Consider the following 46,374-nt stretch of genomic DNA (forward strand, 5'->3'; position numbering starts at 1 on the left):
GAACAGACGACCGCCGAGCGCTAGGCCCGGCGCCTCTTCTAAATCAAGCCCGCTGACGCGTTCAGCGGGCTTCTTGCTTGTCGAGCGAGTCGGCGATGTGCAAGAAGGCCATCCCGCCCATCAGGAGGCCGAAGAGGGCCATTACCACCGCCGGGCCCCACAGGTCCGCCAAGGGGCCCGCGATCGCCATGGGCAGGGTGGAGGCGAGGTTCATCAGCATGGCCTGGACGCCGAAGATGCGGCCGCGCACCTCCTCCTCGATCCCCTCCTGCAAGAGGGTCGAGATGGGGATCTCGATGCACGCCCCGCCCGCGCCGATGAGGATCGCAAGGGCGTAGACCAAAGGCCAGGCGACGGCAGGGCCGATCCCCACGGCGAAGACGCCGACGAGCGCCAGGGCGACGATGGCCGTCCCCGCGAGGATGAAGCCGGTGCGGATCAGGGTGTGCTTGGCGAAGCGCATGCCCCAGCGGCCCAGGATGAGAGCGCCGACCACCATGCCGAGACCGACGAAGGCCAGGATGTAGGTGAAGTCGGCCGGGTCGGTGGTCTTGAGCGCGGAGAGGGCGAAGCCCTTGGCGATCACGTTCAGGGCCGCGAAGGTCCCGAACATGGTCATGGTCATCGAGTAGGCCTTGAGCAGGCGCGGGTTACGCTTGAGATACGAGAAGGCGAAGCTCCACTCGGCCCAGAACGAGGACTTGGCGGTCTCTTCCTGCTTCTTGCCTTCCTTGGGCACCCGCAAGAAGGCTGCCCCCAGGGCGCAGACCACGTAGAGGGCGACCACCACCAGATGAGCGCGGTGGGGGGTCGCGATGCGCCAGATGGGCCCCGCCAAGGCGAAGCTGCCGATGAGCGCGCCGACCATGGTCGTCATGAAGACCGAGTTGGCCGCCATGAGGTGGTCCTTGCGCACCAGGGTGGGGATGGCCTTCATGAAGGCCGGGTCGTGGAAGCGGGTCAGGACCGAGAAGCCGAACGAGAAGCCCAACAGCGGCCAGACCGCATCCCCCGCGAAGGGGATGGCGAGCACCAACAGGGCGCGCAGCAGGCCCGAGACGATCATCAGGCCGCGCAGGCTGAAGCGATCGACGAAAACGCCCGCCACCGACCCGAACAGCACCGAGGGGATCGAGGAGGCGAGCGAGAGGGCGCTGACGACCGAGTTGGATTGGTTGCCGTGGAAGTCGGCGAGCATGATGAGGAAGACGAAGAAGAGCTTCTCACCGAGGTTGTGGACGGTCGAAACGAGCCACAGGCCTAGAAAGTTGCGATCCTTGAAGAGACTCTGCTCGTCCGGAGCGGCGGGCTGGCCGGCCATGGGTACCTCGGTCGGGGAAGGAGCGCTCATGCCACCTCTGTCTTGCGCGTTGCGTGCAGAAGGCCAATTCTAGCACACCGGGCAAAAGGCGAGTGAGCCTTGACGGAGCCTCGCTCGCAAGCTGAAATGGAAGGGTCCCGCCAACGACGCCAAGGAGTCCGATCCATGACCCGAAAGCGCGCCCTCAAGCCCAGCGCTCGCCTCGCGCTCGCGGCGATCGCCCTCGTCCTGACCCTGTCCCCCGCCCCGAGCCTGCGCGCCGAGGTCGAAGAGACCCGCGCGGGGGTGACCGTCGACTGGAGCGACGGCCTCATCGTGGTCACGGGCCAGGGCGTCGAGCCCGAGAGCGGGACCCGCGCCCAGAAGCGCCTGATGGCCGAGCGCGCCGCGCTCAGCGACGCCTATCGCAAGCTCGCCGAAGCCACCGACGGGATCCGCGTCGAGGCCGACACCACCGTCAAGAACTTCGCCGCCGAGAGCGACCTGGTCCGCACGCAGATCAGCGGCCTCATCAAGGGGGCGCGGATCGTCGAGACCCGCCACCACGAGGACGGCTCGGCCGAGGTCCGGGTCTCGCTCGATCTCTACGGCAAGGGGCGATCGCTCGCCAAGGCCGTCCTGACCCAGCCCTCGCCCAAGAAGCTCAAGCCCACGGGCACCGTCGACTCCCTGCTCGCCCCGGCCGAGGTCCGCGTCGAGCACACCGGCCTCATCGTGGATGCGCGCGGGCTCGGCCTGGAGCCCGCCATGAGCCCCATGATCCTCGACGAGAGCGCGGCCCGGCTCTACCTCTCGCCCAAGGTCTCGGTCGATCCCGAGGCGGTGGTGAACAAGGGGCTCGCCTCCTACGCCAGCAGCCTCCAGGAGGCCCAGAAGCTGCAACGGGTCGGCTCCAACCCGCTGGTCCTCAAGGCCAAGCGCGTCGACGACCGGACCAACGTCGTCCTGGACGATACCGCCGCCAAGCAATTGCTCGGGGCGGATCGCCGGAAGGGCTTCCTGAAGGACCTGGCCGTCGTCCTCGTCCCCTAGCGCGCCATGCTCAGACCGCTTCTGCTCCTGGTCCTCGTGCTCTTTCTCGCGCTGCCGGCGCAGGCGGCGGAGCTCTACGCGCGCAAGACCATTGCGGTCTTCGGCGAGAGAGGGGATCCGGCGGTCGCCGTGGTGCGCGGCGCCTTCGGCTCCATGGAGCGCTTCGACTACGCCTCGATCCCCGTCAAGGCCTGCGACGAGCTCTACAGCTTCCTCGATCGCTACGAGGCCAGGGTCGCCGAGACCGCGGCCGAGACGGCCGCGCGGGGCCTTTCGCCGGATGAGAAGTTCAAGGAGGCCGTCGTCGACGGCGCCGACGTGGACCGGATCCAGCGCTCGGCCTACGCCCTCGCCCCGACCTTCCGCTTCGCTCCCTGGGTCCGCGCCGAGGCCGAGAACAAGACCATCGACCGCGACGGGGTCCGCCACTTCCAGACCAACGTCCGCTTCTCCAGCGCCTTCAGCTTCCACCTGCTCGTCTACGACGTGGCGGCACGCAAGGCCATCGGGCGCTACGCCGACAGCGAGACCCTCTCCTACACCGTCACCAAGGAGATCGCCGAGACCGATAGCCGCGAGACCCGGCGCTACAAGGAGGCGCGCTTCATCGCCGATCTGCTCGCCATCGAGGAGGGCGGCCCGCGCGCCAGGCTCTACGAGCAGGCCGTCCGGCGCCTGGGGGGCATGGCATCGAGCGCCGTGGTCTGGGCCCGCAAACTCGATCCCTTCATGATCAAGAGCCAGGTGATCACGGCGGATCTGGCGCGCGACCAGGTCCGGATGCAGTTCGGCAAGGACCTGGGGATCCGCACCGACCACGCCTACCGGGTCGTGCGCAAGCAGCGCCAGTCGGACGACACCTTCAAGCTCGCCCCCATCGGCTACCTCAAGGTCCGATCGGTCGATGCGACCTCGAGCCTCGCCCAGCCCCTCATCGTGGACGAGGCCTTCGGCGAGGGGGACCAGCTCCTCGAAATGCCGCGCCACGACGTCTACCCCGGCCTGAAGCTCGGCCTCGCGCCGCTCGGCAGCTACGTCCCGGCTCTCAGCGTCCCCATCGAGTTCGACTTCGGGCCCTGGAGCGGGGTGAGCGAGCTGTACGGCGTCTTCGAGGGGACCTTCCTCGGCGGCCTTCCGACCTACGGCATGCAGGGAGAAATCGGCCTCCTTAAAAAGGAGTTCCGCCGGCAGTGGGGCTGGTATTATGGCGCCAAGGTCGGCGCGCTTCGCGCACAAGCGAACGTCACGCCGATCGCAGGCTACGACTCGGGGTCGATCCACGCCGTCACGGCGGGGGGCAGCCTCGTCACCGGCCTCAACTATCACCTGTCCCCCGACATCCTCGTGACGGCGGGGCTCGGCTACCAGCTCTACGCGCCGACCAACCAGTGGCGCGCCAGTTATCGCAGCTGGGACGGCAGCAGGGAAGCCGACTACACCCTGCCCGTCTCGGCGACGTCTCCGACCGTCTCTGCAAGCGGTTGGATCCTGAACATGGGGTTCTCATGCGCCTTCTAGCTTTTACCGGCGCCGCCCTGCTTTCCTGCACCTCGCTCGCGCCTGCCGCGTGGGCCCTGACCAGCGAGGAGACCAAGCTCCTGCGCGGCGAGACGATCGTCAAGGACATCAAGATCGATGGCTTGAACGGCATCGAGGCGAGCTTCTTCGCCAAGGCCCCGCCCGAGGTGGCCTACCGGGTCATGGCCGACGTCGACCAGCTGGCCGCGTTCATGCCCTCGCTGAAGGAGTGCGTGATCCTCGCGCGCGGCGACGGCTACGCGGTGATCAAGCAGATCGGCGAGGGCGGCGAGCTGACCCTGCGCCGCAGCATGCACCCCCCGGACGAGCTGCGCTGGACCCTGATCCAGAGCCCTATGCTTCGCCACATGAAGGGCTACTGGCGCATGAAGCCGCTCGAAGAGGGGACGGTCCTCTCGTACGGCGTGGCCGTCGAGCCCGTGGTCCCGCTCCCGAGCAGCGTGGTCGTCCACTTCCAGCAGCAGAAGATCCCGCCGCTGGTCGAGAACGTCCGGGCGCGGGTCGAGAGCCGAGGCAAGTGGACCAAGCCGGAATTCGGCCGGTGAGGCCGACGGCCGCGATGCGGGGGCTCGGGGCGCTGGTGGCTGCGGGCCTGGTGCTTGGAACCCTGCCGGCGATCGCCGCCCCTCGCCCCCTCGCCGCCCAGGACACGAGCGAGCGGGCCGTCACGGTCGAGGGGCGCGGCGAAACCGACGAGCAAGCGCTCAAGGACGCCCTGCGCAAGGCCATCGAAGAGGTCGTGGGGGTGCTCGTCACCTCCGAGAGCGAGGTGCGCAACTTCGCCGGGGTCTCGGACCGCATCTACGCGCACAGCGAGGGCTACGTCCGGCGCTACGAAATCCTCGACAAGTACCGAGAGGTGGACGGGGTGCGGGTGGTCAAGGCCCGGGTCCAGGTGACCCAGGGCGCGATCGCCGACGACCTGGTCGCCCTCAAGGTGCTCCAGATGGAGCTCGGCAACCCCAAGATCCTGGCCATCCTCGACCCGGAAGGCGAGCAGGGCCTCGCGCTTGAGCGCGCGGCCTTCTCGCGGCTCGCCCTCGATCGGGTCAACCATTACCTGAGCGCCAAGGGCTTCGACTACGTGGATGCCGCCGAGCTCACAAGCACCGAGCCAACCGCCACAGGGACCGCACTGGAGCGTGCCCGTGCCGTCGCCAAGCGCGCGGGGGCCGACGTGTTCGTGACGATCGCCGCCGACCTGCGCGAGACGCGCCAATCGGGCGCCTACCGTTTCGCCCGTGCCTCGGTCCGCGTCAGCGCCTTCGAGGTCTCGACCGGCCGGGGCCTTGCCGCCGATTCGGGCTACTCGCGCGAGCTCGCCCTCAAGTCCGGCCTGGAATCGAGCAAGGAAGCCGCCATCGAGGAGGCGGTGGGCGACGCCATCGACCGCACCATGCGCCTGGTCATCCAACGCTGGAAGGCGGACGCGGCAAAGGGACGCCCTTTCCGCATCGGGGTGCGCGGCATCCGGGACTACGCCCAGCAGCGGGCCTTCACGGCGATCCTCGAAGAGGTGGGGCGCGAGCTCAAGCTCGAAGCCTCGGGGGACGGCACGGCCTCCTACACCCTGTGGAGCCGCGAAGAGGCCGCCACCCTGATCGATCGCATCCTGACCAAGGGCGGCAAGCTCAAGGGGCTGCACCTGCACAAGCAGGAGCAGGGCCGCGTGGAGTTCGTCCTCCGCTAAGCCCTAGCGCAGGCTGGTCTTCCAGCGGTTGAGCGATTTGTGGCTCTGGTGCACCAAGAGAGTGCTGAGCGCGAGCGGATGCAGGCGCTGCTCCTGGTACTCGCTGGTGAAGTCCTCGTGCTTGAAGATCAAGACCGTGTGCGTCAGGTCGTGGAAGCCGCTGACCACGCGTGGGCGCAAGAGGATGATCACGCTCTGGAGGTAGTGCCGGATCCGCTGCTCTTCGCTGCCCCGGGCCTCGCGGCTCGAGATGCGGCGCAGGGGCGGGATCAGGTCGTCGACGCTCGCAAGCTCCGAGAGAGGGCGATGGCAAGCCGTCTCGACCATGGGCACGATGGTCTCGCACTCGGCGGGCCACAGGGTCTCGAAGAGACGCGGCAGGATGCGCGGATCGGCATAGTGACCGAGGGCCCGGATCACGTTCTGGAGGACCTCGGCGTCCGCATCCCCCAGCGCCGTCAAGAGCGCCGGCAGACGGGCCGAATCGACACCGACGGCCAGGGCATCCGAGGCCGCGCGGCGGATCAGCACGTCACGGTCGGACAAGAGGCGCAAGAGCAGATCATTGGCAGCAGGATCCTCGAGGGCTTGCAGCTTGCGCAGGGCGAAGGGGCGGCAGGCGCGCGTCTCGTCGCTCACGTAGGCGATGAGGGCCTGGGAGACCTCCGGCGAACGCAGCTCGATCAAGGCCGAGATCGTCGCCTTGATCAGGTAATCGTTGACCGTGCCGTTGAGCATCCGGATGAGGGGCTGGATGGAGCCGCGGGGGTCCAGACCGACCAGCACGGGGATCAGGCGCTCGCACGCAAGGGGGTTCAGCTCCTCGCTGAGGGCGCACAGGGGCTCGAAGACGCTGGGGCCGATGGCCAAGAGCGCCTCGGCCGCAAAGCGCGCCGTCTCCTCGGAATGGCCGAGCGCAAGCGCGAGAGGGCGCGCCGCCGAGGGATCCTGACGGGTGCCGAGCGACTGGGTCGCCGTCATCACGACCTGCTCGTCGAGATCCGTCAGCAGGTCGGTCAGCATGGCGGTCACGGCCGCGCCGCGGAAGTTGGCGAGCCCCTGGGCCACGACACGCCGCACCTTGGGGTCCCGGTCCATGAGCGCCGCCTTCAGCACCGGCAGGGTGGAAGGCTGGTGGGCATTCAGCAAGCCCTTGAGGGCCACCAGCTTGAGGGTGGCGTCCTCGTCCTGGGTGACCTGCGAAAGGCAGTAGGCGGCCTGCGGGGTCGCGATCTGACCGAGCAAATGAGCTGTCTTGAGGCGGACCTGGCGATCGGGATCGGCGAGCTGCTTGGTCCAGTAAGGCAGCGTGCCCGGCAGCAAGCCTGAGCGATACAGGGCCAGGATCCCGATGATGAAGGCCGCAAGGACCGCAAAGGCAATCAGCAGGTGCACGATAGGGCCAATCTTTGCACGAGGGGGTTACCCCCCTATTCTACGGCCAAAGCGGCCCCGCGAAAAGTCAGGCAGACCGTGTCCCTGACAAAGGAAGCGCTTCTTCGAGGGATCGCACCCGATCCGCGAGCAGTTCGGCCTGGGCGATGCCGCGATCGAGCGCGTCGCGCCCGGAGCGCAACTGGGCCGCGAGATTCTCCTCGAACTCGCTGGTGGCGAGGATCCCCTCCAGCCGCGCGCAGCGGGCCTGGAGCGAGGCGGAGAGTTCCACCAAATAGGGCATCCAGGGGGCGGCCCCGCCGCTCGGCGTCGCCTCGCGCTGCGACAGGTCGATGCCGAGGCCCCGAAGCTCGTTTGCCACTTCGAGGGCCTTGTCCGCGCGGCCCTCGGGGCTCGTCGCCAACGCCAGGTCGAGCGCAAGCTGGGTCAGGCGATCGCCGAGTGCGCGCACCTGCGCCGTCTCGGAAGGTGGGGGCTGCATCTGGGCCTGCAAGAGGCGCTCGTGCAGGCCTGCGGCCTGCTCGCTGAGGTCCTGGGCGAAGCTCCAGGCCTCGTGGGCCCGCCGGGCAGGCGCCGTGGCCAGAACGTAGGAGCGATCGAGCGCGCGCAGGGTCGCAGCCAGCGCGTCGCGCAGCGCGGGTAATGCGCTTGCGACCCCGGCCACGCGCGAGGCGGCCTCGTCGAGCTGCGAGCCGCGGCTTGCTGCCGGCTTGGTCCGACGGCTCGTGCGGCGTCCCCAGGCCAGGGTAAGCCAGACCACGAAGAGGCCCGCGCCCAGCGCCAGGATGGCTCCGAGCGCAAGCCCACCCGCTTCTTTCCGGGGCAGACTCGGCAAAAAGCGCCGCGCCGTGACGGGCGCCTCGGTGGGGACGAGCGCGATTGGCTCGGGCAGGGCGGATGCGAGCGGCTCCGGCTCGGGCTGGGTCGAGGGGGTGGCGATCGCCTCGAACGGGGCGGGACCCAAGGTGGGCAGCGCCATCGGCGCCTGGGCCCGCGCGGGAAGCGCCGTCCCCAGGGCGATGAGACAAGCAAACGACAGTCGAAGCAGCATATCCCCATCATGCCATGACCAGCCGCCCCTTGGGCGGCTTTCGGCTATAATGGTTCTTCTCTACGGGACAGGCGCACCGCGCCGCCAAGCCCGCCTTCAACCAGAAGAGGAACGTCATCCCTATGAAAATGTCCCAGCTCCTCGCGCCCACCCTGCGCGAAGTTCCCTCCGAAGCCGAGATCATCAGCCACCAGCTCCTCTTGCGCGCGGGCTTCATCCGCCGGGTGACGCCCGGGGTCTACAACCTCTACCCGCTCATGTGGCGCGTGGTGCGCAAGGTCGAGCAGATCGTCCGCGAGGAGATGGACCGCATCGGCAGCCAGGAGCTGCGCATGCCCATCCTGTCGCCCGCTGAGCTCTGGATGGAGTCGGGTCGCTGGCAGGCCTACGGCAAGGAGATGTTCCGCCTCAAGAACCGCCACGACCGTGACGAACTGCTGGGCCCCACCCACGAAGAGGTCGTCACCTCCATCGGCCGCGAAGAGCTCAGGAGCTACCGCCAGCTGCCCACCACCCTCTACCAGATCCAGGTCAAGTTCCGCGACGAGATCCGCCCCCGCTTCGGCCTTCTGCGCGGCCGCGAGTTCGTCATGAAGGACGCCTACTCGTTCCACACCGACACCGACAGCCTCGAAGTGACCTACGCCGAGCAGTGCCGCGCCTACACCCGCATCTTCGAGCGGTGCGGCCTGCACACCCGCATGGTCGAGTCGGACGTGGGGGCCATCGGCGGCTCGGCGGCCCATGAGTTCATGGTCGTGGTGGACACGGCGGGCGGCGAGAACGACCTGCTCTTCTGCGACGCCTGCAACTACGCCGCCAACGTGGAGCGCGCCGAGAGCCTGCTCGTGAAGGCCACCGGCGAGGCGCCCAAGGCCCTCGAGAAGGTCTCGACCCCCGCGACCAAGACCATCGCCCAGCTCTCCGACTTCCTCAAGGTGACGCCTTCGACCATCGTCAAGACGCTCGTCTACCGCGTCGAGACCATGCCCGAGGATCCCGCCCGCGCCGACCAGACCGACCTCTCGTTCGTGGCGGTGCTCATCCGTGGCGACCTGGAAGTCAACGACGTCAAGCTCGGCAACGTCCTGGGCGCTCTCGACCTGCGCCTGGCGAGCGACGAGGAGCTCTCGGCCCGCGCCGGCGCCGGCGCCGGTTTCGTCGGCCCCATCGGCCTCCAGGTCGATGCGGTGGTCGCCGACGAGTCGGTCCGCGATCTCACCAACTTCGTGCTCGGCCCCAACGAGACCGACATGCACTTCGTCAACGCCAACTGGGGCCGCGACTACACCCCCGAGCGCTGGGTGGACGTGCGCCTGGCCAAGCCCGGCGAGACCTGCTCGCGCTGTGGCAAGGGCCACCTCTCGCACGCCAAGGGCATCGAGGTCGGCAACACCTTCAAGCTCGGCACCAAGTACTCGGCCAAGATGGGCGCGACCTTCATGGACCAAGACGGCTCCGAGAAGCCCTTCGTCATGGGCTGCTACGGCATCGGCGTGACCCGCACCGCCCAGGCCGCCGTCGAGGCGCTGCACGACACGGACGGCATCAAGTGGCCGGTCGCGATCGCTCCCTACCACCTGGTGGTGGTGCCGACCAACGTCAAGGACGAGAGCCTGATGGAAGTCGCCCAGCGCCTCTACCACGAGGCCGCCTCCAAGGGGCTCGAGGTGGTCCTGGACGACCGCGAGGAGCGCGCCGGCGTCAAGTTCAAGGACGCGGATCTCATCGGCTTCCCGGTGCGCCTGACGGTCGGCAAGGGGGTTGCTGAGGGCAAGGTCGAGGTCAAGTTCCGCATGGAGGGGACGACCGAGGCCCTAGCGATCGACGACAGCGTGGAGCGCATCCGCAACTACGTGCACCAGGCCATGGCCGGGCATCATCGCCAGCCGATCGGGGTATAAAACAACCGAAGGCTTCATCATTCAGGAGGCGATCCGCTGTGACCAGCAAGCTCGAAGACCTGCTCTTGGCCAAGGTAGACACCTTGCCCCAGTTCCGCTTCTCCCCGATCCTCAACGAGGCGATGGAGTTGCTGGACGATCCTGACGCCAACGTCGACGCGCTTGCCTCGGTCATCGCCAAGGACAAGCAGCTGGCCGGCCAGCTGATGAGCACGACGACGGAGCGCGCCCAGCGCTCCGTCCAGAACGTCCACCAGGCCATCCGCCTGATGGGCCTCAACACGGTCAAGAACTTCATCTCGGCCACCACCGAGGCGGACGGCAAGACCAACGGGCTGGACCCCGCGACCTTCGAGATCATGCAGGGCCGGCTCTGGAAGCACTCTCAGCTGGTGGCCATCTGCTGCCAGCTGCTCGCCCAGGAGCTGGAGTACCCCAACCTGTCGCAGGCCTACGCGGCGGGTCTCTTCCACGACCTGGGCAAGGCGGTCCTCAACGCCTTCGCCTTTGAGGAAATCTCGGAGTCGATCAAGCTGACCCAGGCCAAGGCGGTCTCGACCGTCACCGCCGAGGACCACGCCCTCGGCTTCAACCACTCCTACTTCGGGGCCAAGGTGCTGGAGCGCTGGGGCCTGCCCCCCGCGCTGGTCGAGCCCGTCCGGCTGCACCATAAGCCGCTCGAGGCGCAGCTCAACAAGCGCCTGGTGCGGATCGTCCACCTGGCGGACGTGGCCGTGAACTGCCAGCAGACCAAGCTGCCCATCGGCATCTCGCTCTTCCCGGTGGACAAGACGGTGCTCGCCGAGTCGGGCGTCACCAAGGAGCGGCTCGCCGAGCTCGCTCAGCAGTCCGCCGACCTCTTCGCCAAGATCGAGGCCAAGAGCGCGGGCTAAAGAGCACCTAACAAAACCAGGCATGTTACGGCCGCTGGCCGCCGTAGGCGGCTCGAAGGAACAGTTTTGTTAGGCGCTCCCCCTACATCCCGAAATAACGTCCGATCATCGTCTCGGCCTGCGCGAGCAACACGCGCAGGCCGAGCACGTCTTCGGTGCTCAGGCGCTCGTCGTGCGCTTCGAGGTAGGCAAAGGCCTCGTCGGTGCGCTGTACGAGCTGCTGCTGCTCGTGGTAGCCCTGATTGATCGCATCGACCAGGGCGTCGTACATCTCGCGGTAGGTCCAATCCAGGTAACTCATCAATCCCTCGGCAAAGTTTCAAGAAAGTCGGCGATCGCGCCGTTCACGGCGCCTGGGCGTTCGAGCATCGGCACGTGGCCCGCCTCGGGGATCCAGCGCAGCTGCGCGCCCGGGATGCCCCGCTGGAAGGCCTCGGCGTAGGGCGGGGGGATGACCCGGTCTTGCTCACCCCACACCACGAGGGTCGGCACGCGGATCTCGCCCAGCCGCGCCTGAAGGTCGGTGCGCAGGGGGGTCGCCGTCAGCCGCCGCATGGTCGCGTACCAGGCCGGGACCTCGCCCGTCGCGGCGCGCGCGAGGGTCGGCGACGGCCGATAGAAGAGAGCCTGCATGAAGGCCGAAACGTCGACCTCGGCGGGCGAGAGGATGGGGTGGCCTTCGAGCTTCAGGCCCGAGGCGTCGACCAGCACCAGGGCCCCCACTCGGTCGGGATGGTCCAGGGCCAACTGGAGCGCGACCCGGCCCCCCATGGAGGTGCCGACGACCACCGGCCGCTCCCAGCCTGCAAGCGCCATCCACTCGGCCACGAAGGAGGCGTAGTCGTCCACCGACTCCACCCCGGGTGCCAGCTCCGAATCGCCGTAGCCCGGCAAGTCGATGGCGATCGCCGTGTGGGTCTGGCCGAAGCGGCGCAGCTGGTTGAACCAGGTCTTGCCGCTGCCGCCGGTACCGTGAATGAAGAGAAGAGGAGCCCCCTCGCCCCGCACGTAAGCGTGGAGCCGTGCGCCTTTCAGGTTGAACGCTTGTTCCATGCTACCATTACACCACGGAAAGGAGGCCCCATGCGCGGACCCATCACCGACTACCACGTCCACGTCGAGCGCGGCCCCTACACCCTCGAATGGCTGGAGCGCTTCGTCGACCAGGCCAAGCGCGCGGGCGTCACCGAGCTCGGCATCTCCGAGCACGCCTACCGCTTCACCCAGACCCGGCCCCTGCTCTCCAACCCCTGGGTCGAGAAGCGCAAGACCGAGGACCTGGACGAGTACCTAGGCCTCCTGCTCGACGCCCGCAAGAAGGGCATCGCCCTCAAGATCGGCATCGAGATGGACTTCATGCCCGAGAACGCCGAGCGGATGAAGGACTTTCTGGCCGCCTACCCCTTCGACTACGCCATCGGCTCGGTCCACTGGCTCGGCGGCTTCGGCTTCGACCTGGACGAGATGCGCGACCAGTGGGAGCAAAACCGGGTCGAAGAGGTCTACGAGACCTACTTCTCGGTGCTCGAACAGCTCATCGCCTCGCGCTGCGTGGACATCATCGGCCATGCGGACGTGATCAAGGTCTTCGGCTTCAAGGCCCCCGAGGTCGCCGCGCGCTGGTACGAGCGCCTCACCCCCATGATCAAGGCCTCGGGGCTCGCCGTCGAGGTCAGCACCGCGGGCTGGCGCAAGCCGGTCAACGAGCTCTACCCCGCTCCCGAGTGGCTCGCTAGGCTAGTGGCGGCAGATGTCCCCCTGGTGCTCTCGTCCGACGCCCACCGTCCCGAGGACGTGGGGTCCTTCTATCCCCAGGCCCTCGACCTGTTGCGGGCCCTCGGCCTCAAGGGCCTTGCGACGTTCACCGGCCGGAAAATGAGCAATTACGTCACATCGTAACCGCTCACCCGTTTTAAAATTCGGACAAACGGTGCATGTTAGCCTCGGAGTCACCCTCTTGGCCACCGAGGTATTGCGCGTGACGATCATTCCGACCCTCAACTTCGACAACCCGGACTTCAATTCGCTGCGCCAGCAAGCCTGGCAGGCGGTCGGCAGCGAGACGGGCGCCGACTACGACTCGTTCGCCCTGGGCTTCAACACGGCCCTGACCTCGATCCTGAGCTCGTTGGCAAGCCCCGAGTAGGCCTGAGCGCGAGGCGTCACCTGCTTCTGCGGTGACGGCCCGCGCCGCGTCTGGTACCATGGAAGACGAATACCATTCAAGCGCGATCCCGCGCCGGGAGCTCATCCCGGCGCGGGATTTCTCGCAAAAACAGCAAGCAATCAAGCGTTCAGCAAGGTGATCGTAATCTTCCCGCAACAATTAATGCGGTAAGCTAGGGGGGTAGCCCCCTAGCCAGAGGTGCCAATGCCCATGATCATTCCCCTCCTCGACCTCGAGAACCCCGACTTCAAGGGATTGGTTCGCCAAGCGTGGCAGGCGGTCGGCCATCAGAGTGGCGCCGACTACGACTCCTTCACCCTGGGCTTCCAGACCGCCATCACCTCGATGCTGGGGTCCCTGGCTGCCCCGACTAATCCTTGAAGTTGGCGCAGACGGCCTCGCGAACCTTCGCGACCAGGTCGTCCAGGGTCTCGCGGGTGTAGCCTTCGGTCGCGATCGCCTCGCCGAAGACCAGCTCGATCTCGCCGGGCTGCAGGCGCCAGTCCCCGTTGCGCAAGAGCTGATAGGCGCCGTTGAAGGTGAAGGGCACGATGTCCGCCCCGGCGCCGAGCGCCATGTGGAAGCCCCCTTTCTTGAAGGGACCGATCCGACCGTCCTTGGTCCGGGTGCCCTCGGGCAGGATGACGATCGAGGTGCCCTGCTTGAGACGATCGGTCGCCTCCGCGATGGTGGCCCGCGCCGCCTCGGGGTCCTCCCGGTCGATGGGGATGTTGCCCCAGGCCCGCGACGCGGGGCCGTAGAGCGGCAGGCGCTGATTCTCCCGCTTCTCGATCCCCACCATGTGGTGCGGGATCGCCACCACCAGGATGAACGGATCGAGCAGATTCTGGTGATTGCCCATGAAGACGTGGGCGCGCGACCAGTCCACCCGCTCGGCCCCGAGCACCCGGATGCGAATCCCGCACAAGAAGAAGGCCGAGCGCGCAGCGGCCTGGACCACCCGCAGCCCGATGGCAGGGTTGATGGGGAGCGTCACCAAGAGGACGGGGACGGCCACGAGCAAGTGTAAGACCCAGACAAGCCAGGCGTAGAGCGAAAAGAGCGTCTTCATAACCCGTCTCATGCCCGCAGGCGCTGAGGGACAAACTCTTGGTCCCAAGCTTGCTTGCTCCCTCTATCCGAGCGAGGGATAATGCAGCGGATCCGCTCGCGTGAAGGAGATGCCATGACGCTCAAAGAAGTCCAGGTGACCAGCCGGCTGCACGACTACATGATCGCCAACTCGCTGCGCGAGCCCGAGGTGCTGCGCCGCCTGCGCGAGGAGACCGCCCGCCACCCCCGCGCCCAGATGCAGATTGCGGCCATGCAAGGCCAGTTCATGCGGCTGCTCATCAAGCTGCTGGGCGCCAAGAAGACCCTCGAAGTCGGTGTCTTCACCGGCTACAGCTCGCTCTCGGTCGCCCTCGCCCTGCCCGAGGACGGCCGCATCGTCGCCTGCGACGTCTCGGAGGAGTACACCGCCATGGCCCGGCGCTACTGGGTCGAGGCGGGCGTCGCCTCCAAGATCGACCTGCGCATCGCCCCGGCCCTTGAGACCCTGGATGGCCTCATCGCAGCCGGCGAGGCGGGCACCTTCGACTTCGCCTTCATCGACGCCGACAAGGAAAACTACCAGGGCTACTACGAGCGCTCGCTCACCCTCTTGCGGCCCGGTGGCCTGATCGCCATCGACAACGTGCTCTGGTCGGGCTCGGTGGCGGATCCCAACGACCACGACGCAAGCACCGAGGCCATCCGCGCCATCAATCGCTTCGTCCACCACGACGAGCGCGTGGACATGAGCATGCTGCCGGTGGCCGACGGGCTGACGCTCGCCCGTAAGCGCTAGGCGATGCCTTCTCCCGTCGCGCTTAAAAAAGCGCGACGGGCTCCCCGGCGGCAAGGCGGCTCAGCTTGTCGCCGGTCACGCGGTAGACGGTCCACTCGTCCATGGCCTTGGCGCCCTGGGCCTTGTAGAACTGGATGGACGGCTCGTTCCAATCCAGCACGCTCCACTCCAGGCGGCCGCAGTCCCGCTCCACCGTGAGCTGCGCGAGACGGACCAACAGGGCCTTACCGATCCCCTTGCCCCGGAACGTGGGCTTCACGAACAGGTCTTCCAGGTAGATGCCGGGCTTGGCCAAGAAGGTCGAGTAGTTGTGGAAGAAGAGGGCGAAGCCCGCAAGCTCGCCGTCTTCCTCGGCCATCAGGACCTCGACGTAGGGGCGATCGCCGAACAGGTGCGCGTGCAGGCGCTCCTCGTTGGCCTCCACCTCGTGAAGCAGCTGCTCGTAGTCGGCCAGGTCCTTGATGAGGCCGAGAATGGCGGGCACGTCCTCAGGGGTAGCGAAGCGAATGGTCATGGGATGGGTCTCCAGTGGGGATGGGTCAAGCTCGTGAGGATGTGGTCCTCCCAGCGACCGTTGATCTGCAGGTAGTCGCGTGCCACGCCTTCGGTCACGAAGCCGAGGCGCTTCAAGAGGTTGCCGCTGCGCTGGTTGCGCGGCATGTAGTTGGCCTGGATCCGATGCAGGTTCAGGGTCTCGAACACGTAGGCGATCGCCACCTCCAGGGCCTCGGCCATGTAGCCGTGGCCCTGGGCTTCTGCTGCAAGCGCATAACCCAGGTTGCACATCTGAGCGACCCCGCGCTGAATGGCCGTGAAGTTGACGCTCCCGATGACCTGAGACGGGCGATCTCGCAGGAACACGAAGAGGCGCAGGGATTGCCCCGCTTCGAACTCCTCCTGGTTTCGCCGCACCTGGTCGACCCAGCGCGCAGGCGTATAGAAGTCAGCGGAACGTGCAGGCTCGTAGGGCGACAGGTGCGCGCGGTTCTCCTCGAAGAAAGCGAGAATCGCCGGGACGTCCGCGGGCGCGGCGAGCCGCAACACGAGGCGAGAGGCCCCAAGGCTCAAGGATGGATCAGACATGCCCTCAATCTTACACCGGCTCCTGGGCGACGCACGTATCGCAGGTCCCTAACTAGGCCTATAATGGGGATAGCAGGCTCCGCAACACGAGGAGCCCGGTGAACCCTCCAGCATTCCTTAGGACAAGAGGTCGCTAAATGCTCGAATCATACCGTCAGCACGTCGCCGAGCGTGCCGCCCTGGGGATCCCCCCCCTGCCCCTGACCGCGCAGCAGACCACCGAGCTGGTCGCCCTGCTCCAGAGCCCGCCCCAAGGCGAGGAAGCTTTCCTCGTCGAGCTGCTGACCTACCGCGTCCCGGCCGGGGTGGACGACGCAGCCAAGGTCAAGGCCGAGTTCCTGGCCAACCTCGCTCGCGGCACCGCCAGCTGCGGCCTCGTCTCCCGGGAAAAGGCCATCGAGCTGCTGGGCACCATGCTGGGCGGCTTCAACGTCCTGCCGCTGATCGAAGCCCTCGACGGCCCCCACGCCGCCACCGCCGCTGAGGCGCTCAAGAAGACCCTCCTGGTCTTCGACTACTTCCACGACGTCAAGGAGCTGGCCGACAAGGGGAACCCCCATGCCAAGGCGGTCATCCAGAGCTGGGCCGACGGCGAGTGGTTCACCTCGCGCCCGGAGGTCCCGACCTCGCTCAAGCTGACCGTCTTCAAGGTGACCGGCGAGACCAACACCGACGACCTCTCGCCCGCTCCGGACGCCTGGTCGCGCCCCGACATCCCCCTGCACGCCCTGGCGATGCTCAAGAACCCCCGTGCGGGCATCGAGCCGGACGAGACCGGCGCCCGCGGCCCCATCAAGCAGCTGGAGGCCCTGAAGGCCAAGGGCAACCTCGTCGCCTACGTCGGGGATGTGGTGGGCACCGGTTCGAGCCGCAAGTCCGCCACCAACTCGGTGCTCTGGTTCACGGGCGAGGACATCCCCTTCGTTCCCAACAAGCGCTTCGGTGGCGTCTGCATCGGCGGCAAGATCGCGCCCATCTTCTTCAACACGATGGAAGACGCGGGGGCCCTGCCCATCGAGATTGACGTCGCCCAGATGGAAATGGGCGATGAAATCGAGCTGCGGGTCGACCACGCCGCCGCCAAGGTCACGGCGCTGAAGAACGGGGCCGTGATCGCCGAGAGCCAGCTCAAGACCCCGGTCATCCTCGACGAGGTCCGCGCGGGCGGCCGCATCAACCTGATCATCGGTCGCGGCCTCACGGCCAAGGCCCGCGAGGCCCTCGGCCTTGCGCCCTCCACCCTCTTCCGCCTGCCGCAGAGCCCGGCGGACTCCGGCAAGGCCTACACCCTCGCCCAGAAGATCGTGGGCCGGGCCTGCGGCCTGCCCGAGGGCAAGGGCATCCTTCCCGGCACCTACTGCGAGCCCAAGATGACCACCGTGGGCTCCCAGGACACCACCGGCCCCATGACGCGCGACGAGCTCAAGGACCTGGCCTGCCTCGGCTTCTCGGCCGACCTCGTCATGCAGTCCTTCTGCCACACCGCGGCCTACCCCAAGCTGGTGGACGTGAAGACGCACCGCGAGTTGCCCACCTTCATCACCCAGCGCTTCGGCGTCTCGCTGCGGCCCGGTGACGGGGTCATCCACTCGTGGCTCAACCGCCTCTTGCTGCCCGACACGGTGGGCACCGGCGGCGACTCGCACACCCGCTTCCCCATCGGCGTTTCCTTCCCGGCAGGCTCGGGCCTGGTCGCCTTCGCTGCCGCCACCGGCGTCATGCCGCTGGACATGCCCGAGTCGGTGCTCGTGCGCTTCAAGGGGCAGATGCAGCCCGGCGTCACCCTGCGCGATCTTGTGAATGCCATCCCCTACTACGCCATCAAGAAGGGTCTCTTGACCGTCGAGAAGAAGGGCAAGATCAACGTCTTCTCGGGCCGGATCCTCGAAATCGAAGGGCTTCCCGACCTCAAGGTGGAGCAGGCCTTCGAGCTGTCAGACGCCTCGGCCGAGCGCTCGGCGGCGGCCTGCGTGGTCGCGCTCAACCCCGAGCCCATCACCGAGTACATGCGCTCGAACATCACCCTGATGAAGTGGATGATCGCCAACGACTACGAGGATGCCCGCACCCTGCGCCGCCGCATCAAGGCGATGGAGGAATGGATCGCGGATCCCAAGCTCCTCAAGGCCGACAGCGACGCCGAGTACGCGGCCGTGATCGAGATCGACATGAACGAGATCACTGAGCCGATCGTCGCCTGCCCCAACGATCCGGACGACGTGAAGCTGCTGTCAGAGGTGGCCGGCGACAAGATCGACGAGGTCTTCATCGGCTCGTGCATGACCAACATCGGGCACTTCCGCGCCGCCGGCAAGGTGCTCGACGGCAAGAGCGACATCCCGACCCGGTTGTGGATCGCCCCGCCCACCAAGATGGACGCCATGATCCTCAACGAAGAAGGCTACTACTCGGTGCTCGGCAAGTCCGGGGCCCGCATGGAGACGCCCGGCTGCTCCCTGTGCATGGGCAACCAGGCGCAGATCAAGCGCGGTAGCACCGCCATGTCGACCTCGACCCGCAACTTCCCGAACCGGCTTGGGATCGACACCCGGGTCTACCTCGGCTCGGCGGAGCTTGCGGCGGTTTGCGCGCTGCTGGGCAAGATCCCCACTCCGAGCGAGTACCACGAGCAGGTCCAGGCGGTGAACGCCAAGGCCTCCGAGATCTATCGCTACATGAACTTCGACCAGATCGCGGAGTTCCGGGACGTGGCGGCGACCGTCTCGGTCTAGGCCCCGTTCCTCAGACGCCCGCCGGAAGCTCCGGCGGGCGTTTTCTCTTGGGGATGCTCCCGCACTGCGCGCTCTTACAACGGCTCCCGGTCGTAAAGGCGCGTCATGCGGTCGAAGCGCACCTTGATCGCATGGGTGAGCTCGCCCTCCTCGAAGCGCCAGGCCCAGTTGCCCCCCATGGTGCCCGGCGTGTTCATCCGGGCCTCGGATCCCAGGCCCAGCAGATCCTGGAGCGGCACCACCGAGAGGTCCGCCACCGAGGCGTGCCCCAGCCGGATCAACTCCCAGCTCGGCTCGGTGATGCGCTCCTTGCCGATGTACTCGGCCATCAGGGCCTTGTCCTCGGGCTTGGCCTTCTCGTACCAGCCCTTGCTCGTGTCGTTGTCGTGAGTGCCGGGGTAGACGACGCAGTTGCGCGGATAGAGGTGCGGGTAGTAGTTGTTCTCCTCGGCGGCGTCGAAGGCAAACTGCAGGATCTTCATGCCGGGCAGGCCGAAGCGATCGCGCAACTCGACCACGTCCGGGGTGATCACCCCCAGGTCCTCGGCGATGAGGGGCAGATCCCCCAGCTGCTCCTTGAGGGCCTCGAACAGGGCCGCCCCCGGCCCCGGCACCCAGCGGCCGTTGACCGCCGTCGGCTCGCCCGCGGGGATCTCCCAGAAGCCCGCGAAGCCCCGGAAGTGGTCAAGCCGGATGAGGTCCACCAGGCGCAAGAGCGACCTGAGGCGAGCCGCCCACCAAGCGTAGTTCGTCTCGGCCATCTTTCCCCAGTCGTAGTGCGGGTTCCCCCAGAGCTGACCCGTGGCGCTGAAGTAATCGGGCGGCACCCCCGCCACGACCAGCGGGTGGCCCCGCTCGTCCAGCCGCCACAGCGCGGGGTGCGCCCACACGTCCGCGCTGTCGTGGGCGACGAAGATGGGAGCGTCCCCGATGAGGCGCACGTTCCGGGAGTTGGCGTAGGCCTTGAGGCCCCGCCACTGCTCGAAGAAGAGGTACTGGCCGAACTGGTGCAGACGGATCCGGGAGGCCAGGCGCTCGCGGGCCGCCTCCAGGGGCTGCTCCTCGCGCCTTGCAAGGTCGGTCGGCCAATCGGTCCAGGGCAGGCCGCCCTGCTCTTCCTTGATCGCCATGAAGAGGGCGTAGTCGTCGAGCCAGACGTGCTCGTCTTCGATGAACGCATCGAAGCGCGCCTTCTCCTCGAAGGTCGCGCGCTCCTCGTAATGCCGAAAGGCCGTCGCGAGCATCGTTCGCTTCCAGGGTCCCACCGCCCCGTAGTCCACCCGATGGACCGGGAACTCCGGCGCGGAGGCCAGATCGACCTCGTCGAGCCAGCCGTCCTCGTGCAGCCGCAGGGGCGAGATGAGGAAAGGGTTGCCCGCGAAGGCCGAAGGCGAGAAATAGGGCGAGTCACCGACGCTGGTCGGCGTCAGCGGCAGCACCTGCCACCACCCCTGGGCCATGTCGGCCAGGTGCTCGACCCAGGCGATCGCCTGCGGCCCCAGATCGCCGATGCCGAAGCGGCCCGGCAACGAGGTCGGATGCAACAGGACGCCGCTGCGGCGGGGGCTCATGGGCCGCCTCCTTTCGTCAGGTCAACTGGAACCAGTAGAAGCCGTAGGGCGGCAAGCTCAGGCGGTAGGGTGCCGTCGTCAGCACCGGGAACGGCTTCTCGCCCGAAAGCTCCATCGGGACCCGCCCCTCCCAGGGTGAAAGGTCCAGCTCCACCGCCAGGGCCTTGCCCGAGAGATTGTTCACCACCAGCACCTGTTCGTCCTCGAAGCTGCGAACGTAGGAGAAGACCTGCATGGCCTCCGGGTGAAGGAAGCGGATCGTCCCGCGGCCGAAGGCCCTGAAGCGCCGCCGAACGGCGAGCAGCCTTTTCAGCCAGTGATAGAAGGAGGTTTGGAAGGCCTGCGCGTTCTGCACGTTCACCGCCAGGTAATGGTACCCCGGGTCGATGATGACCGGCAGGTAGAGCTCGCTCGGCTTGGCCGTCGAGAAGCCCGCGTTGCGCGCGTCGTCCCACTGCATGGGCGTGCGGACGCCGAAGCGATCCGGCAGGTGGATGTTGTCCCCCATCCCGATCTCGTCGCCGTAGTAGAGCACCGGGCTGCCGGGCATGGACAGCAACAGGCTGTAGAGCACCTCCACCTGACGGCGATCGCCATCCAGCAGGGGCCAGAGCCTGCGCCGGATGCCCACGTTGAGCTTCATACGCGGATCCGGCGCGTAGGCGGCGTACATGTAGGCACGCTCCTCATCCGTCACCATCTCGAGGGTCAGCTCGTCGTGGTTGCGCAAGAAAGTCGCCCACTGGCAATCGGGCGGAATGTCGGGGGTCTTGCCGAGGATCCACTCCAGGGGCTCCCGGCTCTCCTGCTTGAGGGCCAGGTACATGCGCGGCATGACCGGGAAGTTGAAGGAGATGTGCAACTCGTCGCCGTCGCCGAAATAAGCGCGCACATCCTCGGGCCACTGGTTGGCCTCGCCGAGCATGATGGCCTCGGGATAGTGCGCGTCCATGTAGGCGCGCAGCTCCTTGAGATACTGATGGGTCCGCGGCAGGTTCTCGCAGTTGGTGCCTTCTTCTTCGAAGAGGTAGGGGATGGCGTCCGCCCTGAAGCCATCGAGCCCCATGTCCATCCAGAACTTGAAGACGTCGAGCATCTCCTGGCGGACCTTGGGGTTCTCGTAGTTGAGATCCGGCTGGTGACTGAAGAAGCGATGCCAGTAGTACTGCTTGGCAGATTCGTCCCAGGTCCAGTTGGATTTCTCGGTGTCGGTGAAGATGATGCGAGCGCCTGAGTACTTGCGATCGTCGTCGCTCCAGACGTAGTAGTCGTGATAGGGGTTGTCGGGGCCCTTGCGGGCCTCCTGGAACCAGGGATGGTCGCTCGACGTGTGATTGAGCACCAGGTCCGCGATGACCCGCAGGTCACGTTTCTTGGCCTCTTGAATGAAGTGCTTGAAGTCGTCGAGAGTCCCCAGGTCCGGGTGGATGTTCTTGTAATCCGAGATGTCGTAGCCGTCGTCCCGCAGCGGCGAGGGATACATGGGCAGGATCCAGATGCAGTCGACCCCCAGGTCCTTGATGTAGTCGAGCCTGCGCGTCAGGCCGACGAAATCCCCCAGCCCGTCCCCGTTGCCGTCCTGGAAGGTTCGGATCGAGACCTCGTAGAAGACGGCGTCCTTGTACCAGTGCGACGCGTTCGCCATCCTTGCGCTCTCCTCTAACCGATCGTCAGGCCGATGCGCTCCCCCTGGCGGAAGACGAGCGGCAAGCGCTCAACGCCGTCCAAGAGGACGCTGTCCAGGGGCGCCAGATGAGGCTCACCGTCGAACGAGAGCGCCTGCAGCCGATCGAGGATGGCCGCCAGGGCGATCCGCGCCTCGAGGCGCGCGAGCGGCGCCCCGATGCAGAAGTGGATGCCGTGGCCAAAGGCCAGGTGCGGGTTCGGCGAGCGCGTCACGTCGAAACGCTCGGGCTCCGCGAAGACCCGCTCGTCGCGGTTGGCCGACGAGAGGTTGACCACGATGCGCTGCCCGGCCTCGATGCGCTGCCCCTCCAGCAGCACCTCATCGAGGGCCACCCGCGAGACCGCCCGCACCGGCGAGCGAAAGCGCAGGACCTCTTCGAGGGCCGAGGGCAAGAGGCCGCGCTCGAACTGAAGCCGCGCGAGCGCCTCGGGGTGCGAAAGCAGGGTCCACACCGCGTTGGTGATGAGGTTCACCGTCGTGACGTGGCCCGCGATGAGCAGCAGGTTGCAGAAGCTCAAGATGTCCTGCTCGCTCAGGCGCACGCCGTCCGCCCCGGCCACCAGCAGCTCGCTCAGCAGGTCCTCTTTCGGCGCCTTGCGGCGCTCGGCGAGGATGCCGCTGAAGTAGGCATCCATCTCTTTCTGGATGGCGAAGCGCTGGGGCGAGATCTCGTTGCTCAAGAGGATGCCGCCGCCCTCGCCCACGATCGCATCCGCCCATTGCTTGAACTGGGGGCGATCCGCCGGCGGCACGCCGAGCATCTCCGCGATGACCATCACGGGCAGGGGGTAGGCGAGATCGGCGACCAGCTCCATCCGGCCCTGCTCGATGACCTCATCGAGCAGCCGATTGACCATCTCCTTGATGCGGGGGGCCAGGCGATTGATCGCCGTGGGCGCGAAGGTCGGGGCGAGGATGAGACGCAGCTGGCGGTGGCGCGGCGGGTCGGTCGAGATGAGGTTGGGACGCAGCTGGCCGCTCACCGCATGGAGGCGCGTCACCTTGCGAAAGTCGGACGAGAAGCGCGCGTGATCCGTCAGGACCGTCTTGGCGTCCGCGTAGCGAAAGACGCCCCAGCTCCCGCTCCGCTCGTCGTAAGCGACCGGGTGATCTCGGCGCATCGCCGCGTAGAAGCCGTAAGGCGCGATCCGATCCTCGGGGGCGGGAAAAAGACGCATCGAGCAGGCTCCTGTCCATATCAGGCATCAACCGCTCGATGGTACTCCCCTTCGGGGGCGCGAAAATCGTTGGAAATGAGGAAGGTCTTTGGAAGCGGGAAAGGGAGCGCTACCCCAGGTAGACCGGCTCCTCGGGCAGGGCGAAGATGGTGTTCCGCCGCACCTCGACCCGGTAAGCCTGCGCGCCCTCGCGCGAGCTGACGGCTCGCCGCAGCTCGCCGTCCACGTAGTGGAGCGCCACGCCGTCCTCCAGGGCAAGACCGGGGTCGATGAGGCCCCGCAGCATGAAGCGCTGATACGCCATCTTTCGCTCCGGCTCGCTGTCGTAGTGGACGCAGAGGCTACCCTTCAGCAAGCCGAGGCCCTTGATCGGGGCGAACTGGCCGGGCGCCGAGTCGGTCATTCCCGCCTCGAACCAGCAGAAGGCCCCCGCGCTCACCCCGGCGAGCACGATCCCCGCCTCGTACGCTTCCTTGATCACGAGGTCGAAGCGGGTCTTCTGCCACTGATCGAACAGGTTCAGGACGTCGCCGCCCCCCACGTAGAGGATGTCCTGGGCCATGACGTGATCCCGGACGCTCGCGACGTTCGGGATCTTGACCGTCAGGTGGCTCGGCTCGCAATCGAGCGTCAAGAAGGCGCGGTAGAAGCGATCGATGTAGTCGCCCGAATCGAAGCTCGCGGTCGAGATAAAACAGACCTTGGGCTTCGGCTTGCCGCTCAGGGCGAGCAGCTCCTTGTCGAGGGCGAGGTTCGAGGGCTCCAGGGAGAAGCCACCGCCACCGATGGCATAGATCTGCTTCACTTCAACTTCTTCCCTTCGGACAGGAGCACCAGGGCCTTCTCGATGCGGCGCGCGCGGGTCTCGGGCTTCTTGGCCTCGCCTATCCAATCCAGGTAGGCCTTCTGGTGCGAGTAGGCGAGCTTCTCGAAGACGGCCCCGGCCTCGCTTTGACCCTGCAGAGCTTGTTGCAGGTCCTCGGGCACCTCGTTGCGTCGAGGCGCGTCATCCGGCTCCAGCGAGATCTGGACCGAGTCCCCCTGGGTCACGCCGGCGGCGTCCCGGATGGCTTGCTTGATGACCAGGTAAAAGGTGCCGTCCCCGTGGGGCATCAAGGAGCCCTGGAGGGGCACGCCGTTGACGGTGCCCTTGATCGGCACCTGACGCTTGGTACCGAAGCGCGCGCTCACGTCGGCGGGGATATTCACGTAGGTCCAGCTCCCGGTCGCCTCGGGGCGCACCAGGATCGCGTCGAACTCCAGCTGGCTCAAGGGGGGCCTTTCTTATCGGGCCGGAAACGCCCCGATCGCCGACACGTACTCAGGGTGATCGATGAAGGGGTTCCGGTTCTTCTGCAGCTTGTAGATCGCCTCGTTCCGCCGACGCTCGTCCGCGTCGACCGGATCCTCGCGATGCCACTTCAATAGAGTATCGTGCTCGACGCGGAAGTTGTCCAACCAGACGCCCGGCGACTTGGAGACGGCGTAGGTGGTGTAGAAGTAGAAGATCGCCCGGGCCACGTTGCCCTTGTGCGCCTTGCGCGGCTCGAAGACCTGCTGGCCGCTCACGTCGATGCCCGTCTTCACCCGATCGACGACCTCCATGAGAGGAAACTCTTGCAGGGCGTTCTTCACGTTCCCAAAGGGCGAGTTGCTGCGCACGCTGTTGATGCGGGTGTCGACCGGGAAGAGGTGGTGCAGATCCGAGCGAGCGGGCTCAGTCTTGGCGCCCATGCTCTGCGGCCAGGTGTGCTCGGTACTGAAACCCGCGCCCTTCTGGTAGGCGCTGTCGCGGTCGTGGACGCCCTTGAGGGTGCGCCCGGTGTAGACGCAGACGACGGTGTCGGTGTTGGTCGGATCGTCGATGTTGGCGAACATCTCGTCCCGGGCCCCGTCGTAGGTCAGGACCGTGTGCTTCTTGATGATCTTGTTGAGCGCCTTGAGCAGCTCATTGCCGGTCTTGCCCTCGGCGGTCTTGTAGTAGGTCGCCGGCGTGGTAGCCTCGGCCTGGAGCGAATCCGCGCCCTGCTCGGGGGCCTGACCGAAACCCGTCGGCAGGCCGCAGCCCGCCAGCAGCAGGCCGAGCAATATTGAAGTAATAACGGGATTTCGAAAACGCATCAAATCACCAGAACAAGAGGCCTTGGGCCGGATCTACCAGCATTATCGGCACTCGCTCCCTGGCTCTTGCCCATTTGCGACATTGAATTAATTACGATTATTCGTTTTTAGATTAATTAGGCCTTCTCAATCTCGACGGCAGCGGCCTCTTAGGCCGCCTAAAACCGGAGAGCTTCTGATCGCCTAAAAGCGTGATATAAAAAGACAAAAGTGGTATGAAGTTATTATGAAAATCAAGTGGCACAAACCAGCACCCTGCCTAAGCCTCGTCGCCTTCCTCGTGTTGAGCGCTCCGGCTGCGGCCTGGGCCGCCCCCCTGGATACTCGCATCGGCGTCGGCATCTCCCCCTATACGCTGGGGCTCGAGGCCGACCTGCACTGGAAGGATACGCCCTTCGGCATCAGCAGCCGCCTCGGCGCCATGGGCTTTCCCTATCTTTCCGGCGATGCCCTGACGCTTGAAGCCAATGGCAACTGGTGGACGACCTGGGGCCATTACACCCACCACCTTGCCCCACAGGCTTCGGTCGGCATGATGATTGGCGTGAGCCAGAGCTGGTTCCTGAGTGGGGTCCCAATTCCCTTCAGGACCACCTACTCTCGCCCGCAGCCGTTCGTCACGCTCGCAGGCGTGTTCTACCAGCACAGCTGGGACAACGTCTGGCTTCGCCTCGCTCCCAGCCTGACGCTGGTGACGCCCCCTCGCGACAGCTATCCGAATATCGACTTCTGGGAAGCCGCGATGCTCGGCCCGCCCATCGTCGAGGTCGGCTTCAAGCTGAGCAGCAATACCGAGTTGCGCCTCCGCCCGACCCTCACCCCTATCGCGTACACGCACACCTTTTAGCGCGCCAGGATGAACGTCATGACGATGAAGCGAATGGCCCCAATTCTCGCAACGCTCCTGCTGAGCGGGTGCGACTACTCGCTCAGAATCCCCTTCCCTTCGGTCTACCGCTCGAACAGTGATCTGATGGGCATGCGCTCTCATGCGAGCGTGAGCGCGGTCGAGCCCACGAACCCCGCCTTCGGCGAGACGGTCACGGTCCGTTTCGAGAACCTGAGCGACACCTACATCTATTCCGCTTATTTGTACTCGGGCGATGGGCTGGGCGATCCCGAACATATCCCCGCCGACAAATCCACGACACCATACTTCCGGCTAGGGAACCTCCCGACTCAAAGCCAGACCGCCACGCTCAGCTTCGAGCTACGCGAACTCCTCGGCAACGATCAGTATGGTGATCCTTTCAAGCTCGCGCACGGGCAGCGCGTGAACATCGCCCTTACGGGTCGGCGAAAGGACTCGCAAGGTACATTCGGGACAGGCGGCAACGTCTACTTCCTGATCAAGTGAGGCCTAGTTCTTTCGCACCACGCGAATCAGGTTGGCACCAGCGTCCGTGACGAACAGGCTTCCGCTCGCATCAACCGCCAGATGCGAGGGGGAGCCGAAGTGAACGTCAGCTCCCTTTCCTTCGAAGACCGTGGGACGTCCGCCGTGCCGCTTACCAGCCAAGGTGGTGACGACGCCCTCTGGGGTGATCTTGCGCAGCGCCCTGTTGACTGAATCAGCGACGTAGAGGTTCCCCTCGGCGTCCAGCGCCACGTCCTCGGGCGTATTAAACCGCGCCTCGGCGAGTGTCCCATCGACATAGCCCGGCGAGCCTCCCGCAAGAACACTGACTTCCCCGCCGGCCGTCACTTTCAGGATCCGCGAACTAGAACGATCGGCTACGTAGACGTTCCCCGACTTGTCCGCCGCTATGCCTCGAAAGTCTGCTGCCGCGATCAGCCCGCTCGCTGGTTCGATGGGCAGTCCGAGCAACCTGTGCGGCCCCCCGACCAGCGTCGAAACCTGGCCCTGGGGGGTTATTTTGCGAATGCTATTCGACTCGGTGAGGTACAGGTTATCGGCGGCATCCGCAGCGATATCCAGCGGCAAGAAGAACCTTGCCGTTTCCCGAGGGCCGTTCGCGTAGCCCTGGGCGCCCCCCGCGTACGTCGTCACGCTGCGGCTCGCATCGATCGAACGAACGCAATTCCCGTTGGCATCGGCCACGAACACCGTACTGCCGCTCGCGATGGCCAACCCCAGGGCGCTGCTGAAGGGCAGGTTTCGATCGGGCGTCACATCCAGGCCACCGTTCGTACTACCGGCGATCGTGCTGACGTGACCCGCCGCATCGATCATCCGAACGCAGTGATTTCCGGTATCCGCCACGTAGAGGTTGCCCGAAGCGTCCAGCGCCAGCCCGGCAGGCGAATAAAACTTGGCTTCGGCGGCAGCGCCGTCGAAATAGCCCGGGACGCTGCCGGCAACGGTCTTGACGAGCGTGTCCTCGTAGTGAACGACCGGCGCCTGGGGCTGTCCGGATTGCTCGCTCCCCAGCCACGGGCACCCCGTCAACAAGCACAGGGAGAGCGAGAGCAGGGCGAAGCTGCTCGCCAAGCGTCTTGGTGTGCTCCCGATAGGGTGCGGCATTTGACTCCTCCAAGAAAAAAGTGACAATAATAAATTTATCCCATGATTTTGAATTAAAGGACATATTTTCATGAAGATAGCCCGTATCTTCGCGACCTGCACGATGCTCGCGATAGTCGGTTGCAGCAACGCCAGCAGCACGGCGTACTTCCATTCCCAGCCGGCCATGATCAGCAACGTCAGCGCCCCCAAGACCATCAGCCTCGGGCGAACGGCCATCATCACCGCCTCGGTCTACGCGGGTCCCAACTGGTGCCATGCGGTCAGCTACGGCGACCTGAGCCTGGATGAAGGCCAGAAGCGCATCGTCGTCGACACCTACAGTAATTTCACGACGGACGCGGGCGGCTGCAACGATACGCCGGTTCTCTCGGCCGTGCGAATGGAGTTCACCCCGACGGCGACCGGCACCTATCTGGTAGAGGCCAATCGCTTCATCCCGGACTACTATCCCGGTACGCCATCGGCCACCACGACAATCGAGGTCACGCCCTGACGCATCGCCCCCACCGAGCAAGCCTCGGATGGGAGCCTCTTTTTCAGCGCAGGCGCTCCCACTCGGATCGTAGCAGCGAATAGTAGTGCATGTCCCAGAAGCGATCGCGATGGTAGAGCGACGCCCGCAGGGTGCCTTCTCGCGTCATGCCGAGCTTCTCCATGACGCGCGCGCTCGGCGCGTTCTCCGCCTTGCAGCGGCACTGCAGGCGCTCGACGGAATACGTCTCGAACACGAAGTCCCTCACGGCTCGCGCCGCCTCGGCCACGAGCCCCTGCCCCCAGTAGGGCTCGGCGATCGCATAGGCGATTTCCATGCAGCGATTCGCCTCCGAGACCCAGAATGCCCCGACCGTCCCGATCACGCGATCGCCCTCTTCCTTCAAGGTGATGGCGAAGGGCTCGGGGACCCCCAACTCGTACTTGGGAAAGGCGTAATCGCGGATATACGCGAGCGCGTCATCGAGCGAGCGATGGGGCTCCCAGAGGGTGTAGCGCGAGACGTTGGGGTTGGAGCAGTACGCGAAGACGGCCTCCGCATCCTGCTCCACGAGCGGTCTGAGCAAGAGGCGCGGGGTCTGAAGCTGGGGCAGCGGCGGCATCATATCGGCTCCGTTCTCGAAAGGCGATCGCATGGAGGTATCGGCGCAGGCGTGGTATGACTTGTGGCGGACAAGCCTCTTCGCTGAAAGGACCCACCATGCTCTACGACTTCCAGGTCAAGCGCCTCAACGGCACGCCGGTCACCCTGTCGGATTATCGCGGCAAGGTGCTGCTCATCGTCAACACCGCTTCTGAGTGCGGTCTCACCCCTCAGTACAAGGGGCTCCAGGAGTTGCACGAGGCCTACCAGGCGCAGGGATTGCAGGTGCTGGGTTTCCCGTCGAACGACTTCGGTGCCCAGGAGCCCGGCACCAATGAGCAGATCGGGCAATTCTGCGCGGCCAACTACGGCGTCGGCTTCGACATGTTCGCCAAGATCCCCGTCAAGGGCGAAAGCCAGGCCCCCCTCTACCAGTATCTGACGAGCCAGCCCGGGGCCGAAGGCGAGATCCGCTGGAACTTCGACAAGTTCCTGGTGGATCGCTCCGGCAAGGTCATCAAGCGCTTCCACCCAAAGACCGAGCCGACCGATCCCGAGATCGTCACGGCCATCCAGGAAGCCCTCAAAGCCTAGCCCTAACGGACAAGCACGCGTTAGGAAGCTCACGCATCAGGCGTGTGGGAGACGACGGCTCCAAATCGTCCACCGTGGCAAGATACAGACATCAAGAGCGCACCCCACACCCTCTCTGAGCAACGAGCCCCCGCCGGTCGCACACCCGGCGGGGGCTTCCCCTATCCGGCCGAAGGTTTGCCGTACGCCCGCAGTGGGAATGATTTTTTTATGAAGTCAATCCAGAACCAAATAGCAATCGCAATCGTCGTACTGCTGAGCGGCAAGGCCGCGGATGCCAAGCCGCTCTCGGGAAAAATCGGCATCACGAGCCTCGCCCCGTTCAACATCGGGCTCGAAGGTGAGGTCTCTCTACCCGAGAGCCCATTCGGCTTTGCCATGACCGGCTCCGTCTTTCCTGGTGCCTTCATGAACCCGGGCCAGATCTACTACTCCGCTTATGGCCGCTATGCCCTGAAGGCCTCCGAGAAGGTCTCCTGGGGGCCGTTGCTCGGCGTAAGGCAAGACTGGGGACGCCGGGACTTCCGAGACAGCTTCTCGCCGAACCCCGTCGGGCTGATCGCGGGCGTCTCGCTGCATGCCGAGGCGGGACCGTTCTGGGCGAGACTCAATCCCAACACGACGCTGCTTGTCGCCGAGGAGGGGCGCCTCTCGACCTCGTGGGACCCGCTCGGGCTTCCCTGGCTTGAATTCGGGGCGAAGGTGATGCCAAACCTAGAGATCAGCCTGCGCACAAGCGCCCTCCCGCTCAAGGTTTCGAGGCTGTTTTAGCAAGTGTCCGACCAGCAGAGGTATCCCATGCGCACCAGCATCATCACCCTCAGCGTGCTCATCGGCCTGCTCGGCAGCCAAGCCGCTAGCGCCGCACCGCACAAGGGACGGCTTTCGATCACGCCCTTCGTGCCGCTCTACACGGGCGGCGAAGCGCTTCTGCCCATCGCAGAGAGCCCCCTCACGATCGGCGTGAATGGCCTTTACGTCTTCCAAAACCATGCACAATACACCGCTTGGGCACAACTCAGCCAACCTCTTAGCGAGAGCACGTCCCTCGGGCTCATCCTGGGGCTCAATCACACGTGGGATATGACCAGTACCGCTACAGTCGCCGGTTCCACGAGCCCAGGCCTCGCCCCTGGGCCGCTCGGCTACACCGTAGGCCTCTCACTTCAGCACCAGTGGGGCTCCGTGCGAGTGCAGGCCACTCCCAACTACACCCTGATTCCGCGCTGGATGGACTACCTTTCGCTTCGTGAAGCCATCATCTCCGGCCTGCCCTGGCTCGAAATCGGCTATCAGATCACGCCTGCCTTCGAGGTCAGCATCAGTGCCTCAATGCTCCCGCTCAAGGCGAGTTGGCTCTTCTGAGCACGTTTGGCCTCTCGACGAAAAATCGAGGGTTACGAACCTCACACCGCAGACGTGAAGGCCGCAACGGAGCGCCACGCTTCGATGTGGCAAGATACAGACATCAAGAGCGCACCCCTCACCTCTCTCTGAGCACCAAGCCCCCACCGGTCGCACACCCGGCGGGGGCTTTTCCTTTTGGAAGGTGACGGCTGATCGAGCGGCGAGCTTTCTTTCGTCTGCCCTCCGAGCGACTACGGCCGCTGGCCGAGCGCCTCGGCATTCAAGCGATTGACCTCATCCAGGCCTCGCGTCACGCCTTGATCCCCGATGAGCTTGGCGGTCGCCTTCTCGACAGCGGCCTTGCGGGCTGGGTCGTTGGCAAGCTCCGTCGCCGAGTTCATGAGCGCGGAATCGAGGCCCGTCCCCGCTTGACGCGGAACATCGGACGAAGGCGGCTTGATAGCGGCGCTCGGCAACTGCTTCAGGGCATTCTGCGCGTAGGGCAGCGCCAGATAGCCGCCCACGAGAAAAAGCGCCAAGACCGCGAGCTTCACCAGCATCTTGACGGGCCCTTCGCGCTCGATCCGGGTGCCGGTCATCGCCCGCGAATGGTGCTTGGTCGACTTCGAGGACGAGAGCCGCCACTGGCCATTCTCCTGGACGGCGACGATCTCGACGATACCCGCCGTCTTGCTGACGGCTGAAGCCACCCAATTGGCGGCACCCGCTTCGAAGCGCAGGTCGAGGACTCTCGCATCCTTTGCCAGCGACTGCCTCGCGTAGGCGGTCATGCGTTGCTTGACGTCGCGTTCTTCGTCGGCGCTCATCGGTCCTCACATCCAGCGTCTTGGAAAAGCTACTCCATTCTCGTGTCTACCCTGAGCGAGCATTCGGCTCACCTCATGGCGTTAGGGTATCAAGCGGCAAGATCGCCGCCACACCTCGGCCCGAGCTGGAGCCGGGCGTCACGGCGCCAGGCGTGCCGTCAGGCGCTCGATTCCGCCTCGGATGAGATGGCCGTAACCGTCGTCGGGCAAGGCATCAAGCGCCTCTTTTGCCCGCGCGAGGTGCGATCGCGCCTGATCCAGCTCGCCGAGCTTGCGGTAATCCTCGGCCAGATTCAGGTGCAAGGAAGGGTAAAAAGCACGAAGCGCCAGCGAGGCGTGATGCTCCTTCACCCGTGCGTCGGATAGCTCATCCGCAGCCTCGAGGGCGCGCAGATCCCAGACGAGCTCCTCGCGCGGATCTGCTTGCTCATCCGCCATGAAGTGCGCGAGGGTGCAGCGATGAAATGGATCTCCCTCCGAGCCCAACTCCTCCCACAAGGCCGCGAAACAATGACGCGCTTCGTCGTGGCGTCCGCCGTGATGCAGCGCGATCGCCTCGTTGATTCGATCCATCATCGCATCCTGTTCAGTCATCGCCCCTCCCACGTGAAGCGCCATATTGCCTGCTTCATGGATACCACCATGCGGCGCACGCCTGACAGCACCAGCAGTGCCCTGGAATTGAAGCGGCACTATCACGACCGCCAGATGGGTTTATTTCATTTCACAACTAGCATATTATGAGCACTAACCCCAGCAAAACGGAGGACAAGATATTGGCACTCTGGCTGATCGGCGGACTCGCGCTGTGTGTACTGTTTATCGTCACTCTCTTCAACACATTGATCGCCACGAAAAATGGCGTTGATAATGCCGCTGCCGGCGTGGATGCCATTCTCAAGAAGCGATACGATTTGATCCCCAATCTGATCGCGGCTGTCGAAGCCTACATGCGTCATGAGCGCAGCCTCCTCGAAGGGCTCACCCAATTGCGCACCCAAGCGCTGGCGACCACCGGGGAAGAGCGGCGCAAACTGGACAAAGAGTTCACCAAGCAGCTAGGGGGCTTGTTCGTGGCGGCGGAAAACTACCCAGACCTCAAGGCCAATCAAAACTTCCTGCAGTTGCAAGCAGCGCTCAATGAAGTTGAAGAGCAGATTTCCGCCGCGCGCCGTGCCTTCAATGCAGCTGTAACGGATTACAACAACTCCCTCGAAATGTTCCCCAGTAGCGTTATCGCGCGCCGAATGAAGTTCCAGCGGAAGGCGCTATTTGAGATCACGCCATTGGAACGCAAGAGCATCGAGGTGGCCCAGCTACTCGATCGCTAAGGGATCAGCTTGCTTCCTTCGTCTTTACACTGAGACGTTTCCAAAATGGCTGGCGGCCTAGTACGTCCCGCTGGCACGAACAGGCTAGGTACCAAGATGGCCATCCTCCGAGTTTCGGAACTTTACGAGAAGTTGCGTCCTGATCTTCGTAACCTGGAGCGCGAGCGAAAAAGAGTTGCGTTACTGCTGCGAATGAACATGTTCGTCGTGGTAGCGCTCGCTATTCCAATAGCTTGGTACATTATCCGCAGTATCGAAGAACCCAATGAAATCAACCAAATACTATCCTTCACCTTTGCCATCATTGCCATGATCGGCATATTAGCCGGAGAGACTTTTAAATACAATTTAACAAAGCAATTTGGCACTCGCTTCAAGCGATTAGTTATCCGAAGAATCATTTCCTATATGGATGCAGATTTGCATTACGCCATGCACAACTGCATCCCAGCCGAAGTGTTCCAGCAAAGTGGTCTCTTTGAGACACCACCGGATCGCTTCAATGGGGATGACCTGGTAACCGGCACAATTCTTGGCACAAAGATTCGATTCTCAGAGCTTCACACCAAAATTAACCTAGGAAGTGCAACAAACAAGCGCTACGTCACTCAGTTCAAAGGCCTATTCTTCGAGTTGGCTTTCAATAAGCGAAGCAATGGCAGTCTCATCATTCTGCCAGATGCCGTGGAGACAGCTGTTGGAAAAGTGGCCGGACAATGGCTACAAAGCTTGGGCACAACCCAAGGTAAGCTGATCAAGTTGGAAGACCCCGAATTCGAACGGCTTTTCGTCGTCTATGGCACCGATCAAATCGAAGCGCGCTATCTCTTGTCCCCAAGTCTTATGCGTCGCATCATCAAATTTCGGCACAAGGCCGGACGCGAGGTTCGGCTCTCCTTCGTAGATGGACACGTATACCTTGCTGTTAGCTACGCACGCGATCTGTTCGAACCGACGCTCTTCACCCCTCTGGAAAACAAAGCGCAGATCAAGCAATACCTTGATGATTTGCGCTTCGCCTTGGGCGTAGTCAAGGACCTCAACCTCAATCTCAAGCTCTGGAGCCACTAGACTGGCAGCGAGACGTCATCCGACACATTGCCACAGGAAAGCTCTTTGAAAGGTCGAATTGCTCACAGGCCGCCCTGTTTTGCTTGAAGCTTGGCCTTCATCACGTCCAAAGGTTCTACCAGGGTAGCAGGATAGTCGTCCCCGTCTGTCGGATTGATCAGCCCATCGGGCCATGGGCTTCGATGATTGAAGCCCCGGCGAACCATCTCGGCGGCAAGTCGGTCGTGCCGATCCTTCATGGCCTTGCTGTGCCCCACCCAGCGCCTGGTCTCGGGATGATTGGCGTAACCCTTGTTCAGTCCCGCGATCGCCTTTGCCATGATGAGCAGCTCGTTGTGCTCCGCAAGAAGGCGCTTGTCATCGAGCATCTCGACAGGAAATGGATACCAACTCCGCATCGAATCTCCCTTTCAAGGGGATGAACGGCCAACAAAGCTTGCCGCCTGGGAAGTACGCGCACTGCATCGCGCGTTCATCGGCTTTTTTCCGAAAGAATGCAACAAAGAGGGAGTGATTAAACTGAATTTTTCATCGAAGCTCCATATGAAAATATCCGCCATCGATAATGACATTAAAATTACTTTTGACTTATTACTTATTACTCCCTACACTGGGTCTGCTTGCCTGATCCATTCCTTCGTTGGAACGAAATCAAGGAGCCATTGCCTGCGTTTAGTGAAGACTAGGCAATAATAGATTCACGCTAGCACTCTTAGAGAGGCGACCATATGAATTTCCGTAAGACTCTGGTTTTGGTTTTTGGAACGTTCGGATTATTGGCCACCATCTCTGCGTGTGACCTACCATTCATCAGCAACCAACATCTCCAGTCCCCTGAATTGAAAGCCGCTCTTACTGCGAAGTCTATTCCCTATTCCAACCTTGAACAAGGAGCAGACGGCACTCCAGACGGCCCGATATTTACGACATTTAGATCTCAGCAAGAGGTTGACGACTTCCTCAAAGCACACCCGCTGATTAAGGCAGGAAACTCTCTGCCGAATGTTGATTTTTCAACCCATCTTGCAATATTTGCGCAATTAGCGCCTCAAAGCACAGGCCAAATAAAAATGGAGATCGTCAGTATCGAAGAGCAAGACGATCAACTCCTTGTGCATAGTGTGAGATGGTTACCACCAGAGGGAACACCAACGACTCAGTTGAGTACTTGGCCCTACCACTACGTATCGATTCAGCGCACCAGCAAGCCGATAGCATTTTCACCGGTTGTCAGTGCCCCGCTTAATCAAAGACCTAACGATACAACTCATTAATAATCAAATCCAACTTCGTTCACGCGATGGGTACTCGCCCCTCGCAGGCGGCTCCTCAAGGCGCGCTATGTCCGCCACTTGAGTGAGGCCGAGGAGCGCGGAGATAAGAATAGCCGTCAGGCTCGCCACGAACCTCAACCCCAGGTAGGACTACCTCAGGAGTTGAGGTTCGTGTTCATCGACGGGGTCGGGCCGGCCAAGCGGGATTTACAGCCAGCGTCCACCCTCTACGGAGCGATCCACTGAACGGTTACGTTATCTCTATGCTCCGCGGAAAAATCAAACATACACTCAAACACACCTAAGCAGCCGAATGAAACCAGTTTGGTTTCATTCGGCTCACTGGTTTCACATCGGCAAGCGAGTCCTTTAGACACACGCACAAAAAAGCACCAGCCCCGAGCCGGAAATATGCCAAAGAGCCACGGAAAGCGCCAGAGCAGGATGTGAAAGTCGGCCCCCTGATCTTTCGCTTACGAATCGCGCAAAATCACCTGAACGCCTCGTCGTTCGAGAAATACACACGCACGATCACTGACGGCCTTGGACTTATCGGCCACCGCGTTTCGAGGAACCACGACCTGATACCCTCGACGGGCAGCATCAAGCGCCGTCGCCTTGACGCAACCGGCCGTGAACACGCCTGCAATCACGAGCGTAGCGATCTGACGCTCAGCCAGGTGAGCGATGAGCGCAGGGTTGGTCAGAGCGCTCCCTCGCCACTTTTCAAAGAAGGCCGCACCCTCCGCCCGCAAGCGCGGATCGAGGGCACATCCGGGTGAGCCGGCGACGGCAGCGCCACGCCTGAAGAGGTTGCCAATCACGTCATGCCTACGGAAGGCGTTGCCAATGGTGACGACCTCCCAGCCTTCGCTCCTGGCGCGGCGAACCAACTCGTTTGAAGCTTCCAACAGCTCCTCGACTTGATCGCGTCCGACCGGCAAACGAGCAGCTTCGCTCAGAAAATCCAACTGATAGTCCAGTAGCAGCAGGGCCGTACGGGACCCGGCGAGGGCATCAAGCGAGGTCATTCCAGGTACTCCTAGACAAGCCGACCAAGGGTGAGTTATCGAAAGGGGGCCGGTAAGCCTGAGCAGGCAATATGCCATATGGCTACGGGCGCGCCTGAGGCGGTGGTCAGCTCAGCGCAGTATCGCTGCCAGCGGCGTTGTTGAGCACCCGGCGGAACTTGATGAATGACACGATCCGCCAGGGGATAAGATAGCCACAGAGCACCGTCATGAAGAGCGCTATTTTCGCCTGAGGCTCGAGGTTCGTCAGCTCGTGCCTAAGGGCCAGCCGGATGACCACGACGCCGACAAAGGCCACGACAAATCCCCAGTTCTTCCGGGCGTAAATGAAGTTGTCCGCTCGGACCTCGTAGTTGGTCGTCCAGATCAGCGGGATGGACAGCACCATCCCGAGGCCGAAGGCAATCCCGTACGCCCAGGCAGGCTCAGACACCTGTGGATTGAAAATCAGGGTCAGCCCCGGAAGCAAGGCAAGCAACGGGAGCAGCAGCCGAATCCCGCTGCCGCGGATCGGACGATACATGCTCCGCGTTCTGCGCCACAGCACCAAGGCTGCGATTGCGATCACGAAGAGATAGATACCGTTGCCACTCATTTGTTGCATGGGTTTCAGGTCCAGATTAGAGGCAGCCTGGCGTAAGCACAAAAAAAGGCACCAACCCCGAGCAGGCAAAATGCCAAAGAGCTACGGGGGGTGCCAGAGCCGGATATGGGAATCGAACCCATGACCTTTCGATTACGAATCGAATGCACTACCGCTGTGCTAATCCGGCGAACGTCTCGACGTTTCCTCGAAACAGGAACCAATCCTACCAGGAGATCCCACCCTTGTAAAGATGGAGCGACGCCTTCCGGGGTATGAAAAACCTATGCATCACCTCGAAGACTCCTGGCACCTGCGGGAGGCGAACCCTGAAGGTCGTCAGTTCAGCAGATGAAACGAGTGAAACTTAGATCTAGAGCCTGAGACGGCGCACAAGGTTTCGGCTATGCACCCCCTATTGCCTTCATTGACCTAATTTCACATCACTGAAAACAAATCACACCCCAGCAAAGAAACAAGCCTCCAGGAAATCCCTTGAGAACGCTGCTCAGAGTTCGCTTTCCTTCAAACCTATGCTATTGTTCGTTCGCATCGTTTTTGGGCGATTTTGGAGCGAACACCGCAATGGATCTTCCTGAGATTAAACAAAAGTTCGAGAGCCTTGGATTCAAGACAAACTCTTCCATTGCTGGGATTCTCGTTGCTTCGCATAAGCACGACAATAGACGCCATCTCACCTACCAGGAAGATAGCGACACTTTGGCCTTACATTGTGAAATACCGATGGACGGTTTTTGGCGCGAAATCTTCCAAGACGCTGAACTGGATCAACGAAAGCTAGAAGTCGTTCTTACGGCAATTCATGATCGCGTTGTTTGTATGAGCATCCGTACGCGACTGAATGATGCAGGGGATATATTACCCCTCTACCCCATTTTAGAACGTCTTGTAGACAGCCTAGTAAACTTTGGCGATAGGGTTTGAGGCTATTGCTTATCCTGCGCCTCGACGGTACGCACAAGAGCGACTGCAAGATTTCGGCCCTTCTCGCTTAGGCCACGAAAGATTTGCAAGAGTTCGGCTTCCTGTCTCTCATCCTGGGAGACGGGAGTTAAGCCTGCCATCTGCAAGAGCAATGGAAGTGGTTGCTCGTAGCCCTTTGCAATCTTGATCAGAACATCCGTCGTCGGGCTGGTTGGTTTGCCGGTAGTGCGGCTATAGCCGTTTTCGAGTTCTTGCAATCTGGTGTAGCTGATTCCAATTCTCTTCGCGGCTTCACGGGCAGAGAGATTGCGCTGGTGCCGTAGCTCTTTCAGGTATTCACCGATGCTCAATGCTGTTCTCCAAAGGGATATGGCCCGTTGGAGGATCGTATGACAAGCAACTGATGCGATTGAAAGTAATATTGATTTCAATTAGGCTTATCGATCAAATAGTAATCCTAGGCTGTGAAGCCCGTCCTAGTAGTAGATCGGAGACCAGAACGTCATGCAGGCAAAAACGGTGGGAGGTATCGTGGTCGCTATCGGCGTACTCGCGATCATTGGCTCCATGCTGCCGGATAGCAACTCTTCCGATTCGGAATCTCAACCCTCATATTCGCTCAGTGGTAGCGAAGCATCTGCAACTCCTGAACCCCAAGTCGCAGATCCTGCGACCATCCAGAAATTGAAAGAGCAGATTCACGCCCTGGATCGAAAGGGGCAAAAGATTGTGGAGGGTGTATTACCGCATATGGAGAAGTACTACACCAACGGAAGCGACCGTTCCAGAGAGAAGATTGAAGAAGCAGTTGGAGCCTGTCGCGGTGTGGCAGAAGAACTGCACGCGCTCTCCTCGGCTCACATGGGCGAGGTCAGTCTTTTGGATACCATTCCTGGTGAGGATAGACCCAAAAGCCCAGAGAGAAGCTGTGCTGAAGCAGCCCTACTGTTTGCCCAAGGATACGAGTTCTCGGCAGAAAGCTTTGATAAGTTTTTGGGATTCATGGAGGGCCCTCCTGACTTGAAGAGACTTAGGAAGGCCAAGGCGGATCTCGATACAGCTAACGGGCAGCGTTTGCAGGGGCTTGCTTCTTTGGCTACGGTTGACTGACGCCCGTACTGTACAAATACAAGAAGAGGCAGCGTGGCAGCTGCCTCTCTTTTTTTCAAGCCCGCTTGAGAATCCTCTGCACCGTTGCCGACTGGAACAAGGCTCCCTTCCTGGTGCGTTCACCCTGTTGGTTGAGCAGCTCCGCGATCTGTACGAAAGTTTGCCCCTGGTCCCGCGCATTACGCACGATGGGTAGGAGATGGGAGTAAGCCTCCTTAGCCCGCGCTATCGACACATCTCTAGCTGCCTGCACGCCTTTAGCAATTGCATCAGCGGTCAGGTTCTCAGGCTTTCCCAACTTCACTCCCCTTGCTTTTGCAGCTTGAAGAGCCGCCTTGGTGCGGGCACTAATCATTTCGGCTTCGGCCTCAGCCACAACAGCTAGGATCTGGATGGTCAGCTTGTTCGCGTGCGGATTGTCTACCGCAATAAAGTCTATCCGCGACTCCATCAGGTTGGCGATGAAGGCAACGTTACGGGCCAGGCGATCCAGTTTGGCAATGATGAGGGTGGCATTGCTGCGCTTGGCATGAGCGATGGCCTTTAGGAGTTCAGGGCGGTTGCTCTTCCTGCCGCTCTCTACATCCGTATACTCACCCAACTGTTCCCACTGTCCACCAGCCAGGAAACGCTGCACACTCGCCCGCTGAGCTTCGAGACCCAATCCGCTGATACCCTGGGCCTGGGTTGAGACTCGGTAGTAGCAGATACACTTCTGGTTGGACACTGAATATCCCTCAAAACTAGGCGTGGCTTCAATTTGAACGAAGAATACACTTCAGTAAACCAACCGTCAACGAAATGTTTTCGCGTTAACTGAACAAATATCCACCCGATCATGATCAGGTCAACCAGGAGGATGCTCGAACTCACCCCCATATCCCATATAAGGAATGCATCTCTGGGCTAGTAGGATGAGGGGGAGGTCTTTTTTGCCGGAAATGCCCTTAAGGGCTTGACTCATAAGTGACAATGCGATATGTTTACTATCGTGATTGTCAAAAATTGCCCTGTGCTCCGTTCGAGTTGCGTTCTTCGCAAACAAGCAGCAGAACACACCATATTGCAAGATCGTTGGAGTATTCTCGAACGACGGTCAAACAACTGAATCTTCGGCAAGAGGCTCCGCGTTCTGCGGGGCCTTCACCATTTAGACGGAGGAACAACAATGAAGAACGACTCGTAGTATTCGATCGAATGACTCGGCCATCAATCTTCGAAAGAACGAAACTCAGCTTCGGCTGGGTTTTTTGCGTTCTAGGGAAAGTGAAAGATTTCGTCTGATTTGAGAGGGTTTTCATTTTCGTGCGTTGAGATGGGCGGCGGCAAAACTCCCCCCTCTCAGATAGTTCTTGCTACTGAGACAACGAGCGGCGCACGCAACCTCCTGAACCCTCAAGTTTCTCACCTCAAGACACTTTTGAAAGGAATATTCCGTGTATATATTAGGCGATTTATTAAACAGTGAGACAATCAACCAAGAATCAGATTTTATCAAGGAACGAACCGACGACGAGTGGATAGCAACCTCAGAGATCGAAAAATACTCCGAAAACCTGTTTCGTTATCGAGGTCTCGTCCCAAAAGGAATTTGCGAACTCATCAAGAAAGAGTTTGGAGACAACAGGAACGGTGAATTTGTTTTTTCACTTGTCTCTCATGTTATTGGCGCAGGCAATGCAGTTATTGCTCACACCTCGTTGCTGCGAAAACTTCCGGGCGCGACTCAAAACAATATTCGTCGAAGCGAGATAGTCCAAAGAACCGCCTTCTTATTAGAAGCATCAGAAGCGCGTTTCGACAGAGAAGAAGGGAATCTTGCCCGAGTATTTGCATTGAGAGAGGAGCACAAGCCACTACTTGCGGATGCGCAACTATTCCAAAAGTGGAGCGATTTCATTCATCGAAAACCCTCTAAAGCAAAAATACTTAGTTTCGATGAGAAGGCATTTACCCAGCGAGTACAAGAATCTGGAACAGTTGTTCCTTATTCGAGAGGTTTCATTCAAGCTATGGAACGACTTAGGCAGCGCTCACTTTTCTTTGATCGTGTCGCTGCTCTTTCCGACCCTTTAGTTCTGCAAGATGAGGTGATGCTAGCGCAGGCTAAGAATCTATATGCGGGAAGAAACTATACATCCTACTACCTACAAAACAGTGGCCGAATTGGAACATCTCAAAGAAATATGCAAGGTATCAAAAGATACCTGCGGAAATATTTCAAGCCAGAGAATGAGGACTATTGTCAGCTCTATTTTGACTACAGCTCGCAAGAACCACGTATTCTAGCCACCCTTTCTGGCGATGCAGACCTCAAAGGACTACTTACGGAGAATAAACTATATGAAACCCTTCAGAGCAAGCTAGAACTACGGGATCGCGACATGGCAAAGATCGTGTTCAACAGTATTGCCTATTACACAACAGGCCAAGAACTCGCAAAACGAATTTTTGAAACAAATTTCCCAGATAAATACCAAACATCTTACGGGCAAAAGCTAATTGATGTTGTAAGTGAAAAATTCCAAACTGCAACTGCCTGGTGCCATAACAAGGCTGAGGAGATACAAGCTACCGAAGAATCTCAAAGCTTAGGAGGTACTATTCGCAGAGTATTTGAGCGAATGGAAACCGGAAAAATCTCTTATAACGAAGCCAGGCGAGCTGGAATAAACCACATCTTGCAAGGTACTGGTGCAGATATTCTTCGCTTGCTAGTAGAACAACTTGATCAGGCACTCGAACCTTATGGGGCATACCTTGTTCTACCAATTCACGACGGAATTCTAGTAGAAGCACCTGTAAAGCACAAAGAACTAGCAAGGGAGGCAATAGGAAAGATAATGCTGGAGGTTCCACAGCAAATCAGAGAGGATTTTTACCTGCCATTCAAAGTGCAAGACGGATGGTATCAAGAAGAGAAGAAGAGGGGAATATGGACAACCTCATCAGATTATCCACTTTGGATTTGAGGCGGCTTGGCGGCCTCCTCTTCTCTTGCTGAGAAAGATAACGAGAACTAGATAACAACTGAGAAAGATATATATAACTACGTGGATTTTATTTACTGCAAGTTAGATGGCTGGAATGAGACTATTTATATATGGACATGAAAGAGACTCAAACGTAGTGACAGAGTAGATTATAGCTGCGCCGAATAGATTAGCAGGTTTTTTCTAGAGACGCTTAAAGGGGAGCGGATTACCGCTCCCCCATCTTTGTACCTGAGCCTAGATTGCTCAATTTTTAGAGCTACTCAGCAAGGCCAGGATCGCATATCAAGCATCCCCGAAAGAGTCAGCTTATGGTTTTGCCGCCTTTAACTCTTTTTTGAACTCTGCGAACCCAAATAGGTACTGGTCCTGTTCCGCAGGCGATAGCTTCGAATATTCCTTCGTAAACCGATCCTTCCAGGAGAGTTTTGGCCTTCCTGCTTTTGTCGTAGCTTTCGGCTTCTTAAAGTGTTCCGGCTTTTGAGAGACGTATTCACCTAGGAATTTTGCGGTATCTCTAACCGACTTGTCTTTAACACTTTCCCAAGTTTCCTCAATCAGTTGAGAAATTTTCTCGGGTTTTTCAGTTTTTTTTGCGAATTCGATAAATTTTGAAGCAGGAATACCTATGTCGAGGAAACGCTCAAGATTTCCAGCTTGGCCCAGCTTATACAAATATGACAGATATGTACGCCCAAATTCTTTCTTGGACTCCAGGTATGCTTCCCACTTAAGAAAGCCTAGATGGATATATCCCTTGGTTTCGTTCATCTCACTGAGGGCTTTTCCAAGCTCCAAGTAAGCACGAGCCAAGTGATCGCTGCACTCTTTGATCTTTGCACTGATGTTGGCATCCAGTTCTTTAGCCGTTTCCATGGAAACAGTAGCCATCGGCTCAACTGTGGCTGTTGCAACTACAGGTTCTGGAGCCGCTGCCTTGTTCGTTCTAGGCATTCTTTCCTCACATCTTCAGACGTGTGAAACTCGCTGATTCTCAGTAGAGAATTTCAGAAAAGCCTACCATAAAAACGAATCGCAATAAATAAAAATATCGATATAGGTAACACTAATTTTCGAGAAATATACAAGATGAAAAAAACAGAAGAACACAGCTATACAGCAAAAGACGCAACCGCAGCATCACAAGGCGCAGAACAACTTCTATCCTTTATCAAGCGTTATAGGGCAACCTACAACGTGACAAACCAGCAATACGCCTATTTGATGAAAATTTCGCGCAAACAAACGATTTTCTATTTGAATGAGCTAATTGAAAAAGGCTATATCAAAGTAGAACCAGAAAACAGAAGGGCAGGCAGAGGACGAGCAAACAAATATTTCATTCTGAAAGAAGCTTGATATGGGCGTAGTATTTCATTCCGAATGGTCTTTGATATTCAATTCTCTGGGAACTGAAGAATTCATTCTGTTTGTCAGAGGCTTTAAAAAAGCCGTTTGTATCCTGACCCTATCAACATACCTATTGCTATTTATTCTCGTCTTACAGACTCTCTGAGAGAGTTACAGAGCCCTTTTTAATCATCAGCGTAGCTTACTGCTTCGGCACCATGAATGCTGGTGGTGGGAGTAGCTGAAAAAAGCGAGGCAAACTTTTGCCGTCAGACGGAGGCATGAAGAGCCAGGCAATCAGAAAGAGCACTCCTAGAGATAGAAGACCGGAGAGGAACAGGCGAAGAAGACCTCCCTGCAACCGAAGTTTTGTTTGGGCTCGGAAGCGTTCCTTCTCTTCGGCCCAGATTTTTTCTTTCTCGTATCTCGAAAGTGGCAAGAGTTCCCTCCGGAGAAAGATGACTCGTTACTTGCGAAGTTTCAAATAAATATTACATCAGTCATTGAGGGTTTGAACAGGCATAGAACAGGCCCATCCAGACCAGGCGTTTAAACTTATTTGGGGCGTCTACAAGCCTTGCAAAATATGATTCAGGTGCTACACACCTCATTCTCAAATTTACTCGCCGTAAAAACAGCCCAAAAAAAGAAGAGCGAGAGCTACCAGTTCACCATGGAAGACACTACCTGTTGCTCGCTGATCATCAAATATCCTTGCGTGGTTGAAATCTGCCGGTGACCAGCCGCATGACTGATGATTGCTAGAGATCGTCCCTGTAGAGCCGATTGAGTAACCCAAGTGCGGCGCAGCCCGTGCGGCGTAATATCCACGCCAGATGCCACCGCAAGCCGCCTAACACGTCTACTAATAAGACCAGGACTAAGTTTTCGCCCGGACTCAGTAACGAAAAGGTTGTCAACAGGGCACTTAGGACGAACTTGAAGGTACTCAGTTAGCACCTTTGCAAGTTCCTGGTTGATCCCAAGATAGCGTGTCTTAGCTCCCTTCCCGAGCCTGACGACAACCGAGCGTTTGTTCAGGTCAACGTCAGCGAGCCTAAGATCGCACAGTTCCTGGTTCCTCACACCCAAATTCAGGAAAGTCTTGCAGATTGCGAAGTTTAGCTGGCGCTCGTACTCAGAGTTCCCATTAGCAACCCAAATGGCAGCCAAGAACCTGTTAATCTGCTCCGCATCCATCACCGTCTTCCGGGCAGGAAAGTAGCGACGAGGGCGCAGGGGTTTGAGTTGAGCGTGAACCTCTGAAGGCAGAAGGTCACGACCGATCAGGTATTTGGCGAATGAGTTCACCGCATAGAAGATGTTATAGCGGTTGGCAAAGCTGGTGATAGGAAGACCCTCCAATGCACGAGAGAGAGCATCCTTGTTCACTATCTCAGTAGGCGTAGAGCCGCCACCAATAAGACGAAGGTATCTGCGGAAGTCTCGGAGGTAATCCTTGACCGTTACAGGCGACAGAGGACGCGCTCCATTACGGAGATGATGCTCCCATTCATTGATAAGCTTGGCGAGATTCGGAGCGGTAACGTCCTGCGTGTGGACAAACTGCTTCTTGAATTGGAGGTAGGGCTCAAGGGGGATTCGCCACGACCGCCCAATCTTGATCGCTGGAAGCTTGCCACTCTCACACCAGCGAAATGCTGTAGCTCGGCCGATTCTCAGATCCTCAGCAACCTCAATGGTCGAAAGACTTTCATCTACTCGCCTCATCCGATACCTCCGCCTGGCTGAATTGAGGTTCGAATTGTAGCGTTCGTTTGTCTGAAAGGGAACAGTGATAAAAATCTATTCAACGTTTCCATTGGCTTCATTGGGGGTAAAAACAACCCGTAGCCGCCTACATAGCAAAGCAGAACCATGAAAAAACTTTTTCACAGAACGAAGAGCTTAATACATTTATTTTCAATCACATATACTGGCGGATCTTGGGATAAACACCCCTACACACTTGATTATGAAAACGACCAATACAGAGAAGACGAGCTTGTCAGAATCCTAATCGATGCTCTGCCTCATTTTGCCCTTACAGCCAGTGAGTTGCAGGAATTAAAGAAAACCGATGACTTCGGTGAAATGTATCGTAAGGCGTTTTCCCGTATCTCAAATGCGCTTCCCGAAAAGAAGGGAGACTATGGCGAATTATTGCTGTTTCTCCTACTTTCGGCCTTCTATCCTGCCGAGAGATTTGTTACAAAAGTGCGCCTCCGAAGCTCACTGGGTGATCAGGTAAAAGGATTTGATTGCGCTCACTTCACTGTTGAAGCCGATCAAATATGGCTCTGGCTCGGCGAAGTAAAATTTTATAAAAGCTTCTCAGGTGCCCTCTCGGATATTGTTGATGAGATCCAAGATCATTGCAAAGCACTATACCTAAAGAACGAGTTTAGTATTCTAGCATCAAATTGCGAGCTTAATGAAAACTTCCCTGATGCAGACAAACTAAAAAGCGTTATTGATGGAAGCACTCCAATAAATCAAGTAAACATCACAATTCCCGCATTGATAACATACGATAGTAGCACTATCTCAAAGCACAAATCCCGAACAGATAAAGAATTTATCGACGCAATGTCAAAGGAGTTCGAAAAGAAGTTTCAGTTGATTGATGGCAAAAAATTGCCACATAGCAACAATATCAGAGTCTTCTTTTTGGTAATGCCGTTTGCAAGTGTAACAAACATCAAGCAGAAGCTACATACATTCGAAAGCCTATATAGATGATAGATATATCGAATTCTCAAAAAGATGCCCGTAGGCTAATTAGCAAACTTCGCAGACTAGGGAGCATTACGGTCCCAGATCAAAAGTCGTTGCTTGAGAATGCTTACTATCTCGCCCAAACCGATGAATACTATGATCTAGCTTTAAGAGCAATTTGCCATATAGCAGATGCTCGTCCAACGGACCCGTTTGTACTTCAGTTATTACATGACTGCATTTCTGAATCCCGCGTATTTATATACGGGACGATGATGAATGACACGCTTCCGGGGTTTACTAGCCGATTCGGAAACATTTATTCTCCGATCCAAGAAGCGTATTATTCTGTTGGCGCACTAACAACGATACGTCTATATTTGAAAAAAAACTCCAAAAGATTCTTTTGGTGCTTTGTGAGTAC

Annotated in this window: 52 protein-coding genes and 1 tRNA gene (1 of these 53 cut by a window edge); 27 read left to right on the top strand and 26 right to left on the bottom strand. The window is 60.6% G+C overall.

The window, feature by feature from the left end; all coding sequences use genetic code 11:
* Positions 1–24 carry the 3' portion of a glycosyltransferase family 2 protein gene (locus J7643_10750; GenBank protein MBO9541056.1) on the top strand. 942 nt of this gene lie to the left of the window's left edge, so 24 of the gene's 966 nt are visible here — the last part of the coding sequence; the start codon falls outside the window, past its left edge; it ends in the stop codon at positions 22–24.
* 37 nt (positions 25–61) lie between these two features.
* On the opposite strand, the gene J7643_10755 is transcribed toward J7643_10750, so the two are convergent.
* Positions 62–1,351 (bottom strand): MFS transporter, encoded by a 1,290-nt coding sequence (locus tag J7643_10755; protein MBO9541057.1) that lies wholly within the window; start codon positions 1,349–1,351, stop codon positions 62–64.
* A gap of 135 nt (positions 1,352–1,486) precedes the next feature.
* Here J7643_10755 and J7643_10760 point away from each other — a divergent pair, with 135 nt between their 5' ends.
* From J7643_10760 to J7643_10775, 4 genes are read left to right on the top strand one after another with little or no spacing between them, the layout of a single operon-like run.
* Positions 1,487–2,353 (top strand): LPP20 family lipoprotein, encoded by an 867-nt coding sequence (locus J7643_10760; protein ID MBO9541058.1) that lies wholly within the window; start codon positions 1,487–1,489, stop codon positions 2,351–2,353.
* Between the two features lie 6 nt (positions 2,354–2,359).
* Positions 2,360–3,871 (top strand): hypothetical protein, encoded by a 1,512-nt coding sequence (locus tag J7643_10765; protein MBO9541059.1) that lies wholly within the window; start codon positions 2,360–2,362, stop codon positions 3,869–3,871.
* Complete coding sequence (locus J7643_10770; GenBank protein ID MBO9541060.1) at positions 3,859–4,437, top strand: SRPBCC family protein; 579 nt, start codon at positions 3,859–3,861, stop codon at positions 4,435–4,437. Before J7643_10765 ends, J7643_10770 begins: the two co-directional genes overlap by 13 nt.
* On the top strand, positions 4,410–5,582 hold the full coding sequence (locus tag J7643_10775; GenBank protein MBO9541061.1) for a hypothetical protein: 1,173 nt from the start codon (positions 4,410–4,412) through the stop codon (positions 5,580–5,582). The genes J7643_10770 and J7643_10775 overlap by 28 nt, the downstream gene beginning before the upstream one ends.
* Positions 5,583–5,585: 3 nt before the next feature.
* Here the strand turns inward: J7643_10775 and J7643_10780 are convergent, their stop codons facing one another.
* Both J7643_10780 and J7643_10785 read right to left on the bottom strand, forming a co-directional pair.
* Positions 5,586–6,977: a HEAT repeat domain-containing protein gene (locus tag J7643_10780; GenBank protein MBO9541062.1), complete on the bottom strand. Its 1,392-nt coding sequence runs from the start codon at positions 6,975–6,977 to the stop codon at positions 5,586–5,588.
* A 67-nt stretch (positions 6,978–7,044) separates the two neighbouring features.
* Positions 7,045–8,028, bottom strand: coding sequence for a hypothetical protein (locus tag J7643_10785; GenBank protein MBO9541063.1), 984 nt, complete (start codon positions 8,026–8,028; stop codon positions 7,045–7,047).
* A 122-nt stretch (positions 8,029–8,150) separates the two neighbouring features.
* Between J7643_10785 and J7643_10790 the strand changes: the two genes are divergently transcribed.
* Together J7643_10790 and J7643_10795 are read left to right on the top strand one after the other, a co-directional pair.
* On the top strand, positions 8,151–9,932 hold the full coding sequence (locus J7643_10790; protein ID MBO9541064.1) for a proline--tRNA ligase: 1,782 nt from the start codon (positions 8,151–8,153) through the stop codon (positions 9,930–9,932).
* 38 nt (positions 9,933–9,970) lie between these two features.
* Positions 9,971–10,825, top strand: a complete 855-nt coding sequence (locus tag J7643_10795) for an HDOD domain-containing protein (protein MBO9541065.1) — start codon at positions 9,971–9,973, stop codon at positions 10,823–10,825.
* A gap of 82 nt (positions 10,826–10,907) precedes the next feature.
* On the opposite strand, the gene J7643_10800 is transcribed toward J7643_10795, so the two are convergent.
* On the bottom strand, positions 10,908–11,126 hold the full coding sequence (locus J7643_10800; GenBank protein ID MBO9541066.1) for a hypothetical protein: 219 nt from the start codon (positions 11,124–11,126) through the stop codon (positions 10,908–10,910).
* Positions 11,126–11,878 (bottom strand): alpha/beta fold hydrolase, encoded by a 753-nt coding sequence (locus tag J7643_10805; GenBank protein MBO9541067.1) that lies wholly within the window; start codon positions 11,876–11,878, stop codon positions 11,126–11,128. Before J7643_10805 ends, J7643_10800 begins: the two co-directional genes overlap by 1 nt.
* Positions 11,879–11,908: 30 nt before the next feature.
* Between J7643_10805 and J7643_10810 the strand changes: the two genes are divergently transcribed.
* The 3 genes from J7643_10810 to J7643_10820 all read left to right on the top strand — a co-directional run bounded on the left by J7643_10810 (position 11,909) and on the right by J7643_10820 (position 13,373).
* Positions 11,909–12,724, top strand: a complete 816-nt coding sequence (locus tag J7643_10810; protein MBO9541068.1) for a histidinol-phosphatase — start codon at positions 11,909–11,911, stop codon at positions 12,722–12,724.
* Between the two features lie 58 nt (positions 12,725–12,782).
* On the top strand, positions 12,783–12,971 hold the full coding sequence (locus tag J7643_10815) for a hypothetical protein (GenBank protein ID MBO9541069.1): 189 nt from the start codon (positions 12,783–12,785) through the stop codon (positions 12,969–12,971).
* Between the two features lie 231 nt (positions 12,972–13,202).
* Entirely contained in the window at positions 13,203–13,373 is a 171-nt protein-coding gene (locus J7643_10820) for a hypothetical protein (protein MBO9541070.1), read from the top strand.
* On the opposite strand, the gene J7643_10825 is transcribed toward J7643_10820, so the two are convergent.
* Positions 13,363–14,064, bottom strand: coding sequence for a 1-acyl-sn-glycerol-3-phosphate acyltransferase (locus J7643_10825; protein MBO9541071.1), 702 nt, complete (start codon positions 14,062–14,064; stop codon positions 13,363–13,365). The genes J7643_10820 and J7643_10825 overlap by 11 nt on opposite strands.
* A 114-nt stretch (positions 14,065–14,178) precedes the next feature.
* Between J7643_10825 and J7643_10830 the strand changes: the two genes are divergently transcribed.
* On the top strand, positions 14,179–14,841 hold the full coding sequence (locus J7643_10830) for a class I SAM-dependent methyltransferase (protein ID MBO9541072.1): 663 nt from the start codon (positions 14,179–14,181) through the stop codon (positions 14,839–14,841).
* A 22-nt stretch (positions 14,842–14,863) separates the two neighbouring features.
* Here the strand turns inward: J7643_10830 and J7643_10835 are convergent, their stop codons facing one another.
* Both J7643_10835 and J7643_10840 read right to left on the bottom strand, forming a co-directional pair.
* Positions 14,864–15,355 (bottom strand): GNAT family N-acetyltransferase, encoded by a 492-nt coding sequence (locus J7643_10835; GenBank protein MBO9541073.1) that lies wholly within the window; start codon positions 15,353–15,355, stop codon positions 14,864–14,866.
* The gene (locus J7643_10840; GenBank protein ID MBO9541074.1) at positions 15,352–15,924 is read right to left on the bottom strand and encodes a GNAT family N-acetyltransferase; all 573 of its coding nucleotides are present in this window, start codon (positions 15,922–15,924) and stop codon (positions 15,352–15,354) included. Before J7643_10840 ends, J7643_10835 begins: the two co-directional genes overlap by 4 nt.
* 137 nt (positions 15,925–16,061) lie before the next feature.
* Here J7643_10840 and acnB point away from each other — a divergent pair, with 137 nt between their 5' ends.
* The gene (gene acnB, locus J7643_10845) at positions 16,062–18,656 is read left to right on the top strand and encodes a bifunctional aconitate hydratase 2/2-methylisocitrate dehydratase (GenBank protein ID MBO9541075.1); all 2,595 of its coding nucleotides are present in this window, start codon (positions 16,062–16,064) and stop codon (positions 18,654–18,656) included.
* A gap of 74 nt (positions 18,657–18,730) precedes the next feature.
* Here the strand turns inward: acnB and malQ are convergent, their stop codons facing one another.
* From malQ to J7643_10875, 6 genes are all read right to left on the bottom strand, one after another.
* A complete protein-coding gene (gene malQ / locus J7643_10850) occupies positions 18,731–20,227 on the bottom strand; it encodes a 4-alpha-glucanotransferase (protein ID MBO9541076.1) in 1,497 nt (498 codons plus the stop codon).
* 16 nt (positions 20,228–20,243) lie between these two features.
* Positions 20,244–21,872 carry a maltose alpha-D-glucosyltransferase gene (gene treS / locus J7643_10855; GenBank protein MBO9541077.1) on the bottom strand — a complete coding sequence of 543 codons (1,629 nt, stop codon included), beginning with the start codon at positions 21,870–21,872 and terminating at the stop codon, positions 20,244–20,246.
* Positions 21,873–21,886: 14 nt separating this feature from the next.
* A complete protein-coding gene (locus tag J7643_10860) occupies positions 21,887–23,092 on the bottom strand; it encodes a cytochrome P450 (GenBank protein ID MBO9541078.1) in 1,206 nt (401 codons plus the stop codon).
* A gap of 109 nt (positions 23,093–23,201) precedes the next feature.
* A complete protein-coding gene (locus tag J7643_10865; protein MBO9541079.1) occupies positions 23,202–23,897 on the bottom strand; it encodes a peptidase E in 696 nt (231 codons plus the stop codon).
* Complete coding sequence (locus tag J7643_10870) at positions 23,894–24,364, bottom strand: DUF1905 domain-containing protein (protein ID MBO9541080.1); 471 nt, start codon at positions 24,362–24,364, stop codon at positions 23,894–23,896. Before J7643_10870 ends, J7643_10865 begins: the two co-directional genes overlap by 4 nt.
* Before the next feature lie 12 nt (positions 24,365–24,376).
* Positions 24,377–25,213 (bottom strand): endonuclease, encoded by an 837-nt coding sequence (locus J7643_10875; protein ID MBO9541081.1) that lies wholly within the window; start codon positions 25,211–25,213, stop codon positions 24,377–24,379.
* 226 nt (positions 25,214–25,439) lie between these two features.
* Here J7643_10875 and J7643_10880 point away from each other — a divergent pair, with 226 nt between their 5' ends.
* Together J7643_10880 and J7643_10885 are read left to right on the top strand one after the other, a co-directional pair.
* The gene (locus tag J7643_10880; GenBank protein ID MBO9541082.1) at positions 25,440–26,060 is read left to right on the top strand and encodes a hypothetical protein; all 621 of its coding nucleotides are present in this window, start codon (positions 25,440–25,442) and stop codon (positions 26,058–26,060) included.
* 18 nt (positions 26,061–26,078) lie between these two features.
* On the top strand, positions 26,079–26,570 hold the full coding sequence (locus tag J7643_10885; GenBank protein ID MBO9541083.1) for a hypothetical protein: 492 nt from the start codon (positions 26,079–26,081) through the stop codon (positions 26,568–26,570).
* Positions 26,571–26,573: 3 nt separating this feature from the next.
* Here J7643_10885 and J7643_10890 read toward each other — a convergent pair whose 3' ends face one another.
* Entirely contained in the window at positions 26,574–27,698 is a 1,125-nt protein-coding gene (locus J7643_10890; protein MBO9541084.1) for a hypothetical protein, read from the bottom strand.
* Positions 27,699–27,768: 70 nt separating this feature from the next.
* On the opposite strand from J7643_10890, the gene J7643_10895 reads away from it, so the two are divergent.
* Positions 27,769–28,194, top strand: a complete 426-nt coding sequence (locus J7643_10895) for a hypothetical protein (GenBank protein ID MBO9541085.1) — start codon at positions 27,769–27,771, stop codon at positions 28,192–28,194.
* Positions 28,195–28,237: 43 nt separating this feature from the next.
* Here J7643_10895 and J7643_10900 read toward each other — a convergent pair whose 3' ends face one another.
* Positions 28,238–28,828: a GNAT family N-acetyltransferase gene (locus tag J7643_10900; protein ID MBO9541086.1), complete on the bottom strand. Its 591-nt coding sequence runs from the start codon at positions 28,826–28,828 to the stop codon at positions 28,238–28,240.
* Positions 28,829–28,893: 65 nt separating this feature from the next.
* Here J7643_10900 and J7643_10905 point away from each other — a divergent pair, with 65 nt between their 5' ends.
* The 3 genes from J7643_10905 (at position 28,894) to J7643_10915 (ending at position 30,735) form a co-directional block, all read left to right on the top strand.
* Complete coding sequence (locus J7643_10905) at positions 28,894–29,370, top strand: glutathione peroxidase (GenBank protein ID MBO9541087.1); 477 nt, start codon at positions 28,894–28,896, stop codon at positions 29,368–29,370.
* 210 nt (positions 29,371–29,580) lie between these two features.
* Entirely contained in the window at positions 29,581–30,141 is a 561-nt protein-coding gene (locus J7643_10910) for a hypothetical protein (protein MBO9541088.1), read from the top strand.
* 27 nt (positions 30,142–30,168) lie between these two features.
* Entirely contained in the window at positions 30,169–30,735 is a 567-nt protein-coding gene (locus tag J7643_10915) for a hypothetical protein (protein MBO9541089.1), read from the top strand.
* Between the two features lie 233 nt (positions 30,736–30,968).
* Here the strand turns inward: J7643_10915 and J7643_10920 are convergent, their stop codons facing one another.
* Both J7643_10920 and J7643_10925 read right to left on the bottom strand, forming a co-directional pair.
* Entirely contained in the window at positions 30,969–31,544 is a 576-nt protein-coding gene (locus tag J7643_10920) for a hypothetical protein (GenBank protein MBO9541090.1), read from the bottom strand.
* Between the two features lie 138 nt (positions 31,545–31,682).
* A complete protein-coding gene (locus tag J7643_10925; GenBank protein MBO9541091.1) occupies positions 31,683–32,138 on the bottom strand; it encodes a tetratricopeptide repeat protein in 456 nt (151 codons plus the stop codon).
* Positions 32,139–32,284: 146 nt separating this feature from the next.
* Here J7643_10925 and J7643_10930 point away from each other — a divergent pair, with 146 nt between their 5' ends.
* Positions 32,285–32,875, top strand: coding sequence for a LemA family protein (locus J7643_10930; protein ID MBO9541092.1), 591 nt, complete (start codon positions 32,285–32,287; stop codon positions 32,873–32,875).
* A 96-nt stretch (positions 32,876–32,971) separates the two neighbouring features.
* Positions 32,972–33,946 (top strand): DUF3137 domain-containing protein, encoded by a 975-nt coding sequence (locus tag J7643_10935; GenBank protein MBO9541093.1) that lies wholly within the window; start codon positions 32,972–32,974, stop codon positions 33,944–33,946.
* Positions 33,947–34,008: 62 nt separating this feature from the next.
* On the opposite strand, the gene J7643_10940 is transcribed toward J7643_10935, so the two are convergent.
* Positions 34,009–34,344 carry a pyrimidine dimer DNA glycosylase gene (locus J7643_10940; GenBank protein ID MBO9541094.1) on the bottom strand — a complete coding sequence of 112 codons (336 nt, stop codon included), beginning with the start codon at positions 34,342–34,344 and terminating at the stop codon, positions 34,009–34,011.
* On the opposite strand from J7643_10940, the gene J7643_10945 reads away from it, so the two are divergent.
* Entirely contained in the window at positions 34,301–34,639 is a 339-nt protein-coding gene (locus J7643_10945) for a hypothetical protein (protein ID MBO9541095.1), read from the top strand. The genes J7643_10940 and J7643_10945 overlap by 44 nt on opposite strands.
* 35 nt (positions 34,640–34,674) lie before the next feature.
* Entirely contained in the window at positions 34,675–35,220 is a 546-nt protein-coding gene (locus tag J7643_10950) for a hypothetical protein (GenBank protein ID MBO9541096.1), read from the top strand.
* A 473-nt stretch (positions 35,221–35,693) separates the two neighbouring features.
* On the opposite strand, the gene J7643_10955 is transcribed toward J7643_10950, so the two are convergent.
* The 3 genes from J7643_10955 to J7643_10965 all read right to left on the bottom strand — a co-directional run bounded on the left by J7643_10955 (position 35,694) and on the right by J7643_10965 (position 37,024).
* Positions 35,694–36,251 carry a cysteine hydrolase gene (locus J7643_10955; protein ID MBO9541097.1) on the bottom strand — a complete coding sequence of 186 codons (558 nt, stop codon included), beginning with the start codon at positions 36,249–36,251 and terminating at the stop codon, positions 35,694–35,696.
* Positions 36,252–36,357: 106 nt separating this feature from the next.
* A complete protein-coding gene (locus J7643_10960) occupies positions 36,358–36,846 on the bottom strand; it encodes a DUF1453 family protein (GenBank protein MBO9541098.1) in 489 nt (162 codons plus the stop codon).
* 106 nt (positions 36,847–36,952) lie between these two features.
* Positions 36,953–37,024, bottom strand: a tRNA-Thr gene (locus tag J7643_10965).
* A 305-nt stretch (positions 37,025–37,329) separates the two neighbouring features.
* Between J7643_10965 and J7643_10970 the strand changes: the two genes are divergently transcribed.
* Complete coding sequence (locus tag J7643_10970; protein ID MBO9541099.1) at positions 37,330–37,779, top strand: hypothetical protein; 450 nt, start codon at positions 37,330–37,332, stop codon at positions 37,777–37,779.
* 2 nt (positions 37,780–37,781) lie between these two features.
* On the opposite strand, the gene J7643_10975 is transcribed toward J7643_10970, so the two are convergent.
* On the bottom strand, positions 37,782–38,129 hold the full coding sequence (locus J7643_10975) for a helix-turn-helix transcriptional regulator (protein ID MBO9541100.1): 348 nt from the start codon (positions 38,127–38,129) through the stop codon (positions 37,782–37,784).
* A gap of 154 nt (positions 38,130–38,283) precedes the next feature.
* Here J7643_10975 and J7643_10980 point away from each other — a divergent pair, with 154 nt between their 5' ends.
* Positions 38,284–38,889 carry a hypothetical protein gene (locus J7643_10980; GenBank protein ID MBO9541101.1) on the top strand — a complete coding sequence of 202 codons (606 nt, stop codon included), beginning with the start codon at positions 38,284–38,286 and terminating at the stop codon, positions 38,887–38,889.
* A 55-nt stretch (positions 38,890–38,944) separates the two neighbouring features.
* On the opposite strand, the gene J7643_10985 is transcribed toward J7643_10980, so the two are convergent.
* Complete coding sequence (locus tag J7643_10985) at positions 38,945–39,616, bottom strand: recombinase family protein (GenBank protein ID MBO9541102.1); 672 nt, start codon at positions 39,614–39,616, stop codon at positions 38,945–38,947.
* A 709-nt stretch (positions 39,617–40,325) separates the two neighbouring features.
* Here J7643_10985 and J7643_10990 point away from each other — a divergent pair.
* Positions 40,326–41,861 carry a hypothetical protein gene (locus J7643_10990; GenBank protein ID MBO9541103.1) on the top strand — a complete coding sequence of 512 codons (1,536 nt, stop codon included), beginning with the start codon at positions 40,326–40,328 and terminating at the stop codon, positions 41,859–41,861.
* 330 nt (positions 41,862–42,191) lie between these two features.
* Here the strand turns inward: J7643_10990 and J7643_10995 are convergent, their stop codons facing one another.
* Positions 42,192–42,836, bottom strand: coding sequence for a hypothetical protein (locus J7643_10995; GenBank protein ID MBO9541104.1), 645 nt, complete (start codon positions 42,834–42,836; stop codon positions 42,192–42,194).
* 135 nt (positions 42,837–42,971) lie between these two features.
* Between J7643_10995 and J7643_11000 the strand changes: the two genes are divergently transcribed.
* Positions 42,972–43,241, top strand: a complete 270-nt coding sequence (locus J7643_11000) for a hypothetical protein (GenBank protein ID MBO9541105.1) — start codon at positions 42,972–42,974, stop codon at positions 43,239–43,241.
* A 651-nt stretch (positions 43,242–43,892) separates the two neighbouring features.
* Here the strand turns inward: J7643_11000 and J7643_11005 are convergent.
* Complete coding sequence (locus J7643_11005; protein ID MBO9541106.1) at positions 43,893–44,963, bottom strand: tyrosine-type recombinase/integrase; 1,071 nt, start codon at positions 44,961–44,963, stop codon at positions 43,893–43,895.
* Positions 44,964–45,110: 147 nt separating this feature from the next.
* On the opposite strand from J7643_11005, the gene J7643_11010 reads away from it, so the two are divergent.
* Positions 45,111–45,974 (top strand): DUF1837 domain-containing protein, encoded by an 864-nt coding sequence (locus tag J7643_11010; protein ID MBO9541107.1) that lies wholly within the window; start codon positions 45,111–45,113, stop codon positions 45,972–45,974.
* Positions 45,975–46,374: the final 400 nt, after the last annotated feature.

The sequence above is a fragment of the bacterium genome, assembly GCA_017744355.1.
GTDB lineage: Bacteria > Cyanobacteriota > Sericytochromatia > S15B-MN24 > UBA4093 > JAGIBK01.

Bases quoted from the DNA above. Each gene is read 5' to 3' on its own strand.
- treS (MBO9541077.1), bottom strand. From the start codon at position 21,872: ATGGCGAACGCGTCGCACTGGTACAAGGACGCCGTCTTCTACGAGGTC.
- J7643_11010 (MBO9541107.1), top strand. From the start codon at position 45,111: ATGAAAAAACTTTTTCACAGAACGAAGAGCTTAATACATTTATTTTCA.
- J7643_11005 (MBO9541106.1), bottom strand. From the start codon at position 44,963: ATGAGGCGAGTAGATGAAAGTCTTTCGACCATTGAGGTTGCTGAGGAT.
- J7643_10935 (MBO9541093.1), top strand. From the start codon at position 32,972: ATGGCCATCCTCCGAGTTTCGGAACTTTACGAGAAGTTGCGTCCTGAT.
- J7643_10880 (MBO9541082.1), top strand. From the start codon at position 25,440: ATGAAAATCAAGTGGCACAAACCAGCACCCTGCCTAAGCCTCGTCGCC.
- J7643_10960 (MBO9541098.1), bottom strand. From the start codon at position 36,846: ATGAGTGGCAACGGTATCTATCTCTTCGTGATCGCAATCGCAGCCTTG.
- acnB (MBO9541075.1), top strand. From the start codon at position 16,062: ATGCTCGAATCATACCGTCAGCACGTCGCCGAGCGTGCCGCCCTGGGG.
- J7643_10910 (MBO9541088.1), top strand. From the start codon at position 29,581: ATGAAGTCAATCCAGAACCAAATAGCAATCGCAATCGTCGTACTGCTG.
- J7643_10760 (MBO9541058.1), top strand. From the start codon at position 1,487: ATGACCCGAAAGCGCGCCCTCAAGCCCAGCGCTCGCCTCGCGCTCGCG.
- J7643_10890 (MBO9541084.1), bottom strand. From the start codon at position 27,698: ATGCCGCACCCTATCGGGAGCACACCAAGACGCTTGGCGAGCAGCTTC.
- J7643_10800 (MBO9541066.1), bottom strand. From the start codon at position 11,126: ATGAGTTACCTGGATTGGACCTACCGCGAGATGTACGACGCCCTGGTC.
- J7643_10805 (MBO9541067.1), bottom strand. From the start codon at position 11,878: ATGGAACAAGCGTTCAACCTGAAAGGCGCACGGCTCCACGCTTACGTG.
- J7643_10925 (MBO9541091.1), bottom strand. From the start codon at position 32,138: ATGACTGAACAGGATGCGATGATGGATCGAATCAACGAGGCGATCGCG.
- J7643_10920 (MBO9541090.1), bottom strand. From the start codon at position 31,544: ATGAGCGCCGACGAAGAACGCGACGTCAAGCAACGCATGACCGCCTAC.
- J7643_10810 (MBO9541068.1), top strand. From the start codon at position 11,909: ATGCGCGGACCCATCACCGACTACCACGTCCACGTCGAGCGCGGCCCC.
- J7643_10885 (MBO9541083.1), top strand. From the start codon at position 26,079: ATGACGATGAAGCGAATGGCCCCAATTCTCGCAACGCTCCTGCTGAGC.
- J7643_10785 (MBO9541063.1), bottom strand. From the start codon at position 8,028: ATGCTGCTTCGACTGTCGTTTGCTTGTCTCATCGCCCTGGGGACGGCG.
- J7643_10980 (MBO9541101.1), top strand. From the start codon at position 38,284: ATGCAGGCAAAAACGGTGGGAGGTATCGTGGTCGCTATCGGCGTACTC.
- J7643_10930 (MBO9541092.1), top strand. From the start codon at position 32,285: ATGAGCACTAACCCCAGCAAAACGGAGGACAAGATATTGGCACTCTGG.
- J7643_10915 (MBO9541089.1), top strand. From the start codon at position 30,169: ATGCGCACCAGCATCATCACCCTCAGCGTGCTCATCGGCCTGCTCGGC.
- J7643_10860 (MBO9541078.1), bottom strand. From the start codon at position 23,092: ATGCGTCTTTTTCCCGCCCCCGAGGATCGGATCGCGCCTTACGGCTTC.
- J7643_10995 (MBO9541104.1), bottom strand. From the start codon at position 42,836: ATGCCTAGAACGAACAAGGCAGCGGCTCCAGAACCTGTAGTTGCAACA.
- J7643_10840 (MBO9541074.1), bottom strand. From the start codon at position 15,924: ATGTCTGATCCATCCTTGAGCCTTGGGGCCTCTCGCCTCGTGTTGCGG.
- J7643_10950 (MBO9541096.1), top strand. From the start codon at position 34,675: ATGAATTTCCGTAAGACTCTGGTTTTGGTTTTTGGAACGTTCGGATTA.
- J7643_10755 (MBO9541057.1), bottom strand. From the start codon at position 1,351: ATGAGCGCTCCTTCCCCGACCGAGGTACCCATGGCCGGCCAGCCCGCC.
- J7643_10835 (MBO9541073.1), bottom strand. From the start codon at position 15,355: ATGACCATTCGCTTCGCTACCCCTGAGGACGTGCCCGCCATTCTCGGC.
- J7643_11000 (MBO9541105.1), top strand. From the start codon at position 42,972: ATGAAAAAAACAGAAGAACACAGCTATACAGCAAAAGACGCAACCGCA.
- J7643_10955 (MBO9541097.1), bottom strand. From the start codon at position 36,251: ATGACCTCGCTTGATGCCCTCGCCGGGTCCCGTACGGCCCTGCTGCTA.
- J7643_10765 (MBO9541059.1), top strand. From the start codon at position 2,360: ATGCTCAGACCGCTTCTGCTCCTGGTCCTCGTGCTCTTTCTCGCGCTG.
- J7643_10790 (MBO9541064.1), top strand. From the start codon at position 8,151: ATGAAAATGTCCCAGCTCCTCGCGCCCACCCTGCGCGAAGTTCCCTCC.
- J7643_10825 (MBO9541071.1), bottom strand. From the start codon at position 14,064: ATGAAGACGCTCTTTTCGCTCTACGCCTGGCTTGTCTGGGTCTTACAC.
- J7643_10830 (MBO9541072.1), top strand. From the start codon at position 14,179: ATGACGCTCAAAGAAGTCCAGGTGACCAGCCGGCTGCACGACTACATG.
- malQ (MBO9541076.1), bottom strand. From the start codon at position 20,227: ATGAGCCCCCGCCGCAGCGGCGTCCTGTTGCATCCGACCTCGTTGCCG.
- J7643_10905 (MBO9541087.1), top strand. From the start codon at position 28,894: ATGCTCTACGACTTCCAGGTCAAGCGCCTCAACGGCACGCCGGTCACC.
- J7643_10900 (MBO9541086.1), bottom strand. From the start codon at position 28,828: ATGCGATCGCCTTTCGAGAACGGAGCCGATATGATGCCGCCGCTGCCC.
- J7643_10770 (MBO9541060.1), top strand. From the start codon at position 3,859: ATGCGCCTTCTAGCTTTTACCGGCGCCGCCCTGCTTTCCTGCACCTCG.
- J7643_10820 (MBO9541070.1), top strand. From the start codon at position 13,203: ATGATCATTCCCCTCCTCGACCTCGAGAACCCCGACTTCAAGGGATTG.
- J7643_10875 (MBO9541081.1), bottom strand. From the start codon at position 25,213: ATGCGTTTTCGAAATCCCGTTATTACTTCAATATTGCTCGGCCTGCTG.
- J7643_10940 (MBO9541094.1), bottom strand. From the start codon at position 34,344: ATGCGGAGTTGGTATCCATTTCCTGTCGAGATGCTCGATGACAAGCGC.
- J7643_10895 (MBO9541085.1), top strand. From the start codon at position 27,769: ATGAAGATAGCCCGTATCTTCGCGACCTGCACGATGCTCGCGATAGTC.